The organism is Stenotrophomonas sp. 05N37 (assembly GCF_056397365.1).
Genome location: NZ_JBFTNG010000001.1, coordinates 565,242 through 622,324, shown reverse-complemented (window position 1 = coordinate 622,324; position 57,083 = coordinate 565,242). Strand labels below are relative to the sequence as shown.

Genomic DNA, 57,083 nt, shown 5'->3' with positions numbered 1-57,083 from the left:
AGCACGCCCACGCTGAGGATCACCAGCAGGGTGGCCGCCAGCCCGATCAGGTTCTGCATCCACTCGACCTTGATCCAGCCCAGGTAATGCGGGAACGAGGCAGCGATCTGCTCGGAGAGCGGCACCACCACGGGGCTGGAAATGCCCGACAACAGCACGAAGACAAATTTGACCACCACCCAGGTCAGCCAGATCGGCAGCAGGGTCAGCAGGCCGGTCAGGAACAGGCGCTGCAGGGAGGGGCGCGGAACGAGTTGGGGGGCTTCGGGCGACATCGGCGCATTGTAGCGGTGCAGCCGCCCGGATTACCCTGCCGGCCACCGCAGGATGCGGCGCGCTGGGGGAATGCTGTGTTGAAGGGAATGAAGTGGGTGGGGATGACCGTGCTGGGGACGGTCGTGCTGGTGCTGGTCGCGGTGCTGGTGTCCTGGCTGCTGCCGGTGCCGGCAGCGGAGCGTGCCGCACTGGCGGCGATGGACGCCGCGCCACGCGGGCAGGTGCCCGAGCGCAATGCGTTCCCGCCGGTGTGGCTGCTGCCGTATGACGGCATCGATCCGGCCCGGGTCCATGCGCTGACCGCAGAAGACGCGCAGCGTTTCGCGCAGGCGATCAGCGCGCAGACGCCGCAGGGGTGGTCGAACAGCGTCGCCGAAGGGCGCTACCCCAAGGCCACGGCGGCCACCGGCTGGTGCGGGCTCGATACCGAGAGCTGCCTGGGCGAGGTCCGTGACCAGGCGGCGGCCGTGGCGCAGGCGCATGCGGGGCATGACGGGCTGCATGCCCGGATCAGCGCCGTAGGCCGCAACGACCATTACCGCAACCTGTTCCCCAGTGACATCGCGATGCCGTTCCCGCCGATGCAGGTGTTGCTGGAGCGTCTCTCGCTGCATGCGCTGGCGCACGTGCAGGGCGACAGTCGACGCGCCCTGCAGGGCGTCTGCGAGGACATCGGCACCGGGCGCATGTTGATGCGCAGCAGCGACAGCCTGCTGGTGGCGATGGTGGGGAGCGCCATGGCCGCCCGCAACGCGGCGCTGTTCACCGAGATCCTGTCCGAACTGCCGGCCGACGTGCCGCTGCCAGCGATCTGCCCGCAGGTGCTGGGGGCGCCGACGGTGGCCGAGCTGGACATGTGCGTGCCGATGCGCGGTGAGTTTGGCTACCAGCGTGCTGCCGGCGCACGATTGCCGCACGCGCAGTCGCGCTGGCTGTACGACGTGGAGAAGACCCAGGCGCGCGCCGCCGCGCTGCTGTCGCGCAGCTGTGCGCCCGAGGTGCAGCAGCAGATCCGCGAGGACCGCCGGGTGCGGCTGGCCGAACCACCGTCGGAGTGGTCCCTGGCGTGCGTGGCCAATGTGGCGGGGTGCATGACCCAGGTCATGGTTGCGCCGACGTATGTCGGTTACAACTGGCGCATGCAGGACGCCGGTGCGCAGCTGCGACTGGCTGCAGCGATGCTATGGCTGCGCGGGCAGCCCAACGACGGCCACGGTGCGATGGCCACGCTGGCGCGCTTGCCCGCGGCGCTGGGCAGTGCGCAGCGTCCGCTGCAGCCGGCCGCGGATGGTCGCAGCGTGCAGGTGAAACGCTACGGGCGGCCATCGAAAGATGCGCCTGCGATGCTCCGCGCGCGGTTGCCGTTGCCCTGGCAGCCGCAGTGAGCGCATCGGCGCGTGGGGTCGCGCAGGGCGGCGCCGAGGCCGCCGTGCGTCGCCGCGGAGTGGACTACGGCGTGGCTGCCGGTGGCTTGGGCGTGCGTGCGTCCGGCTTGAGCCGCAGGTAGACCTGCTTGCGCACCCGCGCCACCACCTCGCCCTGCGCATCCACGATGTCGTTGCTGAACCAGTGCAGGTACTTTTCGCCGCCTGCGGTGGCCGCACGCAGCGTATCCAGCAGTGCCTCGTCGAGATGGAACTCGGCCGTCACGGTGCCGCGCCCGGGCTTGATGAATTCGATCGCGCCGGCGCGGTCCCACACGTAGTAGTCGCGGCCCAGGTTGTGCATCACCGTGAGCATCCAGAACGGGTCGGTCATCGCAAACAGGCTGCCGCCGAAATGGGTGCCGACGTAGTTGCGGTTCCACGGGCGCATGCGCAGTTCGACGCGCACGTGGCGGTAGTCCTCGCTGACCTCGGTGACGTGGATGCCGGTGAACAGGAACGGAGGCCACAGGTTCATGCCGCGGCGGAAGAGGCTGGCCTTCATCGGGATCACATCGGAAGGGAGGGTGCCCCGGAGTCTACCATTCGCAAGCGTATGGTCAGGAAGCGGTGTTCACCGGAGGTCCGGCTCGCCCTCGTCGACCGCGTAGCCGTCGCGCCCGGCGGCCTTCGCCTTGTACAGCGCCGCATCGGCGCCCTCGAAGAAGTGCCGTGGTTCGCTGGCGGTCGCGGGCACCCGCGTGTAGATGCCCACGGTCAAGGTGATCTGCAGGGTCTGCCCGTGCCCCACCGCCACCTCCATCGCGCGCGTGCGCGCCAGCAGGTCGTCCACCACCTGCACCGCGCCCTCGGCGGCGGTGTCGGGCAGGATCAGGGCGAATTCGTCGCCGCCGAAGCGGGCGGCCATGTCGCGCGGACGCCGCGCATGCGCGCCGATCTCCTCGGCGATCCGGCGCAGCACGGTGTCGCCGACGTGGTGGCCGTGCAGGTCGTTGTGGTGTTTGAAATGATCCACGTCGATCAGCACCAGGCTGAGCGGCCGGCCACTGCGCCGCCCGGCATCGTGTTCCTGCTGCAGGACCTGCTCGAAACGCAGGCGATTGCCGAGCCCGGTGAGGGCATCGCTGTTGGCCTGGCGGTGCCAGGCGCTGATCCGCCACAGCACCCAGGCCGCGATCACCGCGAGCATGCCGGTCAGCGCGGCCGCCGGTGCGAACCACAGGTTGCCGGCACGCAGCAGCACGAAGCTGAGCAGCAGCGTGACCGGCAGCGCCAGCAACGCACTGGCGGCGGCACGCGGCAGGGTCAGGCCGAGGCAGCACAGCGCCACCAGCAGCCCACTGAGCAGGTCCTGCCAGAGCGTGGGCGGCAGCTGGATGACCTTGTCGTCGAGCAGCATCGAAGCCACGTTGGCCTGGTACTCGCTGCCGCTCATCCAGCGCTCGCGGGTGGTCGGCGTGAGCAGTCGCGGCGCGATGCCGCTGGCGGTCGTGCCCACCAGTACCAGCCGCCCGCGCAGCAGCGCCGGATCGACCTCGCCGTTGAGCACGTCCACGTAGGACACCTGCGGGAAGCGCTCGGGCGGGCCGGCGTAGCGCACGCGCACGTAATGGTTGCGCCGCCACTGGTACGGCGAGGACTGCGCCGGCGCGGTATCGCGCAGCCCCGGCAGCGGGCCGCGCACGTCGGCCAGGGCCAGTCCCAGCGCCGGCCAGTGCGGTGAACCGATGCCGGCGGTGAGGTAAAGCCCGCGCGCGATGCCGTCGGCATCCACGTCGATGTCACTGTGGCCCAGGGTGGCCGCGTTGGCGGCGATCAAGGGGATCGGCAGCAGCTCCTCTGCCATGCGTGGCCCGCTGGCCGGGGCCGCCAGCACGGGCAGCACCACGTGCCCGTTGCGGCGGATCGCCGCTGCCAGGTCGGCATCCTGCGCCGCATCCTGGCGGTCCGGCTCGGACAGCATCAGGTCCAGCACCACGCGCGTGCTGCCGGCGTCGGTGAGGCGGTCGAGCAGGCGCGCGTGGGTCGAGCGTGGCCATGGCCACTGCCCGATCTGCTGCAGGCTGTTGTCGTCGATCGCCACGATCAGCAGGCGCGGATCGGGCCGGTAGTCCCAGCCGCCGACGTAGGCGTCGTACACCGCTTCATCCTGCTGCCAGAACCACTGCCAGTGGCTGGCCGCCACGACCAGCGCGCCAACCAGCACCGACAGCACGATGCGCCGTGGCCAGGACAGGGCCAATGGCCTCACAGCAGCAGCCACAGCAGCAGCGCGCCGCCGCCGGCGCCGTAACAGGTGCGGCACGGCAGCTCGATCCGTTGCGCCGGCGAAAACGCGCCGGCGTAGCCGTCATCATCGATGTACTGCACGCGCACGTGCAGGGTGCCGTGCCAGGGGCGCTTGAGCGAGACCTCCGGTTGCGCCACTTCACGGTCCAGCAGCGGATGGGCGAAATCGCCACGGCGATCCAGTTGCACGCGGTAGCGCTGGCCGGGCTCGCCCGCCTGCCAGCGCAGGGTCAGTTGGCCCTTGGCGGCCTGCGGCGGTTGCAACGCCGGGTCGATCGGGGCATCGCTGATGGTGAGCGCCACCGGCTGCCCGAAACGACCGCGATGGCCGTCGCCGTCGCGCGAGGCGACGCGCCAGAAGTAGCTGCCCGCGGCCAGGTCCGTGCCGGGGCGCAGGTGGGTGCCGCGGCTTTCCTGTTCCAGCACCGGCGCCAGGAACTGCGCATCACGCGCGATCTGCAGCACCGTCGAGCGGGCCTGCTCGACCTTGCTCCACTGGAAGCGCGGCCGCGCGCTGCGGACGGTTTCCTGGTTGACCGGCCGCACCGTGAGCGGCGCCGCGGGCTGGTCGCGCACCACCATGTCCTGTTCGGCATCCAGGCCTTCCACCCCGTCGGCGCTGATCGCCCGGACCAGCACGCGCAGCGCGCCGGGCGGCAGGTCGGGGATGGTCAGGGTGGTGGCCTCGGTCTGCTCGGCGAACAGCAGGATCTCGGGCTGGTCGGCCCGCACCACCTCGACCCGGTACTGTGCCGCGGTGGCAACCGCCGACCAGGCCAGCACCGCCGGCAGCGCATCCAGGCGCAGCTGCGCCACATCCAGCCGCGGTGCCGGCAACAGGGCCTCGGCGGCGCCGGGGCGCGTATCCAGTGACTCACTGCGGGTGGCCTGGCCGGGGTTGACCAGGCGTGCGCCGCGGCGGTTGCCGACCTGCACCCGGCCCTGCAGTACTTCGGTGGACGCGACGTGCCCGGGCTCGCCGGCGCTGACCCGGAACACCGTGCCACGCACGCTGCTGGTGGCGGTGGGGGCATCGATGATGTAACGCGAAGCGGGCCCCTTGGCGGGGGTGACCCGGTTGCTGGTACGGCCCTGTTCCAGGCGTACGCGGGTGTCGACCATGCCGGTGCGGCCGTAGCGGCTCAGCTGGTCCAGGCGCAGCCGCGAGTGCTCGCGCAACTGCAGGCGCGATTCATCGGCGAAGGCGAGGGTGACGCTGGCATCGGCACCGGTCACCAGGTGCTGGCCGATGGTCAGCAGCTGGCCCTCGACCACGTCGCGCAGCGCGGCCTGCCCGGCATCGCCGAACTGGACCTTGCCGCGCGTGGCCAGGACGCGTGCGGGGGCCGGTTGCACGGCCAGCCAGGCCACCGGGAATCGCAGTTGGCTGCCCGGCGGCAACCGGTAGGGATCGGCCACGCGGTTGTGCGCCTGCAGCTGTTCCCACGGCACCGAGGGCTTCAGGTAGCGCCCGCCAAGGTCCCACAAGGTATCGCCGGGCCGGACCCGGTAGGTCCAGTCCTGGGCCAGCGACGGGAACGCGGCGGCCAGCAATGCCAACAGCAGCAGGCGGCTCAGCCAGGGAAGGTGCGTCAGGCGGGTGGAACTCACGGTCATCAGGGCCCTGCAGGACGGGGCGCAGCCCTGCGACCCCGATGGCCCAGACCTCATCCCCCCGAATGGATCGCGGCATCCAACGTGCCACGCGGCATTATTGCCCGGTGGCCGTGCAGGGTTTCTGAACGTGATCGAGATCACGCCCAGAAGTCGCGAAATCCATAACAGCGCGCGTGTCGGGTCCGGCTGGGCGGCCCGACGCGCCGGCGGCGATCAGAACAGCAGCGACGCCATGCGGCGACGGTAGCGGCCGACCAGGTCATCGTCGTCGATCACCTTGAAGGCATCGATCAGCAGCTTGCGCGGCAGGCCATCGGCATGACTCCGGTCGCGCCGCAGCATCTCCAGGAACTGCTCCAGCGCGGCTTCGTCCTCGCCACCCAGCAGCAGCTGCACGCCACGCAGGTGGCGTGCCTGCAGGTCATCGCCGTCCTGCTGGATGCGTGCCTCCAGGCTGTCGGCCGAAGGTGCATCGCGCAGCGCGTTGGCGAAGTCCAGGCGTGCACGGGCGCGCACGGCACGGTCATCGGTGGCCAGGTTGGCCGGCAGTGCGTCGATCAGGCTGCTGGCCTCGTCGCTGGCGCCGGTCTGCAGCAGCGCAAGGGCCAGGTCGAGCTTGAGTTCGTCCTTGTCCGGTTCGGCGACGATGGCCGCACGCAGCACGTCCACCTGCGCCTGCGGGTCCAGCGGGGCAAGCGCCACCGGCGCTTCCTCCACCGGCGCGGCCGGGGTCACCCCGTGCTGGGCCAGGAATTCGCGGATCTGGCCTTCGGGCAAGGCGCCGGGGAAGCCATCCACCAGCTGGCCACCCTTGACCAGGAACACGGTGGGGACCGACCGGATCTGGAATGCCGCGGCGATCTGCTGTTCCTGGTCGACGTCGACCTTGGCCAGCTCGAATGCGCCGTGGTACTCGCCGGCCAGTTTCTCCAGCATGGGGCCCAGGGTCTTGCAGGGCTCGCACCAGGTAGCCCAGAAGTCCACCAGGACCGGTGTCTGCAGGGACTTCTGCAGGACCTCGGCCTCGAAGGTGGCCGTGGTGGCGTCGAAGACGTGCGGCAATTCGCTCATGGTCGGCAATCACGATTAAAGATGTACGCAGTGTATGGGTGCGTGTGTCGCTGGACGCAACCCCGCTGCCCGCGATCGGTGCAAACCGGAGACAATGCGGCGTCCTGAACCGCGCTGGCAGAATTCCATGCACACCTTGCACCGCATCGATCGCGCCATCGGCGTCCTGGCCGCCCTGCTGTTCGTGGCCGCCGTGGCCGGGTTCGGGCTGGCCTTGCCGGGCTACGACGCGATGCGCCACCCGGTCGCGCTGCTGGGGGCGATCGGGGTGCCGCATGCGCAGGCCTTCAGCGTGCTGGGGTTCGTGCTGCCCGGCGTGCTGGCCAGCGCGGTAGCGGTGCGCCTGCTGCTGCGGGTGCCACGCACCGCGCCCTGGTCCATGCGCGTGGGCGTGCAGTTGCTGACGCTGGCGGGGGTGGGCTTTGCGGCCATGGGCGTACTGCCGCTGGACGCCAACGACATCCAAAGCCCGGCCAGCCAGTACCACGCCAGCGCCTGGATGGTCTGGGTGCTGGCATTCGTGCCGGGCACGCTGATGTATGGCCTGGGCGCGCTGCGGCTGCCGGGCTGGCGCGCCCAGGCCCTGCTGCACCTGGGCTGCGGCGCGGCGATGGTGCTGGCCGCGTTCGTGCTGCAGCAGTGGTTGCCGGCGCCGCTGGCCCAGCGGTTGGCCTTCGCCTGCTGGGCGGTGTGGCTGGTGGCGGCACTGCCGCTGGCGCGCCGGCAGGGCTGAGCACGCGCACACCGGCCCCCTCGCCGAATCGGCAGGGCCGGGAAAACCCTTGCCGATTCAACGGGATGAGGGGTTTGCGGGGGAGGGTAGGTGCGCTCGATTGGAGCCCCATGCCGCACTGCGGTACCCTGTCCCGCTTTGCCGCCGCACTAGCGTTTCCATGACCAGCGTCGAACCCAACGTTTACGATCCGCAGCAGGTTGAATCCGCCGCCCAGAAGTTCTGGGATGCCACCCGTGCCTTCGAGGTCACCGAGACTTCGGACAAGCCGAAGTACTACTGCCTCTCGATGCTGCCGTATCCGTCCGGTGCGCTGCACATGGGCCACGTGCGCAACTACACGATCGGTGACGTGATCAGCCGCTACAAGCGGATGACCGGCCATAACGTGCTGCAGCCGATGGGCTGGGATGCCTTCGGCCTGCCGGCCGAAAACGCGGCGATCAAGAACAAGACCGCGCCGGCCAAGTGGACCTACGCCAACATCGAGCACATGCGTGGCCAGTTCAAGGCCATGGGCTATGCGATCGACTGGTCGCGCGAGTTCGCCACCTGCACCCCCGAGTACTACGTGCACGAGCAGCGCATGTTCACCCGGCTGATGCGCAAGGGCCTGGCCTACCGCCGCAACGCGGTGGTGAACTGGGACCCGGTCGACCAGACCGTGCTGGCCAACGAACAGGTCATCGACGGCCGCGGCTGGCGCTCCGGCGCCCTGGTGGAAAAGCGCGAGATCCCGCAGTGGTTCCTGCGCATCACCGATTACGCCCAGGAACTGCTGGACGGCCTGGATGAACTGCCGGGCTGGCCCGATTCGGTCAAGACCATGCAGCGCAACTGGATCGGCCGCTCGGAAGGACTGGAGATCCAGTTCGACGTGCGTGACGCCGACGGCAGCGCGCTGGACCCGCTGCGCGTGTTCACCACCCGTCCGGACACCGTGATGGGCGTGACCTTCGTGTCGATCGCCGGCGAACACCCGCTGGCCCAGCACGCGGCGAAGTCGAACCCGGCATTGGCTGCGCTGCTGGCCGAGATGAAGCAGGGCGGCGTCTCCGAAGCCGAACTGGAAACCCAGGAAAAGCGCGGCATGGATACCGGCCTGCGCGCCATCCATCCGGTCACCGGCGCCCAGGTGCCGGTGTGGGTCGCCAACTTCGTGCTGATGGGCTACGGCACCGGCGCGGTCATGGCCGTCCCCGGCCACGACCAGCGCGACAACGAATTCGCCAACAAGTACGGCCTGCCGATCCGCCAGGTCATCGCGTTGAAGTCGCTGCGCAAGGAAGAAAGCGCGTACGACGCCACGCGCTGGCAGGACTGGTACGGCGACAAGACCCGTGACACCGAGCTGGTCAACTCCGAGGAGTTCGACGGCCTGGACTTCCAGGGCGCCTTCGAGGCACTGGCCGAGCGTTTCGAGCGCAAGGCCCAGGGCCAGCGCCGGGTCAACTACCGCCTGCGCGACTGGGGCGTGAGCCGCCAGCGTTACTGGGGCTGCCCGATCCCGGTGATCTACTGCCCCAAGTGCGGCGCCTTGCCGGTGCCGGAAGAGCAGCTGCCGGTGGTGCTGCCGGAGAACGTCAACTTCGTCGGCACCGGTTCGCCGATCAAGGCCGATCCGGAATGGCGCAAGACCACCTGCCCGGACTGCGGCGGCGCGGCCGAGCGCGAGACCGACACCTTCGACACCTTCATGGAGTCGAGCTGGTACTACGCGCGCTACACCTCGCCGGGTGCCCGCGACGCGGTGGACAAGCGCGGCAACTACTGGCTGCCGGTGGACCAGTACATCGGCGGCATCGAGCACGCCATCCTGCACCTGATGTACTTCCGCTTCTTCCACAAGCTGCTGCGTGATGCGCGCATGGTGGACAGCAACGAACCGGCGCAGAACCTGCTGTGCCAGGGCATGGTGATCGCCGAGACCTACTACCGGCCGAACCCGGACGGCTCCAAGGACTGGATCAACCCGGTCGATGTGGACGTGCAGCGCGACGAGCGCGGCCGCATCACCGGCGCCACCCTGATCGCCGACGGCCAGCCGGTGGTGATCGGTGGCACCGAGAAGATGTCCAAGTCCAAGAACAACGGCGTGGACCCGCAGGTGATGGTGAGCAAGTACGGCGCCGATACGGTGCGCCTGTTCTCGATGTTCGCCGCCCCGCCGGAACAGTCGCTGGAGTGGAACGAAGCCGGCGTGGACGGCATGGCGCGCTTCCTGCGCCGCTTGTGGGCGCAGGTGCAGAAGCATGCCGCCGAAGGCGCCGCCCCGGCGCTGGACCTGGCCGCGCTGACCGCCGAGCAGAAGGCGCTGCGCCGCAAGACCCACGAAACCATCGGCAAGGTCGGCGACGACTACGGCCGTCGCCACAGCTTCAACACCGCCATTGCCGCGGTGATGGAACTGATGAACGCCCTGGCCAAGTTCGACGATGCCAGCGAACAGGGCCGCGCGGTTCGCCAGGAGGCGCTGCGCGCCACCGTGCTGCTGCTCAACCCGATCACCCCGCATGCCAGCCACGCGTTGTGGCAGGTGCTGGGCCATGGCGAAGAACTGCTGGAAGACCAGGCGTTCCCGCAGGCCGACCCCGCCGCGCTGGTGCGCGATGCGGTCACCCTGGCGGTGCAGGTCAACGGCAAGCTGCGCGGCACCATCGAGGTGGCTGCCGATGCGCCGCGCGACCAGATCGAGGCGATGGGCCTGGCCGAGCCGAATGCGGCCAAGTTCCTGGACGGCCTGACCGTGCGCAAGATCATCATCGTGCCCGGCAAGATCGTCAACATCGTGGCCGCTTGACGGCGGCCACCGGTCTCAAGTCACGTTCACGCGGCATCGGGCATCTTCTATGCCTGTTGCCGCGCCTGCCCGGCTCCCCCAGACTGTGCCCATGACCCGATTCCTGCTTGCCTTCGTCCTGACCGCGACCCTTGCCGGGTGCGGCTTCCATATGCGCAACAAGCTGATGCTGCCGGCCGACACCGCCGCGGTGCAGGTGGTGTCCAGTGCGCCTTACAGCGAACTGGCCAAGTTGCTGCGTCGCGGCCTGCAGGCGTCGGGCGCGCAGATCGCCGACCCGGACAGCAAGGACAAGGCCGCGCAGTTGCAGGTGATGTCCGAGCGTTGGGGGGATCTGCCGATCGCCATCGATGCGCAGGGCCGCGCGCAGGAATACAGCCTGCGCTACGCGGTGATCTTCAAGTTCCTGCGCGAGGACGGCAGCGAGCTGGTCCCGCAGCAGGTGATCGAACTGTCGCGCGACTACGTGTCCCCGCCCACCGACGCCACCGGTACCACCACCGAGCGCGAGATCCTCGCCGACGAACTGCGGCGTGAAATGTCGGCCTCGATCATGCGCCGCATCGACAGCGTGGTCCGTGCCGAACTGGACGGCCGCGTGCCGGCCAAGCCGGCCGCCGCGCCGGTGCAGCCGCCGGTCGAGCCGGCCGTGCAGCCGCCGGCCGCGCAGGGTCGCTGACCGGTCCGCCTGCGGACCGGCCGCGCCAGGATGGAACTGCGCCCCGAACAACTCGCCAGCCAGCCGGCCAGCCAGGCGTTGGCGCCGGTGTACCTGATCGCCGGCCCGGAAACCCTGCGCGTGCTGGAGGCCGCCGATGCGGTGCGCGCCCGCGCGCGCGCCGACGGCATCGACGAGCGCGAAGTATTCGATGCCGACGGCCGCGATTTCGACTGGAACCAGGTCGAGGGCAGCTTCAACGCGCCCAGCCTGTTCAGCGCACGCCGGCTGATGGAGGTGCGCCTCCCCAGCGGCAAGCCGGGCAAGGACGGTGCCGAGGTGATCAGCCAGTTCTGCGCCAACCCGGCGCCGGACGTGGTGTTGATGATCACCTGCAACGAATGGAGCAAGGCCCACCAGGGCAAGTGGGCCGAGGCGGTCAACCGCGTCGGCGTGCTGTCGGTGGCCTGGGCGATCAAGCCGCACGAACTGCCCGACTGGATCGAGCGGCGCCTGCGTGGCAAGGGCCTGCGCGCCGATCCGGCCGCGGTGCAGCGCCTGGCCGAGCGGGTGGAAGGCAACCTGCTGGCCGCCGCCCAGGAGATCGACAAGCTGGCGCTGCTGGCGGCCGGGCAGACCCTGGACGTTGACACCATGGAGTCGCTGGTGGCCGATGCGGCCCGCTACGACGTGTTCCGGCTGCTGGAGGCCAGCTTCTCCGGGCAACCGGCGGCGGTGCTGCGGATGCTGGCCGGGTTGCGCGGTGAGGGCGAGGCCGTGGCCGCGCTGATGCCGATGGTGATCCGCGAACTGCTCTCCACGGCAGGCCTGGCCCGGGTCCAGGCCCGCGGCGGCAACCTCGCCGCGGAGATGAAGAGCCGCGGCATCTGGGAGTCGCGCCAGGCGCCGTTCAAGCGCGCGCTGCAGCGCCACCCCGAGCCCAAGCGCTGGGACCGGTTCGTGGCCGAGGCCGGCCTGGTCGACCGCATGGCCAAGGGCCGCGCCGATGGCGATCCGTGGTTGGGCGTGGAACGCCTGCTGCTGGCGGTGGCCGAGGCCCGCGCGGTGCGCCTGCTGGCTCGCGCCTGAGCGGCATGCGCCTGCGCATCCATTACGGCGGCACGTTCGATCCGGTCCACCTGGGACACATGGCGATCGCGCGGGCCGCGCGCGATCAGCTGCAGGTGGCCGTGCGCCTTATGCCGGCCGCCGACCCGCCGCACCGGGCACTGCCCGGCGCCGATGCCGAACAGCGTGCCCGGATGCTGGCCCTGGCCATCGGCGATGAACCGGGCCTGCAGCTGGACCGGCGCGAGCTGGAACGGGCCGCGCGCCAGCCGGGCGTGCCGTCCTACAGCGTGGATACCCTGCGTGAGCTGCGCGCCGAGCTCGGCCCGCGGCAGCCGCTGGCGTGGCTGGTGGGGGCCGACAGCCTGCTCGGGCTGCCGGGCTGGCACGCGTGGGAGGCGCTGTTCGACCTGGCCCACTTCATCGTCGCCGACCGCCCGGGCAGCCCGCTGGAGCAGGCCCTGCCACCGGCGCTGGCCACCGCGCTGGCCGGCCGCTGGGCCGCGCATGCGCGTGACCTGCAGGAGGCGCCCGCCGGGCGGGTGCTGCGCCTGCAGGCCCCGCTGCGCGAGGAATCGGCCAGTGCGGTGCGCCAGCGGATCGCCACCGGCGGGGACTGGCGGGCGCTGCTGCCGGCGGCCGTCGCCGACTACATCGCCGACCACGGCCTGTACGGTGCGGCGGCGTCGTGAATACGCGCGGGCGCCCGGGCCCGTATAATCGGCCCCACATTTATCGAGTTCACCCGCTTTGAGCAACCAAGCCCAGCCCCAGACCATCAAGGTCCAAATGCCGAATCCGGCGCCCTCCGTCATGCAGCTGCTGGAGTGCGTGCGCAAGGCCACCGAAGAACTGAAGGCCAAGGATCTCGTCGAAATCGACGTGATCGGCAAGTCCAGCGTCGCCGATTACATGGTGATCGCCTCGGGTACCTCCAGCCGCCACGTGAAGTCGATCGCCAATGAAGTGGTCAAGTTCGCCAAGCAGCTGGGCGTGATGCCGCTGGGCGTGGAAGGCGAACGCGAAGCGGAGTGGGTGCTGGTCGACCTGGGCGACGTGGTGGTGCACGTGATGCTGCCGCGCGTGCGTGAGTTCTATGCGCTGGAGCGCCTGTGGACGGTCGGCGACCAGCCGCCGAGCCTGCTGGACGACGCCGATGAAGGCGACGAGTACGACTACGACGCACGCTGAAGCGGCGCGTCGAAGGTCACGATGACGGCGCCGATGGCGCCGTCGTCATTTCAACGGCATCCCCGCTGGTGCCGGGAGACGAGAGATGAAAGCGAAGTTGATCGCCACCGGCGAACGCGCGCCGGCCTGGGTGGCGCAGGGCTTTGCCGAGTACCAGAAGCGGCTGTCGCACTGGTTGCCGTTCGAACTGGTGGAGATCGAGCCGGGCCTGCGCGGCAAGGGCCGCGATGCGCGCCGCGCCACCGATGACGAAGGCAAGCGGGTGATCGCGGCGCTGCCGAAGAATGCCTACGTGGTCGCGTTGGATGTGCCAGGCCGACAGCTCAGTTCGGCGCAGCTGGCGCAGCGGCTGGAGCACTGGCGCGGGCAGGGCAGGGACCTGGCGTTCCTGATCGGCGGGCCCGAGGGGCATTCGGCGGAGGTAGCGGCGCTGGCAGACGAGAAATGGTCGATCGGCCCGTTGACGCTGCCGCACATGCTGGTGCGGCTGGTGGTGGCCGAGCAGCTGTACCGCGCGGCGGCGATGCTGGCCAACCATCCCTATCACCGGGCCTGAACCGGGCGCTGGTGGCGGACGTGAAGAAAAGCAGCCGAAACGGGTTACATCCTGCGAAAAACGGGCTACAATGCGCACCCCGCCCGAATAGCTCAGCCGGTTAGAGCACTTGACTGTTAATCAGGGGGTCGTTGGTTCGAGTCCAACTTCGGGCGCCAAGTTTTGAAAAGCCTCGCAGCGATGCGAGGCTTTTTTTTTGCCCGCGTAGAGCCGACCGTTGGTCGGCTGGCCGCGCGCAGCGCGGCAATGATCCAACCCCACGCACCGCCAAAAAAAAGCCCGGGCAATGCCCGGGCTTTTCGTTCCACATCCCGCCAGATCAGTTGAAGGTGTACTTCGCGCCGACGGTGAAGTAGCGGCCGATCGCGCCACTGAAGTGCAGCGGGTTGTAGTTCACCGCACCGTAGGTGGACGGATCCAGCGGCGCGATCCGGTCGAACACGTTCTGCACCGAGGCGTTCAGCTCGAAGGCCTCGGTGACCGCCCAGCGGCCGGACAGGTCGAAGCTGGTGAACGAGGCGATCTTCTCGACCGGCGTACCGTCCTCGTAGAAGGCCAGGTAATCGCCGCCGCGACGGTCCTTGTTCTCCATGCTGTCGATGTAGTTGACCACGCCGCTGATGCTCCAGTCGCCCTGCTTCCAGGTCGTGCCGAAGTTGATGCGGTCCTGCGGGGTGCCGATGCAGTTGGTCACATCGCAGTTGCCGTGGGTGCCCACGTAATCGACCGTGGTGTCACCTTCGGTACGCTCGAACTTGAGCAGGTGGCTCCACTGCAGGTCCATTTCCAGCTGGCCCGGGCCCAGGTCGAAGGTCTGGCGGATATCGGTATCGATACCGCGCACGCGCGACGAGTTGGCATTCACGTAGGCGGTGTTGACCGCGAGGATCGTGCCGCTGTTGGCCACGCCACCGATGTTGTTGCTGTCACGCAGGACGTTGCCGGCGAGGATCGCGTCGGCGGTGCTGCCCTGGGCGATTTCGTTGGTGCGCTTGATTTCCCACGCATCCACGGTCAGCGAGGTGGTCGAGGTCGGCTGCATCACGATGCCGAAGGAGTAGCTCTTGGACTCTTCCGGCTTCAGTGCCTGGTTGGGACGGGTGATGATCGCCACCGAGCGCGCGGTGCACTCGTTGGCCGGATCGATCGCGCAACGCACCGGATCGCGGGCGTTGGAGAACGCGGCCAGGCCGCCGTCACCGTTTTCGGCCGGGTTCGGCGCGCGGAAGCCTTCGGCGTAGCTGGCACGCAGCGCCAGCCAATCCACCGGATTCCACTTGATGCCCAGCTTCGGCGTGGCCTTGCTGTCGCCGCTTTCGTACTTGTCGAAGCGCACCGCGCCGGTCAGTTCCAACTGCTCCAGCACCGGGGCGGACAGTTCGGCGTAGGCGGCATACACGTTCTGCGTGCCGTCATAGGCCGAGTAGCCCAGGCCGATGATGTCGCCTTGGTCAGTGTAGGTCTGCGGGGTCAGGCTGTTGCTGGTCTTGCGCCACTCGGTACCGAACGCCAGGCCCAGCGGGCCGCCCTTCAGGTCCATCAGGCTGCGCGACACGGTGAAGTTGAACATGTCCAGGCTGGACTTGGCGCGTGCGCTGATGGTCGGGGAGATGTAGTCGTACAGCGCCTGCGAGTTCAGGCCGGCGTTGTCGCCGATCCGCCACACGCCACCCGGGCAGGCCGGGTTGCCCAGGGCGCAACGCACCGCGCTGTAACGCAGGAAGCCAGTGCGCTTGTTGACCAGGTCGGTACCCGAATGCAGGAACGCGGTGTCGTAGGTCCAATCGCCCCAGTCGCCCTTCACGCCCACCAGGAAGCGGTTGAACTCGTTGGTGTTGTCGGTCACGCGCGGGCCCACGTCCCAGGCCGAGTAGCGCAGGCGCGAGGCCTGGCCCGGGATCGGGTTGTCCGGGTGGGTCGGGGACAGCACGGTGGCACCGGCGCCGCTGTTGGCGTTGACCGGGCCGCCGGGATAGCCCCAGCCACCGGACACGCCGGACGGGGTGTTGGAGAAGACGGTTTCCTTCTTGGAATAGCCGATTTCCGTGTAGATCTCACCGCCTTCACCGAAGGCGAAGCTGGCGCGGCCGAACACGTTGACGTACTTCTCTTCCGGGCTCAGGTCGCGGAACTGCTGGGCCGGATCCCACAGGCAGCCTTGCGCCTGTGCGGTGGCATCGGTCTGGCCGGGGATGGTGGTCAGGCCGGCGCAGCCCGGCAGGGCGACCAGCTGGCCGGCGCTGTTGAATACCGAGCCGTTCGGGCCGGTGCCGCCGGCGGTGCCGCCGGACAGGTAGGCGCCGCCCAGGAACTGCACGTCGGCGGCATCGTAGCCGTAGCGACGGATGTCGCCGGTGCCGATCCACTTGCGGTTCTTGCGGTCGCTGATCTTGATCGCGTCGGTCTTGCCCACGTCCAGGCTGAAGAAGGCGTTCCAGCCATCGCTGTTGATGTCGCCGGTACCGGCGGTCAGGGTGGCCTTCTTGGCATCGCCGTCGCCGTCGCCGGACACGCCGTAGGAGCCGCGCAGGATGGCGCCCTGGAAGTCGTTGCGCAGGATGATGTTGACCACGCCGGCGATCGCATCGGAGCCGTAGATGGCCGAGGCGCCGTCCTTCAGGATGTCGATGCGCTCGACTGCATCCAGCGGAATGGTGCTCAGGTCGGTGAAGACCTTCTGGCCATCATCGGCCAGACCATAGGTGGCCATGCGGCGGCCGTTCAACAACACCAGTGTGGAGCCGGCGCCCAGGCCGCGCAGCGAGATGCCTGCACCGCCGCCGGCGAAGCCGTTGCCGAAGGTCTTGGGGATCGAGCCCGCACCGTCGGAGGTCAGGGTCTGCAGGTACTCGGCCACCGTGGTCTTGCCGGTGCGGTCGATTTCCTGGCGGGTGACCACCTGGACGGGGGAGGGGGTTTCGGTGTTGGTCCGGGGAATGTTAGACCCGGTAACAGTGATGCGGTCAAGGTTGGTGGCCTGCTCCTGCGCGAACGCGGAGCCGGAGGCCAGTGCGCCGGCCAGCAGCATCACGCTGCCGGTGAGGGCGAGGGATACCGAATGGGCCAGGTTGTTGCGGCGGCTGCTGTTGAGCCGTTGGATCGGGTGTTTCACAGCTTCTCTCCTGACTGGGAAAACCAACGATGACGATGGATCGGCACCAAATGAGTGACGACCGCGACAATCTAGGTTTCCAGCGGGTGACGGAGGTGTGAAAAATTGCTTAATTCGTAACGTTCTGTATCAAACTTTTTCGGAACCGGGGGCCGGCACGGCCGGCACCCCGGTTACCGGGGTCAATCCGGCAGCGAGAAGCTCACCGGGACCAGGCCGTCGGCCGGGACCACCTGGCCATCGACCTTGGCCGGCACGAACCGCCAGTGGCGCAGGACCTGCTGGCGGGCGGCGTTGTCCAGCGCCCGCGAGCCGCTGCTGCGCTCGATCACCACGCTGGAGGCGGTGCCGTCCGGCTCCACCCGGACCCGCAGCAGCACCGTGCCCTGTTCGTGGTTGCGCAGCGCCGTCACCGGGTAGGACGGCGGCGGCGCGCTGCGGTACTGCAGCTGCACGCCTTCACCGGCCGGCGCCGGGCCGGGGGCCGGCGGGGTCAGCGACGGGGTCTGGGTGTCGGCGGCCGGCTGCGGCGGCAGGGCCACGGACACGTCTGCGGTGGCGGTCGGCGGCGGCAGCGGGGCCGGCTGCGGCTTGGTCACGGGGGTGCGGGGCTGGACCTCCTGCGCCACCTTCTCGGGGATCACTGGCGGGGCCGGCGGCGGATCCACCGCCGGCACCAGCAGCCGCACCTCGGTGCGTTCACGGGGCAACGGGGCGGCCACGTAGGCGGCCGGGATCAGCAGCAGCATCAGGGCCAGTACGTGAAGGGCCAGCGCGGTGCTCATGCCGAGCACGCGCGAGGCGTCGATGTGCAGCGGGACTACGGGGGGATGCGTACGGACCATGCTCCACTCTCCTTGCCAGATATGCGGGAACATCCAACGTGCAGGCGCGGCCGATGGGGTTGCAGCAGGTGCAGAAGACGGGGCCGCGCAATGACAGCAATACCGGAGCCGGGCGCGGCCCGGAAGTCAGGGGGGCTGTGGGTGTTTGGCTGGCGCTCAGGTAACGGTGCCAGACGGCACGACGGCGCCCGCAGGCGCCGTCGTCGGGCGTACGCCGGGGCGGCTCAGCGGCCCAGGTCGAACACCACGTCCAGGTTCACCGACACCGACGATTCGCCCGGGGAGACCGGGGTGGACACGTCCGCGGCCATCGGCGCGGCTGCCGCGCGCATCATCACCGGACGGAAGTTGCCACCGCCGTTCTCGGAGATGCTCACGATGCGGCGCACGCGCAGGCCCAGCGACTTGGCGTAGGTCTCGGCACGGGCCTGGGCCTTCTTCAGCGCGGCCAGGCGGGCTTCGTCGTAGACCGGCTCGGGCTGGTCGATCTCGAACTGCGGGCCGTTGATCTGGTTGGCGCCCTGCGCGGCCAGCGCATCGAGCACCTTGCCCAGCTTGGCGATGTCGCGCACCTTCAGGCTGACCGTGTTGCTGGCCTGGTAGCCGGTGATCTTCGGCGGCTCGTTTTCCACGTAGCGGTACTGCGGGTTGAGGTTGACCCCGCTGGTCTGCACGTCACGCTCGGCGATGCCGGCGGCCTTGATCGCGGCCAGCACCTTGACCATCTGCTCGGCGTTCTGGCGCATGGCGCTGTTGCCGTCCACGGCCTGGGTGACCACGCCGGCCGACAGCGTGGCCACGTCCGGCACGCGCTTGGCCTCGGCGTTGGCCGAGATGTTGAGCAGGGTGCTGTCGGCGGCGACGGCAACGGCGGGCTGGGTCTGTGCGTGGGCGGTCATCGAGGTTCCCAGGGCGAGGGACAGGGCAAGCAGCAGCGGGGACAAAGACGGGCGGCGCATGTGGATCTCCTTGTGAAGGCGGCAGGGTGGTGTCGGGGCGATGAACGCGTCGTGAGGTTTGACGGGGTCGATCACGATTCGGTCGTGTTGCTCGCGATTCAGACAGTGGGCTCAGGTTATGCTTCCTCGATGCTTTATCTTGCCTCTCGATCTCCCCGACGAACCCAACTGCTGGCGCGCCTGGACCGACCGTTCCGCGCGCTGGACCTTGAGGTGCCCGAAGTCCGTGCGGCCGGCGAATCGGCGACCGACTATGTGCAGCGGGTTGCCGCGGACAAGGCGCGGGCCGGGCTGGCATCGGTCCTGGCCACCGATCCGGAGGCCGTGGTGCTGGGCTCGGACACCGAGGTGGTGCTGGATGGCCGGGTGTTCGGCAAGCCGGTCGATGCCGCCGACGCCGCGGCCATGCTACGCGCGCTGGCCGGGCGCACCCACCAGGTGATGACCGCGGTGGCGCTGGTTGGCCAGGGGCGCGAGGACGGGGTGCTGGTGGTCTCGGAGGTGAGCTTCATCGACATCGATGCGTCCGCGATCGCCGCCTACGTGGCCAGCGGCGAACCGATGGGCAAGGCGGGCGCCTACGCCATCCAGGGCGGCGCCGAACGTTACATCCGCCACCTGGCGGGAAGCTATTCGGGTGTGATGGGATTGCCCCTGCAACAGACCGAGCAGTTGCTGCAGACGTTTGAACTGAAGGGAGTCGCCCATGTCTGAAGAAATCCTGGTCAATGTCACCCCACGGGAAACCCGGGTCGCCGTCATCGAGAACGGCATGTTGCAGGAATTGCACATCGAACGCGGCTGGCGCCGCGGCGTGGTCGGCAACATCTACAAGGGCAAGGTGCAGCGGGTGATGCCGGGCATGCAGGCCGCGTTCGTCGAGGTCGGGCTGGAGCGCGCCGCGTTCCTGCACGCCAACGACGTGATCCGCCCGGCCCCGGTGGCCAGCCCGGATACCGAAGGCACCACCCTGCCGCCGCCGTCCTCGGTGCCGATCGTGGAGCTGCTGCGCGACGGCCAGGACATCGTGGTGCAGGTGGTCAAGGACCCGATCGGGACCAAGGGCGCGCGCCTGACCACCCAGATCAGCATCCCCTCCCGTTACATGGTGCTGCTGCCGCAGTCCAAGGTGGTGGGCGTTTCGGCGCGGATCGAGGACGAGGCCGAACGGGCCCGGCTGAAGGCGCTGGTGACCGAACTGTCGGCCCAGCACGGCGGCTACGGCTACATCGTGCGCACCAACGCCGAGGGCCAGCCGGCCGAGGCGATCGCCGAGGACGTGGCCTACCTGTCGCGGGTCTGGAACGTGGTCGAGCGGCGCGGCCGCGATGCGGCCCCGCTCAGCGTGATCTATGAAGACCTGAGCCTGCCGCTGCGTTCGGTGCGCGACCTGATCCGCAAGGACGTGGACAAGGTCAAGGTGGACTCCAAGGAGACCTTCAACCAGCTGCAGGCGTTCGTGGCCAAGTACATGCCGGTGCTGGCCGAGAAGCTGGAGCTGTACAGCGGCGACCGCCCGATCTTCGACATGTTCGGGGTGGAGGACGAGATCGGCCGCGCGCTGGACAAGCAGGTGCCGCTCAAGTCCGGTGGCTACCTGGTGATCGACCAGACCGAGGCGATGACCACGATCGACGTGAACACCGGTTCGTTCCTGGGCCAGCGCAACCTCGAGGAAACGGTGTTCCGCACCAACCTGGAGGCGGCGCAGGCGGTGGCGCGGCAGCTGCGGCTGCGCAACCTCGGCGGCATCATCATCATCGACTTCATCGACATGGACGACGCCGAGCACCGGCGCCAGGTGCTGCGCACGCTGGAAAAGGCGCTGGCGCGCGACCATGCCAAGACCACCGTGTACGACTTCTCGCCGCTGGGCCTGGTCGAGATGACCCGCAAGCGCACCGTGGAAAGCCTGGAGCGGCAGCTGTCCGAGCCGTGCCCGGAGTGCAGCGGACGCGGCTCGATCAAGACCGCCGAGACGGTCACCTACGAGATCTTCCGCGAGATCACCCGCGCCGTGCGCCAGTTCGATGCGGCCCGCCTGCTGGTGATCGCCTCGTCCAAGGTAGTGGCGCGGATCACCGACGAGGAATCCTCGGCGGTGGCCGAACTGGAGGAATTCCTCGGCAAGTCGATCCGTTTCCAGGCCGACGAGCAGTACCTGCAGGAGCAGTTCGATGTCGTGCTGCTCTGACCATCGCACGCTGGCGCGCTCGCGCGCCGATGCGTCCGCGGCGCGATGAGCACGCCGCTTCGACTGCGACTGCGAAGGATTCGCCGCCATGCCGTGTATGCGATGGCGATCGTGCTGGTGTGCGTGGCGCTGCTGGTGGGCACGGTCAGCCAGCTGCTGCCGTTTGCCGAGCGCCACCCGGACAAGGTGGCGGCCTGGCTGAGCGCGCGCGCCGGCCAGCCGGTGCGTTTCGACCACCTGGATACCGCCTGGACCCGGCGCGGTCCGTTGCTCCAGCTCACCGGGCTGCGCGTCGGTGCAGGCCAGGGCATCGCCATCGGCGAGGCCGAAGTGCTGGTATCGATGTATGCCGGGCTGCTGCCCGGGCATTCGCTGACCGAGCTGCGCCTGCGCGGGCTGGCCCTGGTCCTGCAGCGGGCCGACGATGGCCGCTGGTCGGTGCGCGGCATGCCCGAAGCGGGCAGCGGCGACCCGCTCGATGCGCTGCGCCGGCTGGGCGAGTTGCAGGTGATCGGCGGCAGCCTGCGCGTGGATGCGCCCTCGCTGGGCCTGCAGACCGCGCTGCCGCGCATCGACCTGCGCCTGCGGGTGAACGGCCAGCGCCTGCGCGTGGGCGCCCGGGCCTGGGCGGACGAGACGGGCATGCCACTGACCGCGGTCCTGGATTTCGATCGCACCCACGGCGATGGCCAGGCCTGGCTGTCGGCCGACCCCGCCGACTTCCGCGCCTGGTCGGCGCTGTTGCGCTTCGCCGGAGTGTCGCTGCAGCAGGGCAGTGGCGAGTTGAATGCCTGGGTGGACCTGCGCGACCACCGCCCGGTGATGGTCACTGCCGATGCCGACCTGCGCGACCTGCGGTTGCGCGGTGCGCCGCTGGCCGATGGCAAGCGCCCCGAGCTCACCCTGGATACGCTGCAGCTGCGCGCGCGCTGGCGCTGGGTGCAGGGCGGCTGGCGCGCCGATGCGCCGCTGCTGCGCATCGGCCTGGCCGGCAACGGCGAGGTCCAGCGCCTGGATGGGCTGCTCATCGCCGGTGGCCAGCACATGGCGCTGGCCGGTGACAATATCGATGCCACCGCGCTGCTGCGCGGACTGGCGCTTAGCGACCGGGTCGACCCCGGGCTGCGCGAGTGGCTGCAACGCGCCGCCCCGCACGCGCGCATGACCCAGGTGCGGGTGGCCGGCGAACGCGATGGTGCGCTGTCCATCCAGGGCGAGCTGGCCGATATCGGCTTTGCCCCGTCCGGGCATGCGCCGGGCCTGAGCGGGCTGGGCGGCCACTTCAGCGGCGACGCCGATGGGTTCGCGCTGGACCTGCAGCCGGGCCATGTGATGCATTTCGACTGGCCCAGTGGCTTCGGCGCGCGCCACGACGTGCGCCTGGCCGGGCAGTTGGTCGGCTGGCGCGACGAAGCCGGTGGCTGGCGCTTCGGTACCCCGGCACTGCGCGTGCAGGGCACCGACTACGCCGCCGACGTGCGCGGCAACGTGTGGTTCCAGGGCGACGGCACGCGGCCATGGCTGCAGCTGGCCGCGCGCATCGACGACGTGCCGATGACCGCGGCCAAGCGCTTCTGGATCCACTCGCAGATGAGCAAGGGCGCCACCGACTGGCTCGACGCCGCGCTGGTCTCCGGGCAGGTGCGCGGCGGTATCGGCCTGGTCAGCGGCGACCTGGATGACTGGCCCTTCGACCGCAACAACGGGCGCTTCGAGGCCACCGGGCATATCAGCAACGGCACCATCCGCTTCCAGCGCGACTGGCCGGCGATGGGCAAGGTGGACGCGGACATCGCCTTCATCGGCCCCGGTTTCGAGCTGCACGGCAGTGGCGATCTGGCCGGCGTGCCGGTCAACCATTTCGACGCCGGCATCGTCGATTTCGGCCAGACCCCGCTGTACGTCAAGGCCACGACCCAGGCCGAGTCCGGCGCGCTGCTGGCCATGCTCAAGCAGAGCCCGCTGCATGCCACCTATGCCGATACTCTGGACAACCTCACCGCCAAGGGCCCGGCCAAGGTGGGCTTCGACCTGCTGCAGCCCATGCATGCGGGCCAACCCGGCGGCCACCTGCAGGGCACGGTCGACCTGGAGGGCGTGGCGCTGACCGAGAAGCGCTTCGCGCTGGCCTTCGATGCGATGCGCGGCCAGGCCCGCTACAGCCGTGACGGGTTCGATGCCGACAAGTTGAGCGTGCGCCACCTGGGCCAGGAGGGGCAGCTCAGCCTGCGTGCCGGCGGCTACGTGCGCGATCCGCAGCAGGCGTTCGAGTCCGAGCTGGGCGCAGCCATGGACGCCGGCCTGCTGCTCGACCGCGCGCCGGAATTGAACTGGCTCAAGCCCTATATCCAGGGCACCTCGCGCTGGACGATCGGGGTGACCCTGCCCAAGGTTGCCGTTGGCGCCAAGACCGAACCGCCCACGCTGCTGACCCTGCACTCGGACCTGGTGGGCACCCGCCTGGACCTGCCGGCGCCGCTGGACAAGGCCGCCACCGTGCCGCTGGCGACCACCGTCAACGCGCAGCTGCCGATGGGCAGCGGCCGGGTCGACGTGGCCTTTGGCCAGCGCCTGGCGCTGGCCGCGCGTACCCACAACAACCAGACCGGCGTGCAGGTCACCCTCGGCAGCGACCGGGTGGACCGCGACCCGCCGGGCAGCGGGCTGGCCGTCAACGGCCGCAGCGGTTCACTGGATGCCCTGGAATGGATCGCGCTTGCCCGCGGCCCCGACGGTGGCGGTGACAAGGACCCGATGCCACTGCGCCAGGTGGACGTGCAGGTCGGGCAACTGCTGCTGGCCGGCGGCGTGTTCGCGCAGACCCGCCTGCAGTTGCGGCCCACGCCATCGTCGGTGGAGGTGCGCCTGGACGGGCCGTCGCTGGCCGGCACGCTGAGCGTGCCCAATGCCGACGGCGGCACCATCGTGGGCAAGCTCAGCCGGGTGCACTGGCAGTCACTGCCGACCCCGACCAGGGTGCCGGCCGATGGCAGCCTGATCGCACTGCCCAGTGATGCCGCGCTGCCGGCGCGGGTGCAGGCCAGCGCCAACGACACCAACCCGGCGAAGATCCCGCCACTGGCCCTGGACATCGAGGACCTGCAGTTCGGCAAGGCCCGGTTGGGCCAGGCGGTACTGCGCACGCGCCCGTTCGGCAACGGCCTGAGCGTGGACCAGCTGCAGTTCCGTGCCCCCAAGCAGGCGATCGACATCCAGGGCCGCTGGCTGGGCATGGGCGATGCCGCCCGCACCCAGGTCAGCGTCGATGTGAAGAGCGAGGACCTGGGCGGGCTGATGCAGAACCTGGACTACGGCGGCCAGCTGCGCGGTGGCCAGGGCCAGATCACGCTGGACGCCGGCTGGCAGGGCGGTCCGTCCGACTTCCAGCTGGGGGCGCTGCAGGGCCACATGCAGGTCACGGCGCGCAACGGCCAGTTGCTGGAGCTGGAGCCCGGGGCGGGCCGCGTCCTCGGCCTGCTCAGCGTGACCCAGCTGCCGCGCCGGTTGATGTTCGACTTCCGCGATTTCTTCTCCAAGGGCTTCGCGTTCAACCAGGTCGACGGCGCGCTGGCGTTCGGCAACGGCATGGCCACCACCGACAAGGTGCTGATCGAAGGGCCGGCCGCCAACATCAGCATCCGCGGCCAGACCGACCTGCGCCGCCAGCAGTTCGACCAGACCATCGACGTGAACCCGCGCTCGGGCAACCTGCTCACCGTGGTCGGCGCGGTGGCCGGCGGCCCGGTGGGCGCGGCGGTGGGCGCGGCCGCCAATGCGGTGCTGGGCAAGCCGCTCGGCGCGATCGGCGCCAAGACCTATCGGGTCACCGGGCCGTGGGCCGAGCCCAAGGTCGAGGTGATCGACCGTGACGATGCGCCGCCGCGCAGCCCGCCGGCGGCCCCACCTCCGGTACGCTGACCCCCTTTCCCGCGCCCGGGTTGCGATAGCCGCCGGCGCCCTCAGATAGATGACATGACCGATAACGCACTGACCCTCGCCAACGACCGCCTGCTCCTGCCCGCCGGGCTGGATGCCGGCAGCCTGGAACGCACCTTCGGCACCTTGCTGGGGCCGGGGATCGATTTTGGTGACCTGTATTTCCAGCACGCCCGGCGCGAAAGCTGGAGCGTGGAAGACGGCATCGTCAAGGACGGTGCGCATTCGATCGAGCAGGGCGTGGGCGTGCGCGCCATTGCCGGGGAGAAGACCGGCTTCGCCTATTCCGACGACATCCACCGCGATGCCCTGCTGGCCGCGGCACAGTCGGCACGCGCGATCTCCCGCGAGGGCGGGGCGCAGCAGGCACGCTCGCTGGTGCGCGGCAACGCGCGCGCGCTGTACCCGGCGCTGGACCCGATCGACGGCATGGGCAATGAGGCCAAGGTCGAGGTGCTCAAGCGCCTGGACCGCTACCTGCGTGCTGCCGACCCGCGCGTGCAGCAGGTGATGGTGAGCCTGTCCGGCGGCGTGGACACGGTGCTGATCGCCCGCAGCGACGGCGTGCTGGCCGGCGACATCCGCCCGTTGGTGCGGCTCAACGTGCAGGTGATCGTGGAACAGCACGGCCGCCGCGAGTCCGGCTACTCCGGCGGTGGTGGCCGTTTCAGCTATGCCGAACTGTTCGCCGACGACCGGCCCGAACGCTTCGCCCGCGAGGCGCTGCGCCAGGCGCTGGTCAACCTGGAGGCGATCCCGGCCCCGGCCGGCGTGATGACCGTGGTGCTTGGCCCGGGCTGGCCCGGTGTACTGCTGCATGAAGCGGTCGGCCATGGCCTGGAGGGCGACTTCAACCGCAAGGGCACCAGCGTGTATGCCGGCCGCATCGGCGAGCGGGTGGCCGCCCCGGGCGTGACCATCGTCGACGACGGCACCCTGGACGGGCGCCGTGGCTCGCTCAACATCGATGACGAGGGCCATCCGACCCAGTGCACCACGCTGATCGAGGACGGCATCCTGGTCGGCTACATGCAGGATTCGCTCAACGCGCGGCTGATGGGCGTTGCCCCGACCGGCAACGGCCGGCGGGAGTCGTTCGCGCACATGACCATGCCGCGCATGACCAACACCTACATGCGTGCCGGCCAGCACGATCCGGAAGAAATGATCCGCTCGGTGAAGAAGGGCCTGTACGCCGTCAACTTCGGTGGCGGCCAGGTCGACATCACCAGCGGCAAGTACGTGTTCTCGGCCACCGAGGCCTACCTGATCGAGGACGGCCGGGTCACCGCGCCGGTGAAGGGCGCGACCCTGATCGGCAATGGTCCGGAGACCATGCAGAAGGTGCGCATGATCGGCAACGACCTGGCCCTGGACGAGGGCGTGGGCGTCTGCGGCAAGGATGGCCAGAGCGTGCCGGTCGGCGTGGGCCAGCCCTCGCTGCTGATCGACGGCATCACCGTGGGCGGCACCCAGGCCTGAGCCGGGCGATGGACCTGCCCGCACTGCACGCCCCTGCGGCCGCCAGCCAGGTGCTGGCGCAGCCGCGTGGGCGGCCGGGCTCAGTCGTCGGCGACGTCGTCGGTGTCGGTGTCGGCCGGCGCGTCGAGCGCGTCGTCGGCGGCGTTCAGCCCCTCCAGGCCCAGCGCGGCGGGCAGCAACAGGGTGCGCAGCGTCTGGTAGATCTCGCGGTAGGCGCGCGGCGGCTTGTTTTTCGCCTTCTCGGCCTGGGCGTTGCGGACCAGCGTGCGCAGCTGCTGGCGATCGGCGTGCGGGTACTCGTCCAGCAGCGCGCCCAGCGCCTTGTCGCCGTCCTTGAGCAGGCGCTCGCGCCAGTCTTCCACGCGGTGCATGGCGGCCACTTCGCGTCGCGAGGTTTCGCTGTTGGCATCGAGCGCGTCGCGGATCGCATCCAGCACGGCATCGTCTTCGCGGCGCATGTGCTTGGCCAGGAACGCCAGCTGGCGCTTGTGGGCGATGTGCGCGGTGATGCGCTTGGCCTCGGCGATGTGCGGCAGCAGGTCCTCCGGGACCGGCACGCGGGCCAGCTGGGCCGCCGTCAGCGACACCAGCTTCTCGCCGAGGGCCAGCACGTCCAGGGCATCCCGGCGGTTCTGGCTGCGGCTGATATCAAGGAATTCACCGGTTTCTTCGTCGCGTCCGCGCATCGTCTTATTTCCACATCCAGAACTGTGCCCGGCGTCGCGCCAGGCACTCACCCGTACAGGATAAAGCATTGAACGTGATCTCCCCTGAAGTGACCCCGGCCGACGACAGCCTGCAGCGCCTGGAGCAGCTGGCCGACATCTCCCAGCGCCTGCTGGAACGGGCCCGTGCGCTGGGCGCCAGCCAGGCCGAGGTGAGCTGCAGCGACGAGCGCGGGCTGGACGTGAACGTGCGCCTGGGCGAGGTCGAGACGGTCGAATCCACCCGCGATCGCGGCATTGCGGTGACCGTGTTCTTCGGCCAACGCAAGGGCAGCGCCAGTACCGCCGACCTGCAGGATGCCAGCCTCGAATCGACCGTGGCCCAGGCCTGCGCGATCGCCCGGCACACCGAGGACGACGCCGCCGCCGGGCTGGCCGAGGCCGCGCTGATGGCCCGTGAGTTCCCGGATCTGGACAGCTGGCACCCCTGGGCGCTGGCCGCCGATCACGCGCTGGACCTGGCGCTGGCCTGTGAAGCGGCCGGGCGCGAGGCCGACGGCCGGATCAGCAACTCCGATGGCGCCTCGGCCGCCACCTCGCAGAGCCTGTCGGTGTATGCCAACTCGCACGGGTTCATCGGCCGCGAGCGCAGCAGCCACCATTCGATCGGTTGCGCGCTCATCGCCGGGCAGGGCGACGGCATGCAGCGCGACGGCTGGTACAGCAGCGCGCTGGCGCGGCAGGACCTGGAGTCGCCCGAGGCGATCGGCCGGCGTGCCGCCGAGCGCACCGTGGCCCGGCTGCAGCCGCGCTCGATGGCGACCGCGCAGATGCCGGTGCTGTTCTCCCCGGAGGTGGCGCGCTCGTTGATCGGCCACCTGCTCGGCGCGGTGTCCGGCGGCGCGCTGTACCGGCGCGCCAGTTTCCTGCTCGACAGCGTGGGCACGCAGCTGTTCCCGGACTGGTTCCAGATCGATGAGCAGCCGCTGCTGCGCCGCGGCCTGCGCTCGTCGGCCTTCGACGGCGACGGCGTGGCCACGCGCAATGCGCCGTTGATCACCGACGGCACGCTGCAGCGCTACATCCTGGGCAGCTACTCGGCGCGCAAGCTGGGCCTGGTCACCACCGGCAACGCCGGCGGCGTGCACAACCTCAAGGTCGCGGCCAACGCCGGCGACCTGGTCGCGATCGCCGCGCAGATGGGCGACGGCCTGCTGGTCACCGAGCTGATGGGCCAGGGCGTCAACGGCGTCACCGGCGACTACTCGCGCGGGGCCGGCGGCTTCCGCGTGGAAAACGGCCAGATCAGCTATCCGGTGGACGGCATCACCATCGCCGGCAACCTCAAGGACATGTTCGCCGCCATCGAGGCGGTGGGCAGCGACGTGGACCGCCGCTCGCATGTGCAGGTCGGTTCGATCCTGGTAGGACGAATGACCGTTGCCGGTAACGATTGACGTATTCTATTGGGGCTGCCCAGGCAGGCGGGGAGCCTGCCATGCACCACCCACATAACGCACAAGGAGTTTCCACGTGAGCGATTTCGATAACGTCACCGTACCGCCGCCGGCACCGGCGGGCGATGCCCCGGCCGACCAGCGCACCCTGTCCCTGGTGGCCCACCTGCTCGGCATCTTCACCGGCTTCATCGGTGCGCTGATCATCTGGCTGGTCAACAAGGATGACCCGCAGAAGGGCTTCGTCACCGACCAGGCCAAGGAAGCGCTGAACTTCCAGATCACCGTGGCGATCGCCTACATCGTCTCGACCATCCTGGTGGTGGTGATGATCGGGGCGCTGCTGCTGACCCTGGTGTGGATCGCCAACCTGGTGCTGTGCATCCTGGCCGCGGTCAAGGCCAACAACGGTGAAGCGTATCGCTACCCGTTTACCCTGCGCCTGATCAAGTAAACCACGCGCAGTGGTGATGCAGAACGCCCGGGATTCCCGGGCGTTTTTTTTTGCTGGCGATGGGGGCCGGGGATGCGCCCGGGCGTGCGGTGCTGGATGCACTGCCGCGCGGCACGGGGACCGATGCCCGCCATGGACGCCGGTCCACGCAGCGCGTGGAGGCGGTTCAGTGATCGCGTTCCACCGCCAACCGCCCCAACGCACGCAGTGCATCGGCGCGTTCGTCGTAGCCGGCCAGGCTGTCGTGCATGCGCTCGCTCAGCGCGGCCAGTTCGGCCTTGGCCCCGTCCATGCCGAGCAGGGCGGGGAAGGTGGACTTGGCTTGGGCCTGGTCCTTGCCGGCGGTCTTGCCCAGCTGTTCGGAACTGGCTTCCACGTCGAGGATGTCATCGCGGACCTGGAAGGCCAGGCCCAGCGCGCTGGCGAAGTCGTCCAACTGCAGCAGGTCGGACTGCGGTGCCTCGCCGCACAGCGCACCCATGCGCACCGCCGCACGGATCAGCGCACCGGTCTTGAGCGCGTGCATGCGCTGCAGCGCGTCCAGGCCTTGCGCGTGGCCGGTGGCGTCGATATCCAGTGCCTGGCCGCCGCACATCCCGGCGGCGCCGGAGGCATGGGTGAGCGCCTGCAGGCAGTGCACGCGCAGCAGCGCCGGCAGCGCCGCGTCGGCCAGCAGGCTGAACGCGCGGGTCTGCAGCGCATCGCCGGCGAGGATGGCGGTGGCTTCGTCGAAGGCGACGTGGGTGGTGGGCCGGCCACGACGCAGCGCGTCGTCGTCCATGGCCGGCAGGTCGTCATGCACCAGCGAATAGGCATGGACCAGCTCCACCGCCATGGCCGGTGCATCCAGCGCATGTTCGTCGGCACCGAACACCTGCCCGCTGGCGTACACCAGCAGCGGCCGCATGCGCTTGCCGCCGCCGAGCACGGCGTAACGCATCGCCTGGTGCAGGCGTTGCGGGGCGTGTTCGGGGGAGGGCAGGCTGGCGTCGAGCTGGCTTTCGATGCGGTCGCGCCAACGCGCGAACGTGGACTCAACCATCATGGCCGGGCGGATCGAACGGTTCGGCGGTATCGGGGCGGGCCGGATCGCTGAGCAGGCGCACGCGCAGTTCGGCCTGCTCCAGCGCCTGCTGGCACTGGCGGTACAGGCCGACGCCGCGCTCGTAGGCGCTGAGCGATTGCTCCAGGCTCAGGTCGCCGGCTTCCATCTTCTCCACCAGGTGTTCCAGTTCTTCCAGCGACTGCTCGAAGTGGGCGACCGGGGAGGCTTCGTTGGGGGACTTCTTGGGCATGGGGCAAGTGTGAGCCGCCAATCCGGCGGGGTCAATTCAGGCCGCGCCCGGGGTCCAGCGCAACTGCGCATCGTGTTCATCCAGCCAGTGCTGCAGCGGCGCGGCGACGATCCGGTCGCCCGCGGCCATCAACACCTCGCCGTCGAACAACAACGGCAACTGGCGGCGCTGCCAGGGCGGCAGGCCGCGTTGTTGCAGCAGGTCCTTGAGCGCGTGCGAATGGCTGCGCCCGGGAAGCTGGATGCGTTCGCCACCGCGGCGCGCGCTGACCTGCAACGGGGTGGCCAGGCGGTGCGCGCCCAGCAGTTCCAGCTGCCCGCCATCGGGCAGGGCCAACGGCGCGCGCCCATCCCAGTGCACGCTCCAGTGCGGCGGCAAGGCCAGCGTGGCCGAGAGCAGGTGCAGCTCGCCGCGCCAGCGGCGGATGCGCGCGCCCTGCCAGGCGAACTGGGCATCGGCATCGTGTGCGGCCGGCAACAGCTCGCGTTCGATCGCCTCCACGCCGGCGGCCGGCAGCGGGGGCAGGCCGCAGTTGCGCACCCATTGGCGCAGCAGGCGGGCCCGGCGTTCGCGCGGCAGTCGCAGCAGCCGCACGCTGTCGAGCACGCCGGGCACGACGCTGCAGCGGCGCAGTGCTTCCTGGTCCGACACGTCCAGCAACTGCTGCGCCTGCGCGCACAGGGCGGCGCTGCGTGCGAAGGCGGCATCGGCCTGCGGCCAGCGTTGCTGCAGCAGCGGCAGCACGTGCAGGCGCAGGAAATTGCGGTCGGCCGCGTCGCTGGCATTGCTGGGGTCGTCGACCCACTGCAGCGCCTGCGACTGCGCATAGGCCAGCAGCGCCGCGCGCGGCACCTGCAGCAGCGGTCGCCACACCGTACCGGTGGCAAACGGCGCCTCGCTGCGGATCGCGGCCAGCCCATCCACGCCGGACCCGCGCAGGGCGCGCAGCAGGAAGGTCTCGGCCTGGTCATCGCGGTGATGGGCCAGGGCCAGCTGTTCATCCGGGCGCAGGGCGCGGGCGAATGCATCGCGGCGGGCATGCCGCGCGGCCGCTTCCAGGCCGTGGCCGCTGTCGCGGGCCACGTCGACGCCGATCACCTGCAGTTCGATCTTCCAGGCCGTGCAGATCGCCTGGCAGTGCTGCGCCCACGCGTCGGCGGCCGGTTGCAGGCCGTGGTGGACGTGCACCGCCCGCACGCCTGCATCGCGCTGGGCCGGCGACTGGGCCAGCCAATGCAGCAGCACGGTGGAATCGAGTCCACCACTGAAGCCCACCAGGACCGGGCGGGGCGCAGCAGACAGGTTGGGTAATGGCGACGACATCGGTTCGGGCAGGCTCGGGCAGGGAGGCAGTATCGACGCTGCGGGCCAGGCTCGCCACGCACGGGGATCAGGGAGTGGGCGGTTCGGGCACGCGGATGCCCTGGCGATTGATATGGAACCAGTGGCCGCCTTCCACCGGCGTGTGGCCCTCGCCGTCAGGCGTGCCGGGGCGGCACCCCTCGCAGACCTGGGCAATGCCATCGGCGAAGGGCCAGGCAAAGTCGAACGTGGCCGGGAAGGCCTGTTCAAGCGCGGGGGTGAAGTAGCCGACGCGTGGGCCGATGCGGCCCCGCAGCAGCCCCTCTTCGACGTAGTCCGGCCCGCTGTCCCAGGTCAGGACGGCCTGGGTGCGGCCGGCACGGGTGACGTAATGAAAGCTGTCGGCGGCGTACACCGCCGCCAGTCCGTCGGCATCGTAAGGGAGGTCGGGCAGGACGTCCGCGGCGATCCGGGGCGCGCCGTCGACCACCTCGCAGCCGGGCAACGGCCACAGCCCGTGTTCCTCGGTGAGGACCCGGCAGGCCGGGCCCTGGGCCAGCGCGTGGCCGGTGCTGGCCAGTCCGGCCATCAACAGCAGGAACCGCACGTGGCGGCCCCTGCTGCGGGCGGCGGAGAGCCGGGCCGGCATCAGTTGGCGTCGGCCTTGCGCTCGAACGCCTTCGGTGTGGGCAGGTCCACCGGCACGCCCTTGGCGTCGCAGGTACCGGCCTCGCACAGGCGCTGGCGCAGGCGCGGGGTGGCCTGCACGATCATGTGGTAGATCGTGTTCTGTTCCATGGTGCCGCGGATGGCTTTGCTGCCCGGGCCACGTGCCCAGATGCCGACGTCTTCGCCGCCATGGGTTTCACTCTTGGTCGGTACCAGCGCTTCCTGCATGTAATCGGGGTGCTCGGTGTCCACGTGGCTCAGGTCCGGTCGGCCGGCGGCCGGATCGAAGCTGCTCGGGTTGTGCGGGTACACCTTCGGGCCGGCCGGCTGCTGGTTGGTGGCGCCGGTATAGCCGGGGCCGTTGGCATAGCTGAGCGTGGTGTAGGGCAGGCCGAGGCCGTCGCGGGCCACGTCCAGGCCGCCCACGCCGTCTTCGCCGCCCTTGTCCTTGACCTTGCCCAGGATCGGGTTGCCGCGGGCCGGGTAGCCGACGAAGTTCAGGGTGTGCGAGTGGTCGGCGGTGACGATGATCAGGGTGTCCTGGTCGGAGGTCGCCTCGACGGCCGCGCGCACGGCATCGGACAGGGCCACGGTGTCGCTGAGGGCGCGGTAGGCGTTGCCGCTGTGGTTGGCATGGTCGATGCGGGCGCCCTCGACCATCAGCACGTAGCCTTCCTTGTGCCGGGACAGGGTGTTGATGGCGGCCTTGGTCAGCTCGGCCAGGCTGGGTTCGCCGGACGGGTCGTCCTTGCGCTCGATCTCGTAACGCATGTGGTCCGGCTCGAACAGGCCCAGCAGCGCCGGGGCATTGCGCGCGGCCTGCAGCTGCTTGGCGTTCCAGACATAGGCGCCCTGCGGGTGGGCCTGCTGCCATTCGGTGACCAGGCTGCGCCCGTCCAGGCGCTGGCCGACCTTGTCGTCATACTCGGGATCGCGCTCTTCCACCGTGGTGAATTCACCGCGGCCGCCGCCCAGGGCGACCAGCGGGCCCCGGCCATAGCGCGCGGTGGACAGCAGCTGCTGGGCGATGTCAGTGCAGCCGGCGGCCTTGGCGGCCTCGGGCACGTCGGTGTCGTTTTCCCAGTTGCGCTCCGGCGAGTGCGCGTAGGTGGCCGCCGGGGTGGCGTGGGTCAGGCGCGCGGTGGACACGATGCCGGTGGCCATGTGCGCGCTGTCGGCCAGCTGCAGCCAGGTCAGCAGGCCCTTGTTCAAGCTGTCGGCGCAGTCGTTGCGGGTGCCGGCACTGACGCCGATGGCGCCCATGTGGGTCTTCACGCCGGTGGTGATGGCGGTCATGGTGCCGGCCGAGTCGGGGGTCTGCGAATCGGTGTTGTAGGTCTTGCTGAACGCCGTGGCCGGGAAGCGCTCCCAGGACAGCAGGTTCTCCTCGCCCGGATTGCCGTTGCGCTGGCCCTCGAAGATGCGCGCGGCCGCCACGGTGGTCAGGCTCATGCCGTCACCGAGGAACAGGATGACGTTTTTGGCCTTGCCGTCCATGGCGCCGCTGCCGGCGGCGCGGGCGGCGCCGCTGCGGTACCACCATTGCGGGGTTTCACCCGCCGGATGGGCGATGGCGGGGACATCGACGGCGATCGCGCCGGGGGTACGGGCCGCGGGGGAGGTGCTGGCGCACGCGCCCAGCAACAGGGTGGCGGCGACGGCGGTCACCAGGCAGGTGGTACGGGACATGGACGCGCGTATCTCACATGTGAAACGGGCGTTCATTATGCAGAACCCTGCAAGGCACGCCGATGACACGCTGATTTTCCGTGCGCGCCTCGTTCCCGCGGCCCGGTTGGGCTAATGTGGCGAGCTGTCGAATTCTCTCTGGAAGGCTCATGAAGCTGGTGTCTGCGTGGTTGCGGATCCCGTTCTGGCAACGCGTGCTGGGTGGCTTCGTGCTCGGCGCGCTGGCCGGCTGGCTGCTGGGGCCGGCGGCGGAACTCTGGTTCGGCCCGTTGGGCGAGCTGTACGTGACGCTGATCAAGATGATCGCGGTGCCGCTGGTGTTCTTCGCGGTGATCAACGCGATCTCCTCGCTGCACGGCCAGAAATCGGTGGCCGCGCTGGGCGGGCGCACGTTCCTGTGGTTCATCATCACCGCCGCGCTGGCGGTATGCGTGGGGCTGGCGGTCGGCACGATCATGCAGCCGGGCACCGGCAACCTGAGCCTGAGCATGGACCACGGCTACACCCCGCGCGAAGTGCCGAGCGTGGTCAAGGTGCTGATGGACGTGGTGCCCTCCAACGTGTTCTACGCGCTGACCGGGATCGGCACGCGGGTCAATGCGGCCGGCGAGACGGTCCTGGCGGCCGGGCGCGGGTCGATCCTGCCGGTGATCTTCTTCGCGGGCCTGCTGGGCTTTGCGATGGTGAAGCTGGGCGACAAGGTGGCCGAGGCGCGCAAGCTGACCGGGCAGATGAGCGACATCATGATCCAGGTGACGCGCTTCGTGCTGGAGATGACCCCGCTCGGGACGTTCGGCCTGATCGCCGGGCTGGTGGGCAGCTACGGTTTCGAGAAGCTGCTGCCGCTGGGCAATTTCGTGCTGGCGCTGTACGTGGCCTGCGCGCTGCACATCGTGGTGGTGTACGGCAGTCTGCTGCTGGCGCATGGCCTGAACCCGCTGAAGTTCTTCCGTGGTGCGGCCCCGGGCATGCAGGTGGCGTTCGTGAGTTCGTCCAGCTTTGCCGCGATGCCGGCGGCGATGCGCTCGATCACCCACAACCTGGGCGTGAACAAGGACTATGCCTCGTTCGCGGTGCCGCTGGGGGCGAGCATCAAGATGGACGGTTGCGGGGCGATCTACCCGGCGCTGTGCGCGGTGTTCATCGCGCAGTACACCGGCGTGCCGCTGACCCCGGAACAGTACATCGTGGTGTTGATCGCCTCGGTGCTGGGCAGTTTCGGCACCGCGGGCGTGCCGGGCACGGCGGTGGTGATGGCCACGGTGGTGCTGAGCGCGGCCAACCTGCCGCTGGAGACCATCGGCTACCTGTATGCGATCGACCGCATCCTGGACATGATGCGCACCATGACCAACGTGACCGGGCAGATGCTGGTGCCGGTGCTGGTGGCAAAGGAAACCGGGCTGCTGGACAAGGCGGTCTACGACAACCCGTCCACCAACCTGGGCGTGGACGAACTGGAGGAGCGGTCGTCCTGACCCGCCCGCCGGGGTCGTGTCGAAAAAGCCCGCGGATGCGGGCTTTTTCGTGCGCGGCCGGCACCCGTCACCGAGCTGAGCAGGCACTGTAACGGCTGTATCAGCCGGTGTAACAGCGCTGATACACCGCGCTGCATGCCAGCAACGACGGGCCTGTCGGCGTCGCCACGGCTTGTTCAGCGGTGGGTGTTGCCAACGAATCTGTAACATCGTGCCCGCCGCGCGACCCGCCGTGGTGCCGCCAGCCCCCGTGTTTGCTGGGTTCTGCCACTTGGCACGAATGCTGCGTCACCCCTCCGCATGTTTCGAAGGAGGGCGCCATGGACAGCGTAGTCGCACACCGCATTCGCCACACCGGCCTCTGGCTGATGGCCGTCGTACTGACGGCACCGGTCGCCGCGCACGCCTCGGGTGCGCGCCAGGGCGTCAAGGCGCAGCCGGGTGAAATCGTGCTGCTGCGCGATGTCTCGACCCGGCCCGCCTATCGGCCCGCGCCGCCCGGCATGGCGCTCATCGCCGATCCCTCGCCCAAGCGTGAGGTGGGCCAGGCGCTGGGCACCTCGACCGGCATGGATGAGCTGAGCGAGGACGACTATGCCGCGCTCGGCTCCAACACCGGCAGTGGCGTCGGCCACGCACAGACCACCATCGAGCGGGTGACCGGCAACACGGTCAACTCGACCCTGGGCAAGGTCACCGACAGCGGCATGTTGTCCGGCGGCCAGTTCAGCAATGCCATCGGCGGCCCGATGGGCGCGGTGACCGGTGCCACCCGCGGCATCGGCGACCAGGTACGCGGTGCGCTGGCGCAGTTCCCGCTCGGCCAACCCGCGGGCGGGCCCGGCAAATGAACCGCTGGCCACGCCTGGCAGTGCTGGCCCTGGTGCTGTCATCGCCGCTGCATGCGCAGCAGGCCGATGACTACGCGGCCATGCTGTCCTACCTCAATACCAGCCGCATCGACGGCCGTGCGCTGTCCGGCGCCGACGGTGCGATCACCGTCAACATGACCGCCGGCGACCTCAACCAGCAGGCCAACCTGCTCGGGATCGCCAATGGCCAGACCGCCTACATCACCGTCGATGCACGCCAGCGGCAGGCCGGCAACCAGGTGCTGTCCGACGGCGCGATGCATGCCAGCGCGAGCATCGGCGGGCAGGCACTGAACGGCGCCAGCGGCGTCGCCATGATCAACCAGGCCAGCGGCACCGGCAACGCGACGCGCAACGTCGTCACTGCCACGCTGGCGCAACAGGGCATACGCGAGTCGAACGACGAGGCCTTGGCCGCGTCGGGGGCGCTCGCGTCAGCAGGGGGGCAGGGGGCCGTCAACCGCGGTCGGCCGGCCGGAACCCGCAGCGTGGCGGTGGAAGGCACCGCGCTGCAGGGCTTCGACGGCGTCCTGCAACTCAATCAGATCGCGGGATCCGGCAACGCCACCGCAAACCAACTGAGCATCTCGGTGCAGTCCACCCCGTGAGTAGTCACATCCACCCGATTGTCTGTGATGAGAGAGAGGGCACCATGAACACCACCATGCACCGTACCGTATTGGCCATTGCGATCGCAGCCGCGTCCGCATCGGTCGCCGCGCAGGACAACCAGAACCAGAGCGCGTTCATCAACCACCTGCACAACGTGGTTGAAACCCGCACCAACCTCAACACCAACGTCGATACCGATGTCGATACGAACATCGACACCAACATCGAGACCAATACGCGCAACGACAACGATTCGCGTACCTGGAACCGCACCTGGAACAACACCCGCAACAACAACACCACCAGCAACACCACTACCACCAACAACAGCACCACCAACAGCAGCGTGACCCGTACCCGTGACGTGACCGTCAACGAGAACGTCAACAAGACCAGCAACATCCAGGCCGACGAGCGCCAGGAAAAGAACAACCACGGCGTCGATGTGAACCTTGAAAAGGACATGCGCCTGAGTTCGGACGTGAACTTCTCGGGCGACCCGGAAATCACCGGCTCGATCGACCTCGACTCGGCCGCCATCGCGATCATCGACAACCGCCAGTCGATCACCGACAACGCCGCCGCCAACAGCCTGGTGACCAACAGCGCCTCGATCGCCGATGACGTCGGTTCCGATGCCTCGGGCAACCTCGGCTTCAACGTCGCCGCCGGCGACAACAATGCCCAGGACAACGCCGCGTCGCTGTCCGCGGCCGATGCCTCCTTCAGCTTCGGCATGGCCGACGCCGAGGTGTTCGTCAACCAGTACGGCGCCGGCAACACCACCCTCAACTCCGGCGTGACCAATGCCGCGGGCCTGGGCGGCAATGCCTTCAGCAACGCGTCCGGCAACATCGGGGCCAACGTCGCCTCGGGCAACAACAACGAGCAGAAGAACGCGCTCGCCGCGTCGGTGGCCACCAGCGCCTATGCCACCTCGAGCATCAGCTCCAACCAGGTCTCCACCGGCAACGCGGTCAGCAACGCAGGCTACCTGCGCTCGATGACCGACACCGTCGATGTGAGCCTGCGTGGTCGCGTCGCCGGCGGCACGCTGGCCTTCGGTGCCGGCACCTACAGCGGCAGCGGCAACGCCTACCAGAAGGACAACTACTACCTGGATAGCTGGAGTGGTGAACTCGACCATCCGAGTGGCAACGCAACCGGCCACATCGACATGGACAACGAGATCCAGAACGCAACCCCCAACCCGAACCGGGAAGGCGTGGGCGGTATCGCCTTCGATACCGATGAAAGTGGCACCAGCCGGTTCGTCGAACTGGGCGTGGCCGACCTGTATGCCAGCCTGAGCGGCACCGTGTCCACCACCCGTTGGGTGAACGTGGATGCGACCAATACCGCGGCGTTGTCCGGCAGTGCGTTCTCCGGCGCCTCCGGCAACATCGGGGTGAACGTGGCCGCCGGCACCGGCAACCTGCAGGCCAACAGCCTGGCCCTGGCGGTTGCCCAGCCCTCCACCGGGGGCGGTGGCGGCACCGGCGAGTAACACGTTGTCCGTTTTCGCAAGCAGTACGCGTTGAGCGCAACAAACCCGGCCATCCGCCAATGGCCGGGCCCCCGGGGGCCCCTGTCCCATTCTCCCCCTTTGGGGCAGGGGCTCCCTCCTTTTCCGGAGCCAAGCCGATGTGGAAGCACGCACTGTGCGGGTCCTTGATGTTGCTGATGCTGCCGTCCGGCGCCGCGCGCGCCGGCGATATCGGCTTCAGCGGCGTACTGCCCAACGGCGCGGTGCTCACCCAGCGCGTGGAGAGCATGCAGGAACGGCGCTTCCGCAACGTGGTGCGGCAACACACCGACTACAGCTGTGGCGCGGCGGCGCTGGCCACCATCCTGCGTTACGCCTACCACCTGGAGGCGGACGAAGGCACGGTGATCGAAGGCATGATGGGGGTCTCGGACCCGCAACTGGTCCACCAGCGCGGTTTCTCGCTGCTGGACATCAAGCGTTACGTGGAATCGATGGGCATGCGTGGACGCGGCTACCGCGTCAACGAAGAGCGCCTGCGCTCGCTGCGCGTGCCCGGGCTGGTGTTGATGGATGTGCGGGGCTTCCGCCACTTCGTGGTCCTCAAGCAGGTCCGTGACGACGTGGTCGACGTGGCCGACCCGATCCTGGGCAACCGCAGCATTCCGGTCAGCGAATTTCTCCAGGCGTGGCCGTCGCGGGCCGTCTTTGTCGTGATCGGCAGTGATTTCGATCGCAACACGGTGCTGCTGCAGCCCGGTGAACGGCCCAGTGCACGTTCGCTGTACGCCCGGCAGGGGCCGATCACCGACGCGGAGTTGGTGGACTTCGGCTTTACCCATGCCGACTTGTTCTAGGAGGCACCATGAATATCGCGAAATGGACGCACGGCGTACTGCTGCTCACCCTGCTGGGCGCCGCACCGCTGCATGCGCAGGAAGGACGGCCCGGCAAGGGCCTGAGCGAGATCCCGGATCCGGAACTGAACCTGATGCGCGGCCGCTATACGGTCAACGGCAGCAGCGTGGCCTGGTTCGGGGTGACCATGATCACCCAGTGGAACAGCGGTGGGCAGGCCGCGCGCAGCGCGCTCACCCTGGGCATGGATTTCAGCCAGGGCGGCACGCCCAAGGTCAGCTTCACCCCGTCCGTGACGGTCACCGCCGCCGACGCTCCCTTGCCGGTGACCCCCGGCCGCAGCATCGACGCCAGTGGCCTGCAGAACGTGGCCGGGCTTACCCAGAGCATCCAGGTGGCCGGCGACGGCAACGTGGCCAGCAACACCACCCACCTCACCGTGCGTGACGGCCAGGCGCCGGCACCCGGCAGCGAGGGCCAGCACCTGGCCAGCGTGCAGCAGGGCGGGGTGAGCGCGGTGGCGCAACTGGACGGCAACAACGCCCGGGTCCAGCTGCAGATCGAGGGCGTGGGCGCGGTACAGCAGTGGATCCGCAACGGCAGCGTCGGGCAGAGCATCGCCATCGGCAGTGATGGCCAGGCGGCAAGCAATCGCATGCAGATCGATCTTGTCCGCCAGTCCTTGGCCAACAACGTCCCGCTCAGCCAGAACGTGGCCCAGGCGATGACGCTGGTACGGGGTGTGGGCATGGGACCCGGCCAGTAACGGCACGGCGGGGTGGGGGCGTGACAACACAAGGCAGGCCAAGGCAATGCAGACCACGATTCGAGCAACCCCGCTGGCGCTGGCGGCGCTGGCACTGATGGCGGCCGCCGGCGCGCAGGCGCAGGCCGCACCGGCCGACGAAGCCGACGTCAAGGCGCTGATCACGCAACTGGAAACACTCAAGGCCAACTACGCCCAGGAGGTGCGCCGCCTGCGCGAACTGGACATGCAGGTGCAGGCCATGCAGGCGCGCCTGAGCGGCAAGACCGCGCCGGTGGCCGGTGCGGCTGGTGCACCGCCGCCGCTGCCCGCCGGCACCCCGGCCGCGGCGCCCAGCGCCGATGGCTATGCCAGCAGCGCCGCCGAGGCGCAGGAAGCCAAGCAGGCCTCGCGGCGCAGCGTGGACGACGTCAAACAGCAGCAGGCCGCGTTGTTCAGCCGCCGCTTCACCATCGAAAACAGCCTCACCTACGCGCGCTATGACCGCAAGCAGGTCACCCTCAACGGCTTCCTGGCGCTGGATGCGATCTTCCTGGGCAACATCGCCATCGAGAACGTCGAGTCGGACACGCTCACCTACAACCTCGCCGCGCGCTGGGGCGTGAGCCCACGGCTGACGCTGAACCTGGACGTGCCCTACCTGGCACGCAAGACCGTGTTCCAGAAGGGCGGCGCCGGCGGCTCGGCCGCGGCCATCGCGCAGGAGGAGACCACCGGCAACGGCATCGGCGATGTCGGCCTGAGCGGCAACTACCGGCTGTTCGCCGAGCACGGCCGCTGGCCGGAGACGGTGCTTACCGTCGGCGCCACCGCGCCGACCGGGCGCGCGCCCTACGGCGTGGACTGGAAGGTGCTCGAGCGCGACGACGATGATTTCATCCGCTTCGCGGTGCCCGAGCAGCAGCCCACCGGCAACGGGGTGTGGCAGGCCAACGTCGGCCTGTCGGCGGTGAAGACCGCCGACCCGGCGATCCTGTTCGCCAACCTTGGCTACATCCATTCCTTCGCGCGCAGCTTCGATGACCTGGATGCCAATCCGGACACGGTCAACCCGGGCGAGGTGAAGCTGGGCGGTTCGTACTACTTCGGCGCCGGCGTGGCCTTCGCGTTCAACGAGCGCACCAGCCTGAGCATTTCCTTCAGCGACAAGTTGAGCCGCCGTGCCTCCACGCGCTACCGCAACGGGCAGTGGCTCAAGGTGATCGGCAGCGACGCCAATGCCGGCACGCTCAACCTCGGCATTACCTACGCGCTCAACCGCAATACGACGCTGGTGAGCATGCTCGGCATCGGCCTGACCCCGGACGCGCCGGACTTCACGTTGGCCTTCAAGGTGCCGTACATGCTGTGAGCGGAGGCGCTCCATGCATGTGCGGATGCGCATCCCACTCGAACCCTGCGCCTTCGGCGCGCGACCTCCCGTTCCGGGAGGTCCACGCATACCGTCCTGAACCCCGCGCCGTCGGCGCGCGCCCTTCAACAAGAGGCGGGCTGCTGGTCTGATGCAGTTGGGCAATGACGCCGAGGGAGAGGGAGCACCGCCCCGGTGCCCGGGCCGTGTTGTTGGTCTGGCTCAGCGTAGTTCCGGGAGGGCCAGCTGGTGCTTGCGGCAGAGGCGATAGACGGTGACGCGTGAGACCTGCATGTGGCGGGCGCAGGCGGCGATGTTGAAGTCGTTCTGGCGCAGGGCGCGCAGCAGGGTTTCGCGTTCGGCGACCTGGCGTGCGTCATGCAGCATCTTCTGCGGCATCGCCCTCTGCGCCGGGACCAGCTCGAGGTCGGCCGCGCCGATCAGCTCGCCGTCGGCGACGATCGCCGCGCGCTGCACGCGGTTGAGCAGTTCGCGCACGTTGCCCGGCCAGTTGAAGCGCTCCATGGCGAGGGTGGCGTCGCTGCTGAAACCGCGCGCGCGGGTCACGTGGCGGTCGCGGAAGCTGGCCAGGAAGTGGTGGGCCAGCAGCATGATGTCGCTGCCACGGTCGCGCAGGGCGGGCATCGGCAGGCGCAGTACGTTGAGCCGGTAGAACAGGTCGCGGCGGAACTGGCCGCGCTCCACCGCCTGTTCCAGGTCGACATGGGTGGCCGCCAGCACGCGCACGTCCACCGCCAGCGGTCGGTTGCTGCCGACCCGCTCGACGGTGCCTTCCTGCAGCACGCGCAGCAGGTTGGTCTGCACATCCAGCGGCAGGTCGCCGATTTCATCGAGGAATACGGTGCCGCCGTTGGCCGTTTCGAACAGGCCCAGGCGGCGGCTGGCCGCGCCGGTGAAGGCGCCGCGCTCGTGGCCAAACAGTTCCGACTGCACCAGCGCGGCCGGGATCGCCCCGCAGTTGACCGCCAGGAAGGGCCGGGCGTGGCGTGGCGACAGGGCATGCAGCGCCTGCGCGGCCAGCTCCTTGCCGGTGCCGGTCTCGCCGGTGATCAATACCGGCAGCTCGACGGGGGCGAATTTGCGGATCGCGCCGCGTGCCACCTGCAGCACGGCGCTGTCACCGATCAGGTGTTGTGGGCCGTGGGCAACCGGCGTCTGCGGATCGCCGGCCAGTTGCTGCAGGCGCTGCACGATGCAGCCCAGCGCCACCGGTGCGGTCCAGGTCTCCACGCAAGCCGCCAGCAGCGGCTGCAAGGCCGCCGGGATGGCGCCGCCGCCGGCAGGCAGGATGGCCAGCAGCTTCATGTGGCGGTGCTCGACGAGCAGCGCCTGCAGCCGCGCCAGGTTGGCCGGCACGATGCTGCGCAGGTCCAGCAGCCCGACCACCTGGTCGCTGCCGCGCATGCCGATGGCCACGCAGTCGTCCGTGGCCACGCTGCGTACCTGCCAGCCTGCAGCCGCCAGGGCCACGCGCTCGCTTGCCTGGGGCTGCCCAAACCAGATCACACACCGGGCCGGAAAAACGGGGACTGCCGCCATGCGTCACCTTGTCGACGAAGAGCATGGGCGGAGTCCGATGCGGGTCCGGAAGCCTTGGACGTGCCGCCCCACGTCCGGGTCCGTGGCCTGCCCGGTGGGACCGGCAGGCACTTGGTTCTGCTGTCACTGCTGAAACGATATGAGGGACAACGCGGGTTGGGGGCGGCAGCGGCCATGGCGAGGCGGCCAGGCGGGGCGGCGGCCCATGAAAAAAGCCGCTGCAGGGCAGCGGCTTTCCGGTCGTTACGGTGCCAGCGGTCGGTCAGAGATCGACGCGGCGGGCCTGCATGAACTTGGCGCTCCAGTAGCCGGTGACCAGGCTGTCCACGCGGACGTCCTTGCCGGTGCTCGGGGCGTGCAGGAAGCGGCCTTCGCCGACGTAGATGCCGACGTGGTCGACCCGGCCCTTGCGGCCGAAGAACACCAGGTCGCCGGCAGCCAGGGCATTGCGGTCGTTGATCAGCTCGGCTTCGCCATCGTGCGCCATTTCACGCGAGACGCGCGGCAGCTCGATGCCCAGGGCGGTGCGGAAGACGTAGCCGACCAGGCCGCTGCAGTCGAAACCGCTGTCCGGCGAGGTGCCGCCCCAGCGGTACGGGGTGCCCAGCAGGGTCATCGCGCGGCGCAGCAGCGACTGCACCTTGCCGTTGTCGGCAGCGCCGCCGACCACCGCGCCGGTGGCACCGGTGCTGGCATCGTAATTGGCGAGCAGGCGGCTCAGGTCACCGGCGAACATCGCCGAGCGGTCCATGAGGGGGATGGTGTCGTTGGCGGCCAGGTGCGGAAGCAGGGCGGCGAGGGTGGCACTGGCAGCGGCGTCGGCCTTGCTGCGGGCGGGGCCATCAGCCTTGGGCTTGGCCACCGCGGAGGATTCGGGGGTGCTGGCGCCAGCCGGGGCGGCTTCTACAGCGGTGGCCGGTGCGGTCTGTGCCCAGGCCGGCAGGCTGGCCAGGCAGAGCGCAAGGGCGAGGAAAACGGGTCGCGTGCTGCGCTTGGGGGCGGCGGTCTGGCCTGGGTAGTTCCGGTCGGCTGTCGTCACGCGGCGGTCACTGAATAAAAACGATGGGTGATGATGCCGTGTAAGAACGGTGATTAGGTACAAATTTCGTTAATTTTTCGTTTACAACTGTGTGATTTCGATCACAAATTTGGCCCTTGCCCCTGTTCAGCTTAGTGTAGAACGCGTTTCGCGCCCGTGTAGTGGTCCTTCCAGTAGGCCCCGCCGAGCGAGTCGAGCCGGACCGTGCCGCCGGTGCTCGGGGCGTGCACGAAGCGCCCTTCGCCCACGTAGATGCCCACGTGGGAGACGCTGCCGCGGCTGCCGAAGAACACCAGGTCGCCCGGCGCCAGGCGCGTCGGCTCGATCTTTGGGCCCTGTACCGCGGCCAGGTCACGCGAGGTGCGCGGCAGCTTGAGGTCCAGCATTTCCCGGTAGACGTAGGCGACCAGACCGCTGCAGTCAAAGCCCGACTCGGGCGTGTTGCCGCCGTAGCGGTACGGGGTACCGACCAGGCCGATGGCGCGCATGAGCACCGCGTTGGCGGCCTGCGGGTCGTTTGGCGCTACCGTTGGCCAGACCTGGGTCGAGGCGGGTGGGGCGGCCGGGCGGGTGGCCTTGCCGCCGCCGCAGGCGCTCAACACGAGTACAGCGGCTAGCGCGGCCAGGCGGGCGATGAGGCGGAATGCGGGCGAAACTGGCGTCAGCTGCATGATGTCCGGATAATGCGCCACCTCAGGAGGCCGTCATGATGGCGGCGTATCCGGCGGGCGACAACCCGCCCCACCCGTCTGCCATCGGCAGCGACCAGCCAGAGTTGCGCATGAAGATCGAAAAAGACAGCGTCGTCCGTTTCCATTACACCGTCTCCGAGCAGGGCCAGGAGCCGATCGAGAGCTCCAAGGACCGTGATCCGCTGGCGATCCTGATCGGCCACGGCAACATCATCCCGGGCCTGGAAAACGCCATGATGGACAAGGAAGCCGGCGCCAGCTTCGAAGTGGACGTCAAGGCTGCCGATGCCTACGGCGAACGCCGCGAAGGCCTGACCCAGCGCGTGCCGAAGAAGCACTTCGGCACCAGCAAGCTGATCCCGGGCCAGCAGGTCGTGCTGCAGACCAACTTCGGGCCGCGCGCGGTCACGGTGGAAAAGGTCGGCATGAGCGTGGTCGACGTCGACCTGAACCACCCGATGGCCGGCAAGGACCTGCACTTCGCCGTGGAAATCGTGGATGTGCGTGCTGCCGCCGCCGAAGAGCTGGAGCACGGCCACGTGCACGGCGATGGCGGCCACCAGCACTGAATCCTGCGCCGCGCAGCGGGCTTGCCTAGCCGCTGACACGCAGCACGCAACGGCCCGCTTCGGCGGGCCGTTTGCATGTGCGCGCCCGCGGGATCGGCCACCGCCCCGGCCCGACGGCATAATGGCCGGCCTGGTCCACGGATAGCCTGTGAACACCGTTCCCCTTTCCCTGCAGCCGGTCGCCACCGGCGATCGCATTGCGGTGCTGGACATCCTGCGCGGGTTCGCCCTGCTCGGCATCCTGCTGATGAACATGGAAGCCTTCAGCGGGCCGCTGGACCTGTCCTTTACCGGCATCGACCCGCACTGGCAGGGCCTGGACTACGCGGCGGACGCGGTCATCTACGTGCTGGTGCAGGGCAAGTTCTTCACCCTGTTCTCGCTGCTGTTCGGTGCCGGCTTTGCGATCATGGCCCAGCGGGCCGACGCGGCACGGCGCGCGTTCGTGCCGTTCTACCTGCGCCGCAGCGCGGCCCTGCTGCTGATCGGACTGTGCCACGCGCTGCTGGTCTGGTCCGGCGACATCTTGGTGGTCTACGCCTTGATCTCGCTGCCGCTGCTGGCCTGCCGCGAAGCGCCCACGCGCTGGTTGCCGGTGATGGGCGTGCTGACGTACCTGTGCGCGGCAGCGCTGATGCTGCTGCTGGGCGCGCTGACGGGCCTGGAGGCGCAGCTCCAGCCCGACGGCGCGCAGGTGCAGGCCGCGATCGACAGCGCGCAGCAGACCATCGATCTGCAGCGCCAGGCCTATGCACATGGCACCTATGGCCAGGCGGTGCTGCAGCGCCTGCGCGACCTCGTCACCCAGGTTGGCGCGATCATCGTGGTGGGGCCGGAAGTGCTGGGCATGTTCCTGATCGGCAGCTGGTTCGCGCGCAGCGGCGCGCTGGCCACGCCGGAGCGGTTCACGCGCCTGTACGGCCGGCTGCGCTGGGGCGCGTTGCCGCTTGGCCTGGCGGTGATGCTGGGCAGTGCGATCTGGCAGCCCTACCTGGCGCCGGGCACGTTCACCCCGGCCAGCGGTGCCGCGTTCGCGCTGGCCTCGGTGGCCTCGCTGCTGATGTGCCTGGGCTACCTGGGCTGGATCATGCGCCTGCGCGCCGGGCTGCACTGGCTGGCGCCGATGGGGCGGATGGCGTTGACCCAGTACATCCTCCAATCGCTGGTCTGCACCTGGGTGTTCTACGGCTACGGGCTCGGCGCGTTCGAGCAGATGTCGCGGGCGTGGCAGGTGCCGTTCGCGCTGGCGCTGTTCGCCGTGCAGGTGCTGCTGAGCCACCTGTGGTTGCGCCTGTTCCGCTTCGGCCCGCTGGAGTGGGTGTGGCGGGCGATGACCTACCTGCAGTGGCCGCCGCTGCGCAGGGCCGAGCGCGCCTGAGCCGTGCGCGGCGCGCGCTGCTGCCGTTGAACCGGGACCGACCGTGGCGTTGCCATCACGTCTGGCTCGCGAGCGGACATGGCATGCTCGGTCCCTGCATGGGCGCGTGATCGTGCCCCTTAACGAGTCGAGCGATTCCAATGAGCAAGCATTACGACTATGACCTGATCGTGCTGGGCGGTGGCTCCGGCGGATTGGCCGCGGCATTCCGCGCCGCCCAGCATGGTCAGCGCGTGGCGATGCTGGAGCCGGGTGAACTGGGCGGTACCTGCGTCAACGTGGGCTGCGTGCCGAAGAAGGCGATGTGGCTGGCGGCTGACCTGGCCGGCAGGATCGGCATGGCCGCGGCGATGGGCTTCTACGTCCCGGTGCGGCCGGCGCTGGACTGGAAGGAACTGGTGGTGCATCGCCAGGCCTACATCGCCAACATCCATGCCAGCTACCTGAAGCGGCTGGACGAGAACAAGGTGGTGCGCGTGCCGCGACGAGGGCGCCTGGTCGACGCGCACACGGTGGAGTGCAGCGACGGCGTGCGCATCAGCGCCACGCACATCCTGATCGCCACCGGTGCGCACCCGCAGCGGCCGGACATCCCCGGCGCGGAGCTGGGCGCGGTGTCCGATGATTTCTTCAACCTGTGCAGTGCGCCGGCGCGCGTTGCGATCGTCGGCGGCGGCTATATCGCCGTGGAGCTGGCCGGACTGCTGCAGGCACTGGGCAGCAAGGTCACGCTGCTGGTGCGCGGGTCGCGGCTGCTGGAGCGCTTCGATGCGGAACTGACCGCGCAGCTGGCCGACAACCTGCGCCACCAGGGCGTGCAGGTGCACTTCGATTACCGGCTGCGCGAGCTGCGCCGCGATGGCGATGGCGTGGTGGCCTACGGCCATGACGGCCCGCACGAAGCGGCCTTCGACCAGCTGTTCTTCGCCACCGGCCGGCGCGGCAACAGCGCCGGCCTGGGCCTGGAAGCGCTGGGAATCGGGGTCGGCGACAAGGGCGAAGTGGAAGTGGATGACGGGCAGACCACGGCGGTGCCCAGCGTGCATGCGGTGGGCGACATTGCCGGCAAGGTCGGGCTGACCCCGGTCGCCATCGCCGCGGCGCGCAAACTGATGGATCGCCTGTTCGGCGGCAACCCCCAGGCGAAGATGGACTACGAGAACGTGGCCAGCGTGGTGTTCTCGCATCCGGCGCTGGGCGCGGTGGGGTTGAGCGAGGAAGAAGCACGCGAGAAACACGGCGACGTGCGCGTGTACCGCAGCAACTTCCGCCCCATGCTGCAGGCCCTCTCCGATGGCACCCAGCGCAGCCTGTTCAAGCTGGTCTGCGTGGGCGAGGAAGAGCGGGTGGTCGGCGTGCACCTGCTCGGCGAATCGGCCGATGAGATCCTGCAGGGTTTCGCGCTGGCGGTGAAAATGGGCGTGACCAAGGCCCAGTTCGACGACACCGTGGCGATCCATCCAACCTCGGCGGAAGAAGTGGTCCTGATGCGCTGAAGGCGCGGAGTGCCGCGCCGCGCGTGGCACCCCGGCGGGGCAATCGCCCCGCCCAAGCATGCGACAATCCCGTTTCCCCCGTTGATCCGGCCGCCGCGCGCGGCCGTCTGCCGTGCCGATGCCGTCTGCTGCTTCCCCGCTCCCCACCTCCTCGCACCGCATCGTGGCCGGCGGCATCGCGCTGGCCGCGGTCGGCGCCATCGCGGCGTCCGGCAAGGCGGTCATCGTCAAGCTGGCCTACCGGCATGGCGTGGATGCGACCACCTTGCTGGCGCTGCGCATGCTGATGGCGTTCCCGTTGTTCGCGCTGCTGGCGGCGTGGTCGGCACGGCGCGCCACGGCGCTGACGTGGGGCGATCGCGGCCGCGTGCTGTGGCTGGGCTTCACCGGCTACTACCTGTCCAGCCTGCTCGATTTCCAGGGCCTGCAGTACATCAGCGTGACCCTGGAACGGCTGATCCTGTACCTCAACCCGACCCTGGTGCTGCTGATCAGCCTGGTACTGCTGAAGAAACGGCCGGGGCGCTGGCAGCTGGTCGCGCTGGGGCTGAGCTACCTGGGCGTGCTGCTGGCCTTCGGCCACGACCTGCAGCTGGAAGGCGGGCGCATCGTACTGGGCAGTGCGCTGGTGCTGGCCAGTGCGCTGAGCTATGCGCTGTACCTGTTCGGCAGTGGCCAGGTGGTGGCACGGATCGGCGCGATCCGCCTGACCGCCTACGCCAGTTGCGTGGCCTGCGTGCTGTGCGTGCTGCATTTCGCGCTGCTGCACCCGCTGGCCTCGCTGGGGCAGGCGCCGGTGCCGGTGTACTGGCTGTCGCTGGTCAATGCCACGCTGTGCACGGTGCTGCCGGTGCTGGCGATCATGCTGGCGGTGAAGCGGATCGGCTCGTCGCTGGCCGCGCAGGTGGGTATGCTCGGACCGGTATCCACCATCGTGATGAGTCTATGGCTGCTCGACGAACCCATGGGCCCCTGGCAGATCCTGGGGACGGCACTGGTGCTGGTCGGCGTGCTGCTGGTCAGCCGCGTACGCGCGTGACCCCGCCCGCCGGCGCCGGCGAAGACGCCGCCGCGCAGGCGCGCCAACGCATCCTGGCGGTGATCCGCGCCATCCCGCGCGGGCAGGTGATGGGCTACGGCCAGGTGGCGGCCAAGGCCGGCCTGCCGGGTCGGGCGCGACTGACCGCGCGCGTGCTGGGCATGAACGAGGACCCGGACCTGCCCTGGCACCGGGTGCTGCGCTCGGACGGGCGGATCGCCATGCCCGAGGGGTCGCGGGGCTGGCGCGAGCAGAGCCAGCGCCTGCGTGCCGAAGGCGTGGCGATCGAACGCGGGCGGGTGAAGGCCATGCCGCGCAGCGCCGGCGACGCGCTGGATGCGGCGCTGTGGGGGCCGGACTGAGGGCGCTGCGGCTATGATGGGCATGGTTCCAAAGGATGCCCCCATGTTTCCGCGATTGCCCACCGTCACCAAAGCACTGCTGATCGCCAATGCGGTGCTGTTCCTGCTGCAGCAGCCGTTCCTGCTCGGCTACGGCACCTTCGAGCCGTTCATGCTGCAGCCGCTGCGCGGTGGCTTCGATCCGTTCTCGCCCGGCGGCAATTTCCAGGTATGGCAGCTGCTGACCTACGGCTTCCTGCATGGTGGCGTCATGCACCTGTTGTTCAACATGCTGGCGCTGTACATGTTCGGCGCGCCGCTGGAACAGACTTGGGGCGAGAAGCGTTTCCTGACCTACTACCTGGTGTGCATCGTCGGTGCGGGCCTCTGCCAGCTCGGCGTGGGCGCGATGCTGGCCGACCCGGCGCCGGTGCTGGGCGCGTCCGGTGGCGTGTTCGGGCTGCTGCTGGCCTACGCCATGCTGTTCCCCAACCAGCGGATCATGCTGCTGTTCCCGCCGATTCCGATGAAGGCGCGCACCTTCGTGATCATGATCGGCCTGACCGAACTGGTGATGGGCGCCACCTCGTGGCAGCCGGGCATCGCCCACTTCGCGCACCTCGGCGGCATGCTGTTTGGCTGGCTGCTGATCCGCTACTGGCGCGGGCAACCGCCGTTCAACAAGCGTCCGCCGGGTGGCCCGCGGCGCAAGAACCACCTCAGGAGCGTGCGCTAGCACCCGCCGCCAGCCGCCCGCGACCCCGGAACAAGGATGTGTCCGCAATGAAAATTCTGATCCTCGGCGGCTACGGCGTGTTCGGTGGCCGTCTGGCGGGCCTGCTTGCGGACGTGCCCGGCATCGAACTGCTGATCTGCGGCCGCCGCCTGGACGCGGCCTCGGCCTTCTGCGCCGGTTACGTGGGCAAGCCGGCGGTGCGCGCGCTGCAGGTGGACCGGGACCGCATCGAGCCGGTACTCGCGGCAGAACGGCCGGACCTGCTGGTGGATGCCTCCGGCCCGTTCCAGGAGTACGGCGAGCGTCCCTATCGCGTGATCGAGGCCTGCATCGCCGCACGCATCCCGTACCTGGATTTCGCCGACGGCGCCGATTTCGTGTTCGGCGTGGCCCGCTTCGATGCGCAGGCCAGGGCGGCCGGGGTGTACGTGCTGTCCGGGGTGAGCAGCTTCCCGGTGCTGACGGCCGCCGTGGTGCGGCGGATGGCGCGCGACATGGACATCGTGACCGTCGAGGGCGGTATCGCCCCGTCGCCGCATGCGGGCATCGGGCTCAATGTGATGCGCGCGGTGGTCGGCTACGCCGGCGCACCGGTCAAGCTGCGCCGCAATGGCGCGCCCGGGCATGGCCTGGGGCTGGCCGAGAGCCGGCGGTTCACCGTGGCCGTGCCGGGCAGGGTGCCGCTGCGCAACCTGCATTTCTCGCTGGTGGACGTGCCGGACCTGCAGGTACTGCCGCTGGAGTACCCGGGCATGACCGATATCTGGATCGGTGCGGCGCCGATACCCGAAGCGCTGCACCGCCTCCTCAACCTGCTGGTCAAGGCGCGCGCGCGGTTCGGGCTGCCTTCGCTGGCGCCCCTGTCGCGGCTGTTCTACACCGTGCTCAACCTGATGAAGTTCGGCGAGCATCGGGGCGGCATGTACGTGCGCGCCACCGGCACCCACGCCGGCCGCGAGATGGTGCAGAGCTGGCATCTGCTGGCCGAGGGCGACGGCGGCCCCTACATTCCCTCGATGGCGGTCGAGGCGGTGGTGCGCAAGCTGCTGGTGGGCGAGCGCCCGCACGATGGCGCGCGCCCGGCCACGCACGCGCTGGAACTGGCCGACTACGAGCGCCTGTTCGACGGCCGTTCGATCTTCACCGGCTTCCGTCGCGACGATCCCGATGCCAGCCTGTACCCGGACCTGCTGGGCACGGCCTTCGCCACGCTGCCCGGGCAGGTGCAGGCGCTGCACGCCGCTGCGCACGCGCGGCAATGGCGCGGCGTGGCCGAGGTCCGGCGTGGCACGGGGCTGCTGTCGCGGCTCGTCGGCGGCGTGTTCGGGTTTCCCCCGCCGGTGCGGACGTGGCGGTCAGCGTGGCCTTCGCGCCGGAGCGCGGTGGCGAGCGCTGGACCCGCGACTTCGCCGGCAAACGGTTTTCCTCGTGGCAGCGGCGCGGGGAGGGCCGAAACGCACGGTTGCTGGTGGAGCGCTTCGGCCTCGTCGATGTCGCGCTGGCGCTGGTGGTGGAGGAGGACCGCCTGCACCTGGTGGCGCGGCGCTGGTCATGCCTGGGCATTCCGTTGCCGACCGCGCTGCTCCCCTCTGGACGCACCTTCGAGACCGAACGCGACGGTCGCTTCGTGTTCGACGTGGAAATCGCCGCGCCGCTGGTCGGCCTGATCGCCGCGTATCGCGGGACGCTGCAGGCCGATCCCGCATAGCCCCGCGCCCGGCGTGCTGACGGGCCGGCCCTCCACAACGGAAAAGGGCGCCCGAGGGCGCCCTTCCGATTCACTCAGTCCCGCAGGTTCAGCGCCAGACCTTGATCTGCTCGGCGTCCACGCGCTGCATCGGCTGGCCCGGCTTGCAGCTGAAGGTGGCACCGAAGGCGGGCAGGTTGGACAGCGCGCCATTGGTGCGCCAGCGGCCCGGGGCCAGCACGTCGGCGGTCAGCCGCTGCGCAGCCTCGTTCGGCGACAGCTGCTGGGCCCACAGGCTGGCCCACGCACGGAAGAAGCCCTGCTGGGTGGCCGGCTTGGCGCTGGGGTCCACCGCCTTGTAGGCCTCCCACGCCAGTTCCAGCCCGGCCACGTCGGCCAGGTTTTCTTCGCGGGTCAGTTCGCCGTTGACCTTGGCGCCCTTGATGCCGGGGAAGTCGTAGCTGCCGTACTGGCTGGCCACGCGGGTGCCGAGCAGGGTCCAGGCGGTCTTGTCGGCCGGGGTCCACCAGCTGCGCAGTTCGCCCTTGGCATCTACCAGCGCGCCCTTGGCATCGATGGCGCGGGTGAGCTCATGCGCCACCAGGGCACCGAAGCTGCCGTACTTGTCGGCGGTATCGGCCTTGGCGTTGAACACCGGGCCCTGCAGCACCGCGGCGGTGACGATCAGGCGGTTCTGCGCGATGTCGTAGGCCAGCGCCGGCTGCTGCGGCAGCACGTCCCAGCGACGGTCTGCGTTGCCCTTGCCGATCCGCTTCATTTCCTCGCGGTGGCGCCAGGTGGAGGCGATCAGCATGTTGCCGCCGAAGCTGCCACGGCCCATCGGCTGCACGCTGTAGTCCAGGTCGCGCAGCGGGGTGCCGATCTCGATCTTCAGCGCGGCCAGCTTGGCCTGGGCTTCGGTCTTGGCCTCGGCGCTCAGCCAGGTGCTGCGCTTGACCGCATCGATCTGCACTTCGCGGATCTTGTCCACGATCACCGCGGCCTGGCGGCGGTCGTCGGCCGACAGGAACTTGCTGGCGTACTCGCGGCCGAGCATCGGGCCGGCGGCGACATTGATCGCATCCAGGGTCTGCTCCCAGAGCGCCGGCGCGATGGTCTCGCCACGGATCACGCGGCCACGGAACTCGAACTCGGCGTCGCGGTAGGCCTTGGACAGGTACGGTGCCATGGCATCGCCCACGCGCCAGCGCAGGTAGGCCTTCCACTGGTCCGGCTTGATCCGGGTGACCATGCCGTCGAGCTGCTTGAACAGCGCCGGGTCGGCCAGCGAGACCAGGTCGTCGTTGACGCCCTGGACCTTCAGGAACGCATCCAGCTGCAGGTTGCGGTAGCGGCTGTTGAGGTCCTTGGTGGAGATCGGGGCGTAGTTGTTGAACGGGTTGTTGATCCCGGCCAACGACTGCGCGTTGCGCGCCAGCTCGGTCTCCAGCGCGATCACTGCCTGCGACTCTTCATCCAGCTTGGCCGCCGGGGTGCCGGTGAGGGCCAGGATCTGCTTGACGTAATTGCGGTAGCGGCCCATCAGCGCGACAGTGTCGGCATCGGTGCGGGTGTAGAACGCCGGGTCCGGCAGGCCCATGCCGCCCTGCATGAAGTAACCGATGTGGCGGTCGAGCGCCTTCAGGTCCACATCCGGGGCGAAGTTGAACGCCACCGGGATGCCGACCTGGTGCAGCGCGGCGATCGACGCCGGGACATCCTTGGCCTTCTTGATGGCGTTGATGCGGGTCAGCAGCGGGGCGATGGGGTTGGAGCCATCGGCTTCCACCGCAGCTTCGTCCAGGCCGCTGGCCCAGAAGTCGCCGAGCAGTTTCTGCACGTTGCCCTGCGGCGCCTTCATCGACGCATCCAGCAGTTCACGCTGTTGCTGGCGGGTCCGCTCGGCCAGTTGGCCCAGCGCCGTGGTGGCGCCGGTCTGCGGTACCGGGTTGGCCTTGAGCCAGGTGGCGTTGGTGGCCTCGTAGAAGTCGCTGCACTGCGCGCTGACGGCCGGCGCGCGTGCGGCCTTCTTCTTCGGCGCGGCATGCGCATCGTGTGCGATGACCAGGGAGGCCAGGCTCAGGCCCAGGGCGATGGCGAGCGGACGGAGGTTGGACATGTAAAGCGAATCCAGCGGGATTGGGATCGCGCGAGTGTACCAAGCAAAGCGAAACGAGCGTGATGGCGCCGGCCCCAAACAACAAAGGCCCGGGATATCCCGGGCCTCTGCCTGCATCACATCACGCGTTGGCGCGATGGTTTACCAGATGACCACCTGCTGGTCGCCAGCGCGGACCATCGGCGAGCCGGCCTTGCACTGGAAGGCGGCGGCGAAGGTCGGCAGGTTCGACGGCGCGCCCATCGCGCGGAACTGCGCCGGTGCGTGCGGATCGGTGGCCAGGCGGACCTTGGCGTTCTCCGGGGTGTACTTGGTGCGCCACACGGTGGCCCAGTTGAAGAAGAAGCGCTGGTCGCGGCTGAAGCCGTCGACCTTCGGGTCTTCCTTGCCGGCCGACGCCTTCTGCAGCGCGTCGTAGGCGGTGGCCAGGCCGCCCAGGTCGGCGATGTTCTCGCCCAGGGTCAGCTTGCCGTTGACGGCCTGGCCGTCCACCTTGTAACCGTCGAACTGCTTGACCAGCTTGCCGGTCAGGCCGCTGAAGTTCTTGGTGTCCGCCTCGTTCCACCAGTTCTCGAAGTTGCCGGTCGGCCCGAAACGGCTGCCCTGGTCATCGTAACCGTGGGTCATTTCGTGGCCGATGACGGCACCGATGCCGCCGTAGTTGAGCGCGTCGTCCGCCTTGGGATCGAAGAACGGCGGCTGCAGGATGGCGGCCGGGAACACGATCTCGTTCTGCAGCGGGTTGTAGTAGGCGTTGACCGTCTGCGGGGTCATGCCCCACTCGGTCTTGTCCACCGGCTTGCCGATCTTGGACAGGGCGAACTTGTAGTTGAATTCGTTGGCCGCGCGCACGTTGCCGAAGTAGCTGTCGCGACCGGTGCTCAGGCCGTTCCAGTCACGCCACTTGTCCGGGTAGCCGATCTTCGGGGTGAAGGTTTCCCACTTGGCGATCGCCTTGGCCTTGGTCTCGTCGCTCATCCAGGTCAGGCCCTGGATCCGCTCCTTGAGCGCAGCGGCGAGGTTCTTGACCAGTTCTTCCATCTTGGCCTTGGCTTCGGGCGAGAAGGCGACCTTGACGTACAGCTGGCCGAAGGCATCGCCGGCATCGTTTTCGATCGTGCCCAGCACGCGCTTCCAACGCGGCTTCTGTTCCTTCTGGCCGTTGAGGGTCTTGCCGTAGAAGTTGTAGTTCTCGTTGACGAAGGCATCGGCCAGGTACGGCGAGGCGCCGTCCACGGTGTGGAAGCGCAGGTAGGCGCGCCACACCGACGGGTCGGTGTCGCCCAGCGCCTTGCTCACTTCCTGGTGGAAGGAGGGGATGGCCAGCGAGAACGTCTCCGGGGTCGCGATGCCCTGCGCCTTGAAGAACTCGGTCCAGCTGAAGTTCGGGGTCAGCTTGTCCGCATCGGCCACGGTGACCGGGTTGTAGAACAGCGAGACATCGCGCGACAGCTCGACGCTGGACTTGGAGGCCTTGGCCAGGCGGGTTTCGAACTTCACCACGTCGGCGGCCTGCTTCTCCGCGTCGGCCGTGGCCACGCCGGACAGTTCCAGCACCTTGGCCACGTGGGCCTGGTACGCCTTGAGCTTGTCGGCGTTCTTGGCGTCGGTGTAGTACGTGGTGTCCGGCAGGCCCAGGCCGCCTTGGCTGGCGTAGGCCATGTTCATGCTGGAGTTCTTGAAGTCCGCTTCCGGACCGAACCCGAACAGCACGTTGTCGCCCTTGGCGGCGCTGGTGCGCAGGTAGGCGGCGACGGCGTCCTTGCTCTGCAGGCCGTCGATGGCGGTCAGGTCGGCCTTGATCGGCTCGATGCCCTGGGCATTGATCTTGGCTTCATCCATGCCGGTGGCCCAGAAGTCGCCGACGATCTTTTCGATGCCGTTCGGGTTCTTGACCGCCGCGACCTGCTCGGCGAGCTGGTGCTGCACGGCGACCGAGCGCTCGTCCAGGATGGTGAAGGCGCCCCAGCTGGTGCGGTCGGCCGGGATCGCATTGGCGGCCAGCCACTTGCTGTTGACGTAGTCACCGAAGGCGCCGCAGGCGTCCAGGCTGGTGTCCAGGTCGGACGGGTGGAAGGCGTTGTAGGCCCGCAGCTTGCTCTCATCGAGCTTGTACTCGGTGGCGGCAGCGGTGGTGGCCGGGGCAGCGGTGGAGGCCGCGCCGTCCTTCGCCGGGGTGTCGGTCTTGCCGCAGCCGACCAGCGCGGCCGAAACGGCCAGGGTCAGCAGGACGATCTTGGGATTGCGGATCACGTGGGTTGGCCTCCAGGCCTGGAATGCATCGGGGATGGCCCCCCACCGGGGAGCCGTGGGCCAGACGATACGCCGCTGGCTCGACCGGCAAGGGTGTCGAAGGTCATGGCCGATGGCAAGCGCGGCCTGCGTGCCACCGTCGGCCCGATCCGGCACGGTGGGCCGGCTGCCGCGGCAAAGCCCGACCCGGCCGGCGACACGCCCGGCTGCGGCGGTGTATACAGCGGGCATGGCGAACTCTTCTGCGCAGCCGTGGGACGCGGTGATCATCGGTGCCGGGCACAATGGCCTGGTGTGCGCCGCCTATCTGGCGCGTGCCGGCAAGCGCGTGCTGGTGCTGGAGCGGCGCCGCGTGGTGGGCGGCGCGGCCGTCACCGAGGAATTCCATCCCGGGTTCCGCAACTCGGTGGCGTCCTACACGGTCTCGCTGCTGCAGCCCAAGGTGATCGCCGAGCTGGACCTGGCCGCGCATGGGCTGCGGGTCGTGCCGCGCCGGATCAACAACTTCCTGCCGCTGCCCGATGACCAGTACCTGCTCGCCGGCGGCGCGCTGACCCAGGCCGAGCTGCAGCGCTTCTCGGCCCACGATGCCCGGCAACTGCCCTTGTACGAGCAGCGCCTGGAGGTGTTCGCCGACGTGCTGCGCGCGGTGGCCCTGCAGGCGCCGCCCAACGTCAGCGACGGCCACTGGCTGCAGATGCTGCCGGAGCTGTGGCGGGCAGGGCAGCTCGGGCGGCGGTTGCATGCGCTGGCGCCGGCGTTGCGCCAGGAACTGCTGGACCTGTTCACCATCTCGGCCGCCGAGTACCTGGACCGCTGGTTCGACAGCGAACCGATCAAGGCCCTGTTCGGCTTCGACGGCGTGGTCGGCAATTACGCCAGTCCGTATGCGCCGGGCACCGCGTACGTGCTGCTGCACCATGCCTTCGGCCAGAGCAACGGGGTCAAGGGCGCATGGGGCCATGCAATCGGTGGCATGGGCGCGATCACCCAGGCGATGGCGCGTTCGGCGATGGCCGCCGGCGCGCAGATCCGCACCGATGCCGGA

General features: G+C 69.2%; 48 protein-coding genes, 1 tRNA gene and 1 pseudogene (2 of these 50 cut by a window edge). 31 read left to right on the top strand and 19 right to left on the bottom strand.

Features of this window, described 5'->3' with window-relative positions; translation table 11 throughout:
* On the bottom strand, window positions 1–275 hold the 5' end (the start) of the coding sequence (locus tag AC1DGC_RS02840) for a DUF502 domain-containing protein (protein WP_259205963.1). The gene continues 403 nt to the left of window position 1, outside the view; only the first 275 of its 678 coding nucleotides appear in the window; the start codon lies at window positions 273–275; its stop codon lies beyond the left edge, outside the window.
* 78 nt (window positions 276–353) lie between these two features.
* On the opposite strand from AC1DGC_RS02840, the gene AC1DGC_RS02835 reads away from it, so the two are divergent.
* A complete protein-coding gene (locus AC1DGC_RS02835) occupies window positions 354–1,661 on the top strand; it encodes a hypothetical protein (protein WP_478047170.1) in 1,308 nt (435 codons plus the stop codon).
* A gap of 64 nt (window positions 1,662–1,725) precedes the next feature.
* Here the strand turns inward: AC1DGC_RS02835 and AC1DGC_RS02830 are convergent, their stop codons facing one another.
* The 4 genes from AC1DGC_RS02830 to trxA all read right to left on the bottom strand — a co-directional run bounded on the left by AC1DGC_RS02830 (window position 1,726) and on the right by trxA (window position 6,638).
* A complete protein-coding gene (locus AC1DGC_RS02830) occupies window positions 1,726–2,205 on the bottom strand; it encodes a DUF4442 domain-containing protein (RefSeq protein WP_478047169.1) in 480 nt (159 codons plus the stop codon).
* A gap of 69 nt (window positions 2,206–2,274) precedes the next feature.
* Window positions 2,275–3,912: a CHASE2 domain-containing protein gene (locus AC1DGC_RS02825; protein WP_259205947.1), complete on the bottom strand. Its 1,638-nt coding sequence runs from the start codon at window positions 3,910–3,912 to the stop codon at window positions 2,275–2,277.
* Window positions 3,909–5,567, bottom strand: coding sequence for a FecR family protein (locus tag AC1DGC_RS02820; protein ID WP_478047168.1), 1,659 nt, complete (start codon window positions 5,565–5,567; stop codon window positions 3,909–3,911). The genes AC1DGC_RS02825 and AC1DGC_RS02820 overlap by 4 nt, the downstream gene beginning before the upstream one ends.
* 213 nt (window positions 5,568–5,780) lie before the next feature.
* Window positions 5,781–6,638, bottom strand: coding sequence for a thioredoxin (gene trxA / locus AC1DGC_RS02815; RefSeq protein WP_259205917.1), 858 nt, complete (start codon window positions 6,636–6,638; stop codon window positions 5,781–5,783).
* A gap of 127 nt (window positions 6,639–6,765) precedes the next feature.
* Between trxA and AC1DGC_RS02810 the strand changes: the two genes are divergently transcribed.
* The 8 genes from AC1DGC_RS02810 (at window position 6,766) to AC1DGC_RS02775 (ending at window position 13,802) form a co-directional block, all read left to right on the top strand.
* Window positions 6,766–7,371 carry a DUF998 domain-containing protein gene (locus AC1DGC_RS02810; RefSeq protein ID WP_478047167.1) on the top strand — a complete coding sequence of 202 codons (606 nt, stop codon included), beginning with the start codon at window positions 6,766–6,768 and terminating at the stop codon, window positions 7,369–7,371.
* A gap of 160 nt (window positions 7,372–7,531) precedes the next feature.
* On the top strand, window positions 7,532–10,171 hold the full coding sequence (gene leuS / locus AC1DGC_RS02805) for a leucine--tRNA ligase (RefSeq protein WP_394160902.1): 2,640 nt from the start codon (window positions 7,532–7,534) through the stop codon (window positions 10,169–10,171).
* Window positions 10,172–10,262: 91 nt separating this feature from the next.
* Window positions 10,263–10,850 carry an LPS-assembly lipoprotein LptE gene (locus AC1DGC_RS02800; protein WP_259205872.1) on the top strand — a complete coding sequence of 196 codons (588 nt, stop codon included), beginning with the start codon at window positions 10,263–10,265 and terminating at the stop codon, window positions 10,848–10,850.
* Window positions 10,851–10,880: 30 nt separating this feature from the next.
* Window positions 10,881–11,918, top strand: coding sequence for a DNA polymerase III subunit delta (holA, locus tag AC1DGC_RS02795; RefSeq protein WP_259205865.1), 1,038 nt, complete (start codon window positions 10,881–10,883; stop codon window positions 11,916–11,918).
* A 5-nt stretch (window positions 11,919–11,923) separates the two neighbouring features.
* Window positions 11,924–12,589, top strand: a complete 666-nt coding sequence (gene nadD / locus AC1DGC_RS02790; protein WP_478047166.1) for a nicotinate-nucleotide adenylyltransferase — start codon at window positions 11,924–11,926, stop codon at window positions 12,587–12,589.
* Window positions 12,590–12,686: 97 nt separating this feature from the next.
* Window positions 12,687–13,088, top strand: coding sequence for a ribosome silencing factor (gene rsfS, locus AC1DGC_RS02785; RefSeq protein ID WP_259205851.1), 402 nt, complete (start codon window positions 12,687–12,689; stop codon window positions 13,086–13,088).
* 85 nt (window positions 13,089–13,173) lie between these two features.
* Window positions 13,174–13,644, top strand: coding sequence for a 23S rRNA (pseudouridine(1915)-N(3))-methyltransferase RlmH (gene rlmH, locus AC1DGC_RS02780; protein ID WP_259205842.1), 471 nt, complete (start codon window positions 13,174–13,176; stop codon window positions 13,642–13,644).
* Window positions 13,645–13,725: 81 nt separating this feature from the next.
* Window positions 13,726–13,802: transfer RNA gene (locus tag AC1DGC_RS02775), tRNA-Asn, on the top strand.
* A gap of 161 nt (window positions 13,803–13,963) precedes the next feature.
* Here the strand turns inward: AC1DGC_RS02775 and AC1DGC_RS02770 are convergent.
* The 3 genes from AC1DGC_RS02770 to AC1DGC_RS02760 all read right to left on the bottom strand — a co-directional run bounded on the left by AC1DGC_RS02770 (window position 13,964) and on the right by AC1DGC_RS02760 (window position 18,560).
* Window positions 13,964–16,756: a TonB-dependent receptor gene (locus tag AC1DGC_RS02770; protein WP_259205826.1), complete on the bottom strand. Its 2,793-nt coding sequence runs from the start codon at window positions 16,754–16,756 to the stop codon at window positions 13,964–13,966.
* A 182-nt stretch (window positions 16,757–16,938) separates the two neighbouring features.
* The gene (locus AC1DGC_RS02765) at window positions 16,939–17,601 is read right to left on the bottom strand and encodes an energy transducer TonB (protein WP_478047165.1); all 663 of its coding nucleotides are present in this window, start codon (window positions 17,599–17,601) and stop codon (window positions 16,939–16,941) included.
* Window positions 17,602–17,825: 224 nt separating this feature from the next.
* The gene (locus AC1DGC_RS02760) at window positions 17,826–18,560 is read right to left on the bottom strand and encodes an SIMPL domain-containing protein (RefSeq protein WP_259205823.1); all 735 of its coding nucleotides are present in this window, start codon (window positions 18,558–18,560) and stop codon (window positions 17,826–17,828) included.
* A 129-nt stretch (window positions 18,561–18,689) separates the two neighbouring features.
* Here AC1DGC_RS02760 and AC1DGC_RS02755 point away from each other — a divergent pair, with 129 nt between their 5' ends.
* From AC1DGC_RS02755 to tldD, 4 genes are read left to right on the top strand one after another with little or no spacing between them, the layout of a single operon-like run.
* Window positions 18,690–19,274 carry a Maf-like protein gene (locus AC1DGC_RS02755; protein ID WP_394160891.1) on the top strand — a complete coding sequence of 195 codons (585 nt, stop codon included), beginning with the start codon at window positions 18,690–18,692 and terminating at the stop codon, window positions 19,272–19,274.
* Window positions 19,267–20,754, top strand: a complete 1,488-nt coding sequence (gene rng / locus AC1DGC_RS02750; protein WP_259205821.1) for a ribonuclease G — start codon at window positions 19,267–19,269, stop codon at window positions 20,752–20,754. Before AC1DGC_RS02755 ends, rng begins: the two co-directional genes overlap by 8 nt.
* Before the next feature lie 45 nt (window positions 20,755–20,799).
* The gene (locus AC1DGC_RS02745; protein ID WP_478047164.1) at window positions 20,800–24,672 is read left to right on the top strand and encodes a YhdP family protein; all 3,873 of its coding nucleotides are present in this window, start codon (window positions 20,800–20,802) and stop codon (window positions 24,670–24,672) included.
* Between the two features lie 54 nt (window positions 24,673–24,726).
* On the top strand, window positions 24,727–26,172 hold the full coding sequence (gene tldD / locus AC1DGC_RS02740) for a metalloprotease TldD (protein ID WP_259205814.1): 1,446 nt from the start codon (window positions 24,727–24,729) through the stop codon (window positions 26,170–26,172).
* A gap of 80 nt (window positions 26,173–26,252) precedes the next feature.
* Here the strand turns inward: tldD and yjgA are convergent, their stop codons facing one another.
* Window positions 26,253–26,858 (bottom strand): ribosome biogenesis factor YjgA, encoded by a 606-nt coding sequence (yjgA, locus tag AC1DGC_RS02735; protein WP_394160886.1) that lies wholly within the window; start codon window positions 26,856–26,858, stop codon window positions 26,253–26,255.
* A gap of 68 nt (window positions 26,859–26,926) precedes the next feature.
* On the opposite strand from yjgA, the gene pmbA reads away from it, so the two are divergent.
* Together pmbA and AC1DGC_RS02725 are read left to right on the top strand one after the other, a co-directional pair.
* The gene (gene pmbA, locus AC1DGC_RS02730; protein WP_259205811.1) at window positions 26,927–28,294 is read left to right on the top strand and encodes a metalloprotease PmbA; all 1,368 of its coding nucleotides are present in this window, start codon (window positions 26,927–26,929) and stop codon (window positions 28,292–28,294) included.
* Window positions 28,295–28,370: 76 nt separating this feature from the next.
* Window positions 28,371–28,748, top strand: a complete 378-nt coding sequence (locus tag AC1DGC_RS02725) for a DUF4870 domain-containing protein (protein ID WP_259205809.1) — start codon at window positions 28,371–28,373, stop codon at window positions 28,746–28,748.
* A gap of 166 nt (window positions 28,749–28,914) precedes the next feature.
* Here AC1DGC_RS02725 and AC1DGC_RS02720 read toward each other — a convergent pair whose 3' ends face one another.
* The 5 genes from AC1DGC_RS02720 to AC1DGC_RS02700 form a co-directional block, all read right to left on the bottom strand.
* A complete protein-coding gene (locus AC1DGC_RS02720) occupies window positions 28,915–29,793 on the bottom strand; it encodes a polyprenyl synthetase family protein (protein ID WP_478047163.1) in 879 nt (292 codons plus the stop codon).
* Window positions 29,783–30,043 carry an exodeoxyribonuclease VII small subunit gene (locus tag AC1DGC_RS02715; RefSeq protein ID WP_259205806.1) on the bottom strand — a complete coding sequence of 87 codons (261 nt, stop codon included), beginning with the start codon at window positions 30,041–30,043 and terminating at the stop codon, window positions 29,783–29,785. The genes AC1DGC_RS02720 and AC1DGC_RS02715 overlap by 11 nt, the downstream gene beginning before the upstream one ends.
* Before the next feature lie 36 nt (window positions 30,044–30,079).
* Window positions 30,080–31,366: a tRNA lysidine(34) synthetase TilS gene (tilS, locus tag AC1DGC_RS02710; RefSeq protein WP_478047162.1), complete on the bottom strand. Its 1,287-nt coding sequence runs from the start codon at window positions 31,364–31,366 to the stop codon at window positions 30,080–30,082.
* Between the two features lie 67 nt (window positions 31,367–31,433).
* The gene (locus AC1DGC_RS02705) at window positions 31,434–31,994 is read right to left on the bottom strand and encodes a WG repeat-containing protein (RefSeq protein ID WP_259205800.1); all 561 of its coding nucleotides are present in this window, start codon (window positions 31,992–31,994) and stop codon (window positions 31,434–31,436) included.
* Window positions 31,994–33,703, bottom strand: coding sequence for an alkaline phosphatase (locus AC1DGC_RS02700; protein ID WP_478047161.1), 1,710 nt, complete (start codon window positions 33,701–33,703; stop codon window positions 31,994–31,996). The genes AC1DGC_RS02705 and AC1DGC_RS02700 overlap by 1 nt, the downstream gene beginning before the upstream one ends.
* 149 nt (window positions 33,704–33,852) lie before the next feature.
* Here AC1DGC_RS02700 and AC1DGC_RS02695 point away from each other — a divergent pair, with 149 nt between their 5' ends.
* From AC1DGC_RS02695 to AC1DGC_RS02665, 7 genes are all read left to right on the top strand, one after another.
* Entirely contained in the window at window positions 33,853–35,181 is a 1,329-nt protein-coding gene (locus tag AC1DGC_RS02695; RefSeq protein WP_259205796.1) for a dicarboxylate/amino acid:cation symporter, read from the top strand.
* A 320-nt stretch (window positions 35,182–35,501) separates the two neighbouring features.
* On the top strand, window positions 35,502–36,032 hold the full coding sequence (locus tag AC1DGC_RS02690) for a hypothetical protein (protein WP_394160877.1): 531 nt from the start codon (window positions 35,502–35,504) through the stop codon (window positions 36,030–36,032).
* Window positions 36,029–36,661, top strand: coding sequence for a hypothetical protein (locus AC1DGC_RS02685; RefSeq protein ID WP_478047160.1), 633 nt, complete (start codon window positions 36,029–36,031; stop codon window positions 36,659–36,661). Before AC1DGC_RS02690 ends, AC1DGC_RS02685 begins: the two co-directional genes overlap by 4 nt.
* A gap of 44 nt (window positions 36,662–36,705) precedes the next feature.
* On the top strand, window positions 36,706–38,172 hold the full coding sequence (locus tag AC1DGC_RS02680) for an adhesin (protein WP_259205792.1): 1,467 nt from the start codon (window positions 36,706–36,708) through the stop codon (window positions 38,170–38,172).
* A gap of 137 nt (window positions 38,173–38,309) precedes the next feature.
* Window positions 38,310–39,008 carry a C39 family peptidase gene (locus AC1DGC_RS02675; protein ID WP_259205791.1) on the top strand — a complete coding sequence of 233 codons (699 nt, stop codon included), beginning with the start codon at window positions 38,310–38,312 and terminating at the stop codon, window positions 39,006–39,008.
* An 8-nt stretch (window positions 39,009–39,016) separates the two neighbouring features.
* Window positions 39,017–39,775 (top strand): hypothetical protein, encoded by a 759-nt coding sequence (locus AC1DGC_RS02670; RefSeq protein ID WP_478047159.1) that lies wholly within the window; start codon window positions 39,017–39,019, stop codon window positions 39,773–39,775.
* A 46-nt stretch (window positions 39,776–39,821) separates the two neighbouring features.
* On the top strand, window positions 39,822–41,126 hold the full coding sequence (locus AC1DGC_RS02665; protein ID WP_449334766.1) for a hypothetical protein: 1,305 nt from the start codon (window positions 39,822–39,824) through the stop codon (window positions 41,124–41,126).
* A gap of 222 nt (window positions 41,127–41,348) precedes the next feature.
* Here AC1DGC_RS02665 and AC1DGC_RS02660 read toward each other — a convergent pair whose 3' ends face one another.
* From AC1DGC_RS02660 to AC1DGC_RS02650, 3 genes are all read right to left on the bottom strand, one after another.
* A complete protein-coding gene (locus AC1DGC_RS02660; RefSeq protein ID WP_478047158.1) occupies window positions 41,349–42,686 on the bottom strand; it encodes a sigma-54 interaction domain-containing protein in 1,338 nt (445 codons plus the stop codon).
* A 262-nt stretch (window positions 42,687–42,948) separates the two neighbouring features.
* Entirely contained in the window at window positions 42,949–43,725 is a 777-nt protein-coding gene (locus AC1DGC_RS02655) for a C40 family peptidase (protein WP_478047157.1), read from the bottom strand.
* 131 nt (window positions 43,726–43,856) lie between these two features.
* A complete protein-coding gene (locus tag AC1DGC_RS02650) occupies window positions 43,857–44,396 on the bottom strand; it encodes a C40 family peptidase (RefSeq protein WP_394161290.1) in 540 nt (179 codons plus the stop codon).
* 110 nt (window positions 44,397–44,506) lie between these two features.
* On the opposite strand from AC1DGC_RS02650, the gene AC1DGC_RS02645 reads away from it, so the two are divergent.
* From AC1DGC_RS02645 to AC1DGC_RS02610, 8 genes and pseudogenes are all read left to right on the top strand, one after another.
* A complete protein-coding gene (locus AC1DGC_RS02645) occupies window positions 44,507–44,986 on the top strand; it encodes an FKBP-type peptidyl-prolyl cis-trans isomerase (protein WP_259205787.1) in 480 nt (159 codons plus the stop codon).
* 148 nt (window positions 44,987–45,134) lie between these two features.
* Complete coding sequence (locus AC1DGC_RS02640) at window positions 45,135–46,364, top strand: DUF418 domain-containing protein (RefSeq protein ID WP_478047156.1); 1,230 nt, start codon at window positions 45,135–45,137, stop codon at window positions 46,362–46,364.
* 140 nt (window positions 46,365–46,504) lie between these two features.
* Entirely contained in the window at window positions 46,505–47,860 is a 1,356-nt protein-coding gene (gorA, locus tag AC1DGC_RS02635) for a glutathione-disulfide reductase (protein WP_478047155.1), read from the top strand.
* A 118-nt stretch (window positions 47,861–47,978) separates the two neighbouring features.
* Window positions 47,979–48,899: a DMT family transporter gene (locus tag AC1DGC_RS02630; protein ID WP_478047154.1), complete on the top strand. Its 921-nt coding sequence runs from the start codon at window positions 47,979–47,981 to the stop codon at window positions 48,897–48,899.
* Window positions 48,806–49,261, top strand: coding sequence for an MGMT family protein (locus AC1DGC_RS02625; RefSeq protein WP_394160858.1), 456 nt, complete (start codon window positions 48,806–48,808; stop codon window positions 49,259–49,261). The genes AC1DGC_RS02630 and AC1DGC_RS02625 overlap by 94 nt, the downstream gene beginning before the upstream one ends.
* Before the next feature lie 43 nt (window positions 49,262–49,304).
* On the top strand, window positions 49,305–49,976 hold the full coding sequence (locus tag AC1DGC_RS02620) for a rhomboid family intramembrane serine protease (RefSeq protein WP_259205779.1): 672 nt from the start codon (window positions 49,305–49,307) through the stop codon (window positions 49,974–49,976).
* 47 nt (window positions 49,977–50,023) lie between these two features.
* A pseudogene (locus tag AC1DGC_RS02615) lies at window positions 50,024–50,395 on the top strand (saccharopine dehydrogenase NADP-binding domain-containing protein); the annotation flags it as partial.
* Between the two features lie 839 nt (window positions 50,396–51,234).
* Complete coding sequence (locus tag AC1DGC_RS02610; RefSeq protein WP_478047469.1) at window positions 51,235–51,684, top strand: DUF4166 domain-containing protein; 450 nt, start codon at window positions 51,235–51,237, stop codon at window positions 51,682–51,684.
* 88 nt (window positions 51,685–51,772) lie between these two features.
* Here AC1DGC_RS02610 and AC1DGC_RS02605 read toward each other — a convergent pair whose 3' ends face one another.
* Together AC1DGC_RS02605 and AC1DGC_RS02600 are read right to left on the bottom strand one after the other, a co-directional pair.
* Entirely contained in the window at window positions 51,773–53,782 is a 2,010-nt protein-coding gene (locus AC1DGC_RS02605; protein ID WP_478047153.1) for a M13 family metallopeptidase, read from the bottom strand.
* Window positions 53,783–53,923: 141 nt separating this feature from the next.
* The gene (locus AC1DGC_RS02600; protein ID WP_478047152.1) at window positions 53,924–56,035 is read right to left on the bottom strand and encodes a M13 family metallopeptidase; all 2,112 of its coding nucleotides are present in this window, start codon (window positions 56,033–56,035) and stop codon (window positions 53,924–53,926) included.
* A gap of 229 nt (window positions 56,036–56,264) precedes the next feature.
* On the opposite strand from AC1DGC_RS02600, the gene AC1DGC_RS02595 reads away from it, so the two are divergent.
* Window positions 56,265–57,083, top strand: partial view of a phytoene desaturase family protein gene (locus AC1DGC_RS02595; protein ID WP_478047151.1) — the 5' portion only. It continues 780 nt past the right edge of the window; 819 of the gene's 1,599 nt are visible here — the first part of the coding sequence; the start codon lies at window positions 56,265–56,267; its stop codon lies off the right edge, out of view.

Excerpts from the sequence above, each read along its gene's own strand:
- AC1DGC_RS02830 (WP_478047169.1), bottom strand. The coding sequence starts at position 2,205 with ATGAAGGCCAGCCTCTTCCGCCGCGGCATGAACCTGTGGCCTCCGTTC.
- AC1DGC_RS02620 (WP_259205779.1), top strand. The coding sequence starts at position 49,305 with ATGTTTCCGCGATTGCCCACCGTCACCAAAGCACTGCTGATCGCCAAT.
- AC1DGC_RS02660 (WP_478047158.1), bottom strand. The coding sequence starts at position 42,686 with ATGGCGGCAGTCCCCGTTTTTCCGGCCCGGTGTGTGATCTGGTTTGGG.
- AC1DGC_RS02675 (WP_259205791.1), top strand. The coding sequence starts at position 38,310 with ATGTGGAAGCACGCACTGTGCGGGTCCTTGATGTTGCTGATGCTGCCG.
- rlmH (WP_259205842.1), top strand. The coding sequence starts at position 13,174 with ATGAAAGCGAAGTTGATCGCCACCGGCGAACGCGCGCCGGCCTGGGTG.
- AC1DGC_RS02745 (WP_478047164.1), top strand. The coding sequence starts at position 20,800 with ATGAGCACGCCGCTTCGACTGCGACTGCGAAGGATTCGCCGCCATGCC.
- tilS (WP_478047162.1), bottom strand. The coding sequence starts at position 31,366 with ATGTCGTCGCCATTACCCAACCTGTCTGCTGCGCCCCGCCCGGTCCTG.
- AC1DGC_RS02625 (WP_394160858.1), top strand. The coding sequence starts at position 48,806 with ATGGCTGCTCGACGAACCCATGGGCCCCTGGCAGATCCTGGGGACGGC.
- yjgA (WP_394160886.1), bottom strand. The coding sequence starts at position 26,858 with ATGCGCGGACGCGACGAAGAAACCGGTGAATTCCTTGATATCAGCCGC.
- rsfS (WP_259205851.1), top strand. The coding sequence starts at position 12,687 with ATGCCGAATCCGGCGCCCTCCGTCATGCAGCTGCTGGAGTGCGTGCGC.
- AC1DGC_RS02610 (WP_478047469.1), top strand. The coding sequence starts at position 51,235 with ATGGCGCGGCGTGGCCGAGGTCCGGCGTGGCACGGGGCTGCTGTCGCG.
- AC1DGC_RS02755 (WP_394160891.1), top strand. The coding sequence starts at position 18,690 with ATGCTTTATCTTGCCTCTCGATCTCCCCGACGAACCCAACTGCTGGCG.
- AC1DGC_RS02645 (WP_259205787.1), top strand. The coding sequence starts at position 44,507 with ATGAAGATCGAAAAAGACAGCGTCGTCCGTTTCCATTACACCGTCTCC.
- leuS (WP_394160902.1), top strand. The coding sequence starts at position 7,532 with ATGACCAGCGTCGAACCCAACGTTTACGATCCGCAGCAGGTTGAATCC.
- AC1DGC_RS02800 (WP_259205872.1), top strand. The coding sequence starts at position 10,263 with ATGACCCGATTCCTGCTTGCCTTCGTCCTGACCGCGACCCTTGCCGGG.
- AC1DGC_RS02720 (WP_478047163.1), bottom strand. The coding sequence starts at position 29,793 with ATGATGGTTGAGTCCACGTTCGCGCGTTGGCGCGACCGCATCGAAAGC.
- AC1DGC_RS02820 (WP_478047168.1), bottom strand. The coding sequence starts at position 5,567 with ATGACCGTGAGTTCCACCCGCCTGACGCACCTTCCCTGGCTGAGCCGC.
- AC1DGC_RS02690 (WP_394160877.1), top strand. The coding sequence starts at position 35,502 with ATGGACAGCGTAGTCGCACACCGCATTCGCCACACCGGCCTCTGGCTG.
- AC1DGC_RS02705 (WP_259205800.1), bottom strand. The coding sequence starts at position 31,994 with ATGCCGGCCCGGCTCTCCGCCGCCCGCAGCAGGGGCCGCCACGTGCGG.
- AC1DGC_RS02665 (WP_449334766.1), top strand. The coding sequence starts at position 39,822 with ATGCAGACCACGATTCGAGCAACCCCGCTGGCGCTGGCGGCGCTGGCA.
- AC1DGC_RS02650 (WP_394161290.1), bottom strand. The coding sequence starts at position 44,396 with ATGCAGCTGACGCCAGTTTCGCCCGCATTCCGCCTCATCGCCCGCCTG.
- AC1DGC_RS02670 (WP_478047159.1), top strand. The coding sequence starts at position 39,017 with ATGAATATCGCGAAATGGACGCACGGCGTACTGCTGCTCACCCTGCTG.
- AC1DGC_RS02715 (WP_259205806.1), bottom strand. The coding sequence starts at position 30,043 with ATGCCCAAGAAGTCCCCCAACGAAGCCTCCCCGGTCGCCCACTTCGAG.
- tldD (WP_259205814.1), top strand. The coding sequence starts at position 24,727 with ATGACCGATAACGCACTGACCCTCGCCAACGACCGCCTGCTCCTGCCC.
- gorA (WP_478047155.1), top strand. The coding sequence starts at position 46,505 with ATGAGCAAGCATTACGACTATGACCTGATCGTGCTGGGCGGTGGCTCC.
- rng (WP_259205821.1), top strand. The coding sequence starts at position 19,267 with ATGTCTGAAGAAATCCTGGTCAATGTCACCCCACGGGAAACCCGGGTC.
- AC1DGC_RS02765 (WP_478047165.1), bottom strand. The coding sequence starts at position 17,601 with ATGGTCCGTACGCATCCCCCCGTAGTCCCGCTGCACATCGACGCCTCG.
- AC1DGC_RS02695 (WP_259205796.1), top strand. The coding sequence starts at position 33,853 with ATGAAGCTGGTGTCTGCGTGGTTGCGGATCCCGTTCTGGCAACGCGTG.
- AC1DGC_RS02760 (WP_259205823.1), bottom strand. The coding sequence starts at position 18,560 with ATGCGCCGCCCGTCTTTGTCCCCGCTGCTGCTTGCCCTGTCCCTCGCC.
- AC1DGC_RS02630 (WP_478047154.1), top strand. The coding sequence starts at position 47,979 with ATGCCGTCTGCTGCTTCCCCGCTCCCCACCTCCTCGCACCGCATCGTG.
- AC1DGC_RS02685 (WP_478047160.1), top strand. The coding sequence starts at position 36,029 with ATGAACCGCTGGCCACGCCTGGCAGTGCTGGCCCTGGTGCTGTCATCG.
- AC1DGC_RS02680 (WP_259205792.1), top strand. The coding sequence starts at position 36,706 with ATGAACACCACCATGCACCGTACCGTATTGGCCATTGCGATCGCAGCC.
- nadD (WP_478047166.1), top strand. The coding sequence starts at position 11,924 with ATGCGCCTGCGCATCCATTACGGCGGCACGTTCGATCCGGTCCACCTG.
- trxA (WP_259205917.1), bottom strand. The coding sequence starts at position 6,638 with ATGAGCGAATTGCCGCACGTCTTCGACGCCACCACGGCCACCTTCGAG.
- AC1DGC_RS02810 (WP_478047167.1), top strand. The coding sequence starts at position 6,766 with ATGCACACCTTGCACCGCATCGATCGCGCCATCGGCGTCCTGGCCGCC.
- AC1DGC_RS02700 (WP_478047161.1), bottom strand. The coding sequence starts at position 33,703 with ATGTCCCGTACCACCTGCCTGGTGACCGCCGTCGCCGCCACCCTGTTG.
- holA (WP_259205865.1), top strand. The coding sequence starts at position 10,881 with ATGGAACTGCGCCCCGAACAACTCGCCAGCCAGCCGGCCAGCCAGGCG.
- AC1DGC_RS02605 (WP_478047153.1), bottom strand. The coding sequence starts at position 53,782 with ATGTCCAACCTCCGTCCGCTCGCCATCGCCCTGGGCCTGAGCCTGGCC.